This is a genomic window from Methylobacterium sp. A54F (assembly GCF_053346035.1).
This window is the reverse complement of record NZ_JBKFBF010000017.1, coordinates 1-56,662: the sequence shown is the minus strand read 5'-3', so window position 1 is coordinate 56,662 and position 56,662 is coordinate 1. Positions and strand designations below refer to the sequence as shown.

The window sequence follows — 56,662 nt, the reverse complement described above, 5'->3', positions numbered from 1 at the left end:
ATCGCGCCCTACGACCTCGCGGCCTGCGCCGACCTCGGGGACGTGCCCGTGAACCCGATCGACGCCGCCGAGACCTGCCGGCGGATCGAGGGGTTCCACGCAGGGCTTCGCACGGCCGGCATCGTGCCGCTCTCGGTCGGCGGGGACCATCTCGTCAGCTACCCCGTGCTGCGGGCGCTGGGGGCGGGCCGGCCGCTCGGCCTCGTCCACATCGACGCCCACAGCGACACGGACGACGCGCAGTACGACGGCACCCGCCTGACCCACGGCACGCCCTTCCGCCGGGCGATCGAGGACGGGGTGCTGGATCCGCGCCGCACCGTGCAGATCGGCATCCGCGGCAGCATGGATTCGGCCGACGAGCGGGACTGGGCCTGCGCGCAGGGCGTCCGCATCCTCACCATGGAGGAGACGGCGGCCCGCGGCCTGCCCGAGATCGTCGCGGAGGCGCGGGCGATCGTGGGGGAGGGGCCCGCTTACCTCAGCTTCGACATCGATGCCCTCGACCCCGCCTACGCGCCCGGGACCGGCACCCCGGAGATCGGCGGCCTCACAACACGCGAGGCGCTCTACCTCGTGCGGGCCCTGCGCGGCCTCGACCTCGTGGGGGCGGACCTCGTCGAGGTGGCGCCGCCCCTCGACGCGGGCGGCATCACGGCGCTCGCGGGCGGCACGCTGCTGTTCGAGATCCTGTGCCTCCTCGCCGACGCTGTGGCCCGCCGGCGCGGGGCCGCCTGAGGCGCCGCTCAGGCGGCCGCGCCCCAGTCGCCCGTGCCTGCGAGGAAGGGCGAGGCGTCGAGGAAGCGCCAGCGGAAGGGCATCGCGCCCCGCCGCCGCCAGCCCCGGCGGACCCGGAACCGCCACGAGCGGCGGGCGCCCGCGAAGCCCGCCGCCTCGGCGCCGCTCCAGTCGATCATCGCCTCGCCCTGGAGGACAAGGAGGTCGCCGGTCTCGAAGTCCGGGACGAGCAGCGCGGCGCGCGGCTCGCCCAGGAGGTTGCCGAGGGTGTTGAAGTAGCGGTTGCCGCTGAAGTCGGGGATCGTCAGCACGTCGCCGTCGATCCGCACGAAGCCGGGCCGGCCGCCCCGATGCGAGATGTCGGCGCCGCCACCCGGCCCCACGCCCTCCCGCGCGCGGCTCGCCACGAAGAGGGTGTCGGCGCCCCCGATCAGCGCCCGCGCGGCGTCGTCGAGGGCGGCGAGCGGCTCCGTCGGACGGGCCGCGCGCGCCAGAGGCTCGACGGACCGGCGCTGGATGTACTTGGGGCAGTTGCCGAAGCTCTGGCGGACCGCGACCGTGAAGCCGCCGGCGTCGCGCGCCGCGATCCGGCCGTTGGCGCGGTTGCGCCGGCGGGTGGCGAGGTCGAGCCCGAGGAACCCGATCTCGGCGCCCACCGCGAAGGCCGGCGCCGCCGGGTTGTCGGCGGCCGGCAGGGCCGAGACCCGCAGCGTATGGGCGTCGGGGGCGGCGATGAAGCCAGGGGCGCCCGCGAGCAGCGTCGCGGTGGGGGCCCCGTCCGCGTCGACCGCGCCGGCGAAGAGGTAGGGCAGGCCCGCGAAGAAGGTCCGGTGCTGCTCGGGCATCGCGGTGCGGATGGCGGGCGTGTCGCCGATCACGCCGTCGCCCAGCGCCTGGGCGGCGACCTCGTCGGCGTGGAAGGAGGGCTCGTCCATGGCGGCCTCACGCGGCGTCGGGGTGGGGGGAGGCCGGCATCGGCACGAAGCCCGGCAGGGCCTCGATGCGGGCGATCCAGGCCCGGATGGCCGGATAGGGCGCGAGCGGGACCCCGCCCTCCGGCGCGTGCGCCACGTAGCTGTAACAGGCGATGTCGGCGATGGTCGGATGGGCTGCCGCGAGGTAGGCGCGGCCCTTCAGGTGCGCATCCATGAAGCCAAGGATGCGCGCGGCGGTCGCCTCGACGGCGCCGCGCTCGGCCTTCGCGCCGAACACCACCATCAGGCGGGCCAGCGCCGGGCCGTAGCGCACCTCGCCGGCCGCGAGCGAGAGCCAGCGCTGGACCTGCGCCGCCGCCTCGGGCGCCTCGGGCAGCCAGTCGCTGCCGGGCGCGTAGCGCCGGGCGAGGTAGACCAGGATGGCGTTGCTGTCCGGCACGACCACGTCGCCGTCCTGCAGCACCGGGATCTGTCCGAGGGGGTTCAGCCGGCGGAACGCCTCGGACCCGCGGGCGGGGCCCGCGCTCTCGACGAAGCGGAAGGGCAGGCCGAGGAGCGACAGGAACAGCTCCGCGCGGTGCGAGTGGCCGGACAGCCGCAGGCCGTAGAGGGTGAGGGCGGGTTCGGTGGCGAGGTCGGTCATGGGGGTCTCCCGTGGAAGACGCCCAAGATATTCTTGCCCGGCGCGCGCAAAATCCGCCAGGATCGAACGACAGCCTTTCGGTTTCCGGAATGATCGGATGGACCGGCTCGACGAACTGGCGATCTTCGTGGCGATCGTCGACCAGGGCAGCCTCGCGGCGGCAGCCCGGCGCCTGCGGCGCTCGGCCCCCGCCGTCACCCGGGCGCTCGCGAGCCTCGAGGACCGGGTCGGCACGCGCCTCGTGGAGCGGACCACGCGCCGCCTCGCGCCGACCCAGGCCGGGCGGGACCTCGCGGAGCGGGCGCGCGCGCTGCTGGCGGACTACGCGGGCGCCGTGTCCGGCCTGTCCGACGCGCCGGTCCGGGGCCTGCTGCGGGTCACCGCCCCGATCCAGTTCGGGCGGCTCCACGTCGCGCCGGTGGTCGCGAGCTTCCTCGACGCGCATCCGCAAGCGCAGGTCGAGCTCGTTCTCGCCGACCGCAACCTCGACCTGATCGAGGAGGGCCTCGACGTCGCCCTGCGCATCGGCCACCTGTCCGATTCGAGCCTCGTCGCCCGCCGGGTCGGCACGGTGCGGCGCCTCCTCGTGGCGAGCCCCGCCTATCTCGAACGCCGCGGCGCCCCGGAGAGCCCGGCCGATCTCGCGGGGCACGAGACGATCTTCGGCGCCCCCCGCACGGACGCCCGGGAATGGCGCTTCGGGACTGAGGGACGGGGCTCCGTGGTGCGGCTCGCGCCACGGCTCCTCGTCAACGAGGTGGAGGCGCAGCTCATCGCCGCCCGGGCCGGGCGGGGCATCGCGCGGGTGCTGTCCTACCAGGCCGCGGCGGACCTCGCGGCGGGCCGGCTGGTGCGCCTGCTGCAGGCCCACGAGCCGCCGCCGATCCCCGTGCAGCTCGTCACCGGCGGGGGCGCGCACCGGCCCGCCAAGGCGACGGCCTTCCTCGACCACGCCACCGAGGCCCTGCGGCGGCTGCCGGTGATCCGCGAGGCCTGAGGCGGGCGAGCGCGGCCTCAAGGCTCGGCGATCAGCTCCTTGATGCGCGAGGCCAGCGTCTCGAGAACGAACGGCTTGGTGAGGACCTGCATCCCGGGCCGCAGGTAGCCGTTCCCCAGCACCGCGTTCTCGGCGTAGCCGGTGATGAACAGGACCTTCAGGTCCGGCCGCCGCTCGCGGCCGGCATCGGCCATCTGGCGGCCGTTCATGCCGCCGGGCAGGCCCACATCGGTGACGAGGAGGTCGATGCGCACGTCCGATTGCAGCACCTTGAGGCCCGCCGCGCTGTCGGCCGCCTCGATCGCCGTGTAGCCGAGGTCTTCCAGCACCTCGGTCACCAGCATGCGCACCGAGGGCTCGTCGTCCACGATGAGCACCGTCTCGCCCTGCCCGGCGCGCTCGACCTCGGAGAGGCGGCGCGCCACGTCGTCCGGGTCGGCCTCGCCGTAGTGGCGCGGCAGGTAGAGGCAGACCGTCGTGCCCTCGCCGACCTCCGAGTAGATCCGCACCTGCCCGCCGGACTGGCGGGCGAAGCCGTAGACCATGGATAGCCCGAGCCCGGTGCCCTCGCCGAGGGGCTTCGTGGTGAAGAACGGCTCGAACACCTTGTCCATGAGGTCCGGGCTCATGCCGATGCCGGTGTCGGTGACGCAGACGCTGAGGTACTGGCCCTGCGGCATGTCGTGCTGGCGGGCGCCGGCCTCGTCGATCCACTTGTTGGCGGTCTCGATGGTGATGCGTCCGCCGTCCGGCATGGCATCGCGGGCGTTGATGCAGAGGTTGAGGAGCGCGTTCTCCAGCTGGCCCGGGTCGATCAGGGCCGGCCAGAGGCCCGCGAGCCCCACCACCTCCAAGGTGATCGCCGGGCCCACCGTGCGCCGGATGAGCTCCTCCATGTCCGCCACGAGCCGGTTCACGTTCGTGGGCTTCGGGTCGAGGGTCTGGCGGCGCGAGAAGGCCAGGAGGCGGTGGGTGAGCGCGGCCGCGCGCTTGGCCGCGCCCTGCGCCACCGTCATGTAGCGGTCGATGTCCCCGAGCCGCCCCTGCAGCATCCGGGTCTGCATCAGTTCGAGCGAGCCGGAGATGCCCGCGAGCAGGTTGTTGAAGTCGTGCGCGAGCCCCCCCGTGAGCTGGCCGACCGCCTCCATCTTCTGGGACTGGCGCAGGGCTTCCTCGGTCTTGGCCAGCGCCTCGGCCTGGGCCTTCACCTCGGTCACGTCGCGCACGGAGGCGTAGATCAGGCCGTCGCGCGGGACCGCGTTCCAGGACAGCCAGACGTAGCCGCCGTCCCTGTGGCGGTAGCGGTTCTCGAAGGTGAGCTGCGCCTCGCCGCGGGCGAGGCCGCTCGCCGCCGCGAGGGTCGCCGCCACGTCCTCCGGATGCACGAAATCCAGGAAGGGCCGCGCCCGCATCTCGGCCTCGGACCAGCCGAGCGTCGCCGGCCAGGCCGGGTTGAGGCTGATGAAGTAGCCGTCGAAGTTCGCGACGCAGAGGAGGTCCGAGGAGGCCTGCCAGACCTGGTCGCGCTCGGCGGTCCGGGCGGCGACCTGGCGCTCGAGGTCGGCCTCCGTCTGCTTGCGGGCGGTCACGTCCTGCACGAAGACGTGGTAGCCGTCGACGCGGCCGGCATTGGTCCGGCGGGGCAGGTAGCGGATCTCGGCGATGCGCTGCCGCCCGTCGCGGTGCGGCCAGGGCAGCTCGAAGGTCACGGCCTCGCCCGCGAGCGCCCGGTCCATGAACGGCTTGCGGGCGGCGTAGGCCTCCGGGCCGAGGAGGACCCGGACGTCCTGCCCCACCACCGCCTCGGCGGGCACCGAGAACCAGTCGTCGTAGGCCTTGTTGGCGAAGCGGTAGACGTGGTCCTCGCCGATGAAGGAGATCAGGACCGGGAGCGCGTCCGTGATGAGGCGCAGCTCGCGCTCGCCGGCCTCCGCCCGCTGCTCGACGCGGCGGCGCTCGGTGATGTCCGAGAAGAAGATGGCGACGCGGTGCGCCGCCGGGTCGCCGGTCCGCAGCGCCCGCACGTCGAACCAGCGCCCGAACACCTCGGCGTAGTGCTCGAGGTGCGCGGGCTCGCCCGTCAGCGCGACGCGGCCGTAGACGTCGAACCAGTGCTGCTCGAGGTTCGGCGCGAACTCGCTCACCCACTTGCCGGCGACGTCGGCGCCGGTCTGCCGCACGAAGGCGGGGTTGGCCTCGACGATGCGGTAGTCGACGGCGCGCTCGCCCTCGAACTTCATCGCGATGATGCAGAACCCCACCTCGATGCTCTCGAACAGGGTCCGGTAGCGCGCTTCGTTCTCCCGCAGGGCGACCTCGGCGTGGGTGCGCTCGGTGACGTCGTGGCCCTCGACGAAGATGCCGCCGACCGAGCCGCGCGCGTCCGCGATCGGCTGGAACACGAAGTCGACGTAGCGCTCGTCGATCGGGCCGTCGGGCACCGGCTGCACGTTGTAGCGCGCGCCCGTCGCCGCATGGGGCCGGCCGGTGCGGTAGACCTCGTCGAGCAGGTCGACGTAGCCCTGGGCCGCCGCATCCGGCAGGGCCTCCGCCACGGGGCTGCCGATCACGTCGCGGTGGCCGATGAGCCGCTGGTAGGCGGCATTCGTCAGCGAGAAGCGGTGCTCGCGCCCGCTCAGGAGGGCGATGAAGCCCGGCGCCTGGTCGAACATCTGCGCGAGGGAGGCCGACTGGGCGCGCAGGTGGCGCACCTCGGCTTCGAGGTCTTCGCGGGACAGGGTTGCGGGGTCCGTGGCAGGCGCGGCGTGCATGGCCCCCCGACTAAACCACGATCGCGCCGGGCGCGAGAACTTGCAGGCCCCGCCCCCGGGCGAAGGCCCCTCAGCGGGGCAGCATGCCCCCGAACCGCTCGATGAGGCGACGGGCCACCTCGTCCTTGTCGAGGGTCGGCCAGGTCTCGACCGCGCCGTCGCGGGTGAGGAGGTGGACGGTATTGCGCGCACCCCCCATCACGCCGCCCGCCGCCGAGACGTCGTTGGCGACGAGGAGGTCGCAGCCCTTGCGGGCGATCTTGGCCCGGGCGTGCTCCAGCACCGCGTCGGTCTCGGCCGCGAAGCCGACGACGAGGGGCGGCCGCCCCTCGGTGCGGTGCGCGACGGTGGCCAGGATGTCGGGGTTCTCGGCGAGCGCCAGCGGCGCCGGGGCGAGGCCGTCCTTCTTGATCTTGCCGGCGCCGGCCGCCGCCGGGCGCCAGTCCGCGACGGCGGCGGCGAACACCGCGATCTCGGCCGGCAGCGCCGCCTCCACCGCCACCAGCATCTCCCGCGCGGTCTCGACCCGCACCACCGTGACGCCGGCGGGATCGGGGATCGCGACCGGGCCCGACACGAGGGTGACGCGGGCGCCGGCCTCGGCCGCCGCCGCCGCGATGGCGTGCCCCTGCCGGCCGGAGGAGCGGTTGGCGAGGTAGCGCACGGGATCGATCGGCTCGTGCGTCGGCCCGGAGGTGACGAGGACGTGGCGCCCCGCCAGAGCCCCCCGCTTGGTCCGCCCCGCCAGGAAGCCGATGCCGCCGGCCCCGTCCTCCGCGAGGAGCGCCGCGACGGCGTCCGCGATCTCGGCGGGCTCGGCCATGCGTCCCGGCCCGGTCTCCGCCTCCGCCATGGCGCCCTCGTTCGGGCCGACGACGCGCACGCCGTCGCCCCGCAGGGTCGCGAGGTTGCGCTGCGTCGCCGGGTGCAGCCACATCCGCACGTTCATGGCCGGCGCGATCAGGATCGGCAGCGTGGTGGCGAGAAGCACCGTCGAGGCGAGGTCGGGGGCGTGTCCACCGGCGAGGCGCGCCATCAGGTTGGCGGTGGCAGGCGCCACCACCACCGCGTCGGCGTCGCGGGCGAGCTTGATGTGGCCGATATCGGCCTCATCCGCCCGGTCGAACAGGTCCGTGTGGGCCCGCTCCCCGGCGAGCGAGGCGGCGGCGAGCGGCGTCACGAATTCCTGCGCCCCTTGCGTCAGGACGGGGCGAACCCGGGCCCCGCGCTCCCGCAGCCGGCGGATCAGGTCCAGGGACTTGTAGGCCGCGATGCCCCCGCCGATGACGAGGAGGATGCGGCGGTCGGCGAGCGGGCGGTCCATGGCAGGATCCTACCGGAACGCCATCACGAGCGCACCGATGGCGATGGCCCACAGGGCCGCCGTCGACCAGATCGCCCGGCGGCGTTCGTTGCGGGCGGCCCGTTCCAGGCGGTGGGCGTCGCCGCTGCCGGATTCGTCGAGGCGCACCAGGATCCGCTTCAGGCGCTGAGCGAGGTCGGGCACGTCGGCCACCACCTCGGCGATGGTCAGCGCCGCCCGGCCCGCCTGCTCGACGCGGCCGATCGGCCCGAGGTTGCGGGCGATCCAGGTCCGCACCACCGGCTCGGCGCCGGTCCACATGTCGAGCTGGGGATCCAGCGAGCGGGCGACGCCTTCCACCACCACCATGGTCTTCTGCAGCATCACCAGCTCGGTGCGCGTGCTCATGTCGAACAGCGCCGTCACGTCGAACAGCAGGGTGAGCACCTTCGCCATCGAGATCTCGTCGGCGCGGCGCTGGTGGATCGGCTCGCCGATCGCGCGGATCGCCTGGGCGAAGTCGTCGACGGAGTGGTGGCGCGGCACGTAGCCGGCCTCGAAGTGGACCTGCGCCACCCGCCGGTAGTCGCGCAGGATGAAGCCGAGCAGGATCTCGGCGAGGAAGCGCCGCTCCAGCACACCGAGCCGGCCCATGATGCCAAAATCCACCGCGACGAGGCGGCCTTCCGCGTCCACGAACAGGTTGCCCTGGTGCATGTCGGCGTGGAAGAACCCGTCGCGGATCGCCTGGCGCAGGAACGACTGGATGACCTCGCGCCCGACCGCGCGGGGGTCGTGCCCGGCCGCCGCGATGGCGGCCTGGTCGCTGAGGCGGATGCCGTCGATCCACTCGCTCGACAGCACGTCCCGGGCGGTGAGCTCCCATTCGGGCTTGGGCACCCGGAAGCCGTGGTCGTCGCGGGTGTTCTGGGCGAGTTCGGACGCGGCGGCGGCCTCGAGCCGGAAGTCCATCTCCATGGTCACCGAGCGGGCGAGGATCTCGACCACCTCCCGGGGGCGTAGGCGCTCGGCCTGGGGCGAGAGCGCGTGGACGACGCGGGCCATGAAGCGCATCGCCTGCAGGTCGCGCTGGAAGCGCTCGCGCACCCCGGGACGCATGATCTTGACGGCGAGCGTCCGCTGCGTGCCGTCCGCGTCCAGCACGGTGGCCTTGTGGACCTGCGCGATCGAGGCCGCGGCGATCGGCTCGCTGAAGCTCGCGAACAGTTCGCGGATCGGCTTGTCGAAGGCCGCCTCCACCACCCGGATGGCCTGGCCCTGCGGGAAGGGGGGCACCCGGTCCTGCAGGCGCTCCAGGTCGCGGGCCGCCCGCATGCCGACGATGTCGGGGCGCGTCGCCAGGAACTGGCCGAACTTGACGTAGGAGGGCCCGAGCCGCGTCAGCGCCGCGGAGAGCCGGGCCGCCCCGTCGCCGAGGCCCGGCCGCTCCAGCATCCGCCCCAGCTTCAGGGCGAGGCGCAGGTGCGGCGGCAGCTGCGAGGGGTCCATGAAGGACAGCCCGCCCTCGCGGGCGAGGACGAAGCCCACATGGGCCCCGCGGGCGAGATGGAAGACCGCGCCGAGCACCCCCTACGAGACCTTCCAGCCGGAATGGACCGCGACGATCCCGCCGGACAGGAGACGGTGGGTGACGTGGCGGAAGCCCGCCGCCTCGATCATCCCCGCGAAGCTGCCGGGCGAGGGGAATTTGCGGATCGACTCGACGAGGTAGCGGTAGGATTCCGCGTCGCCCGCCACCCGGGCGCCGATCCGCGGGATCACGTGGAACGAGTAGGCGTCGTAGATCCGGTCGAGCACCGGCAGGTCGACCTTCGAGAATTCGAGGCAGAGGAAGCGGCCGCCGGGGCGCAGCACCCGGCGGGCCTCGGCCAGCGCGCGGTCGATGCGGGGCACGTTCCGGATGCCGAAGGCGATCGTGTAGGCGTCGAAGGAGGCGGGCGGCAGCGGCAGGCTCTCGGCGTTGCCGGTGACGAAGTCGATCCGCCCGTCGTAGCGCCCGGCCGCCCGCTCGGCGCCGACCCGCAGCATGCTCTCGTTGATGTCGAGGACGGTGACGCGGGTGTCCGGATGCGCGTCGGGCCCGGCGGCGTCGAGGATCCGGAAGGCGACGTCCCCGGTGCCGCCGGCCACGTCGAGGTGGTGGAAGGGCCGGCTGCGGGAGGGGCGCAGCATCGAGACGACCTGTGCCTTCCAGGCCCTGTGGAGCCCCGCCGACATCAGGTCGTTCATGAGGTCGTAGCGGCGGGCGACGGACCGGAAGACGTCGTCGACGCGGCCCTGCTTCTCGGCGAGCGCCACGCGCTCGAAGCCGAAATCCGTGGTCCCGTCGTTCGAAGGCGCGCCCATGCCGTCCATCCGTTGCCCCGCCTTGGGCTCTGACCTGGGCTCTTAAAGGAGGCCGGCGCGAACCGCCATCGGCAGCCCCTGCGACCCCGCGCCCGGATTGCACGAGGGCCGCAGCGGGGCGATATCGGCGGGGACGCTGTCCACACATCAGATCCCGCGCGATGCCCGAGCTTCCCGAGGTCGAGACCGTCCGGCGCGGCCTCGCGCCGGCCCTGGTCGGCGCCCGCTTCAGCCGCGTCACGCTCCGCCGCCCGAACCTGCGCTTTCCCTTCCCCGAGAATTTTCGCGAGCGCCTCGAGGGCCGCACGGTCACGGACCTGAACCGCCGCGCCAAGTACCTCGCGGCCGGGCTCGATTCCGGCGAGACCCTGATCATGCACCTCGGCATGAGCGGGCGCTTCGACGTGGCGCTGGCGGACGGTCGGAACCTGTCGCCGGGCGACTTCTACCTCGAAGGCGCGCAGGGGCGGCCCAAGCACGACCACGTCGTCATGGCGATGGGGAACGGCGCCACCGTCACCTACAACGACGTGCGCCGCTTCGGCTTCATGGACCTCGTGCCGACGGACGGGCTCGCGACCTGCCGCCACTTCGCGGGCATGGGCATCGAGCCCCTCGGCCCCGAGCTGACCGGAGAAGCGATCGCCCGCCTGTTCCGCCACCGCATCACGCCGCTCAAGGCCGCGCTTCTCGACCAGCGCCTGATCGCGGGGCTCGGCAACATCTACGTCTGCGAGGCCCTGCACCGGGCGGGCCTCCACCCCGAGACCCCGTCCGGCACGCTGGCGCGGGCGGACGGGCGGCCCACGCCCCAGGCGAAGCGCCTCGCCGGGGTGATCCGCGACGTGCTCACCGAGGCGGTGGCGGCGGGCGGCTCGACGCTGCGCGACTACGCCCACACGGACGGCAGCGCCGGCGCCTTCCAGCACGCCTTCCGGGTCTACGACCGCACCGGCGAGCCCTGCCCGGCCCCGGGCTGCGGCGGCATCGTGGCCCGGATGGTGCAGGCCGGCCGCTCGACCTTCTACTGCGCCGCCTGCCAGCCGCCCGCCCGGCGCTGAGGCTGCTCACGCGCGCGGCAATTTCGCCACAAACCGGCTTAAGGTGCTGAATGCGCGACCGGCTCCGGCGCGCGCCGCGCGAGCCTGTCCCGGCGCTCCCCCCGATCCGGGCGGGCGGCGACGGGGCCGGGCCGCGGGCCGGGGCACGCGAGCCCGAGCAGGATTTCGATGTTCTTCCGCAGACGCAAGACGCCCGCGCCGACGCCGATCACCTCGGACGAGCCCCTGCTGCCCCACCGGCTCTCCCCGCGCTCGCCCGGCGAGGCGATCAAGCCGACCGCGGCGCCGCAGCCGCCCGAGCAGCCGGAGCGCGAGCGCGGCGGCCTCCTCGCCACGATCAGCGGCCTCTTCACCTTCGCGGTCGTGATCGCCATCGGCGCGATGATCGGGCTCACCCTGTTCCAGCGGCAGGTGCAGGAGCCCGGCCCGCTGCCGGCCGACAAGGTCGTCGTGATCCCGACCCGCAGCGGCACCGGCGAGATCGCCGAGATCCTCAGCCGCGAGGGCGTGATCGGCCATACGGGCCTGTTCGAGTTCGCCGCCCGCTTCGGGGGCAAGCCGCCGCTGAAGGCCGGCGAGTACAACTTCAAGGCCCATGCGAGCATCAACGAGGCCATCGACACGATGACCTCCGGCCGCCAGGTCCAGCACGCCATCACCTTCCCGGAGGGGCTGACCAGCGAGCAGATCGTGGTCCGCCTCAACGAGAACGACGTGCTCACCGGCGAGGTCGGCGAGATCCCGGCCGAGGGCTCGCTCCTGCCCGACACCTACAAGTTCGAGCGCGGCGCCACCCGGCAGCAGATCGTCAACCTGATGAAGGCGAAGCAGCGCGAGGTGCTGAACCAGATCTGGCTGCGCCGCAGCGCCGACGTCCCCGTGCGCACGCCGGCCGAGATGGTGACGCTGGCCTCGATCGTGGAGAAGGAGACCGGCCGCGCCGACGAGCGACCGCGCGTTGCCGGCGTGTTCGTCAACCGCCTCAACAAGCGCATGCGCCTGCAATCCGACCCGACCATCGTCTACGGGCTGGTGGGCGGCCGCGGCACCCTCGGGCGCGGCATCCAGCGCTCCGAGATCGAGCGGGCCACCCCCTACAACACCTACGTGATCGAGGGCCTGCCGCCGGGGCCGATCGCCAACCCGGGCCGCGCGGCGCTCGAGGCGGTGGCGAACCCCTCCCGCACCAAGGACCTCTACTTCGTGGCCGACGGCACCGGCGGCCACGCCTTCGCGGATTCCCTCGAAGGCCACCAGAAGAACGTCGCCCGCTGGCGGCAGGTCGAGAAGACCCGCCAGAGCGCACCGACGCCCGATGCCGGCGGCGTGGACAAGGTCGATCCCGGCGCCGACACGACGGCCCCCGGCCGCGCCTCGGCCTACGCGCCGGGCAACAACGCGGCCTTCGCGTTCGACGGCGCGGGCCCCGCCAGGGGCCGCGGCTTCGACGCCTCCGAGGGCACCCGCCTCGATCCCCTGCGCAACAAGACCTTCGATCTCGGCTCGCCCAAGACCGTGCCGGTGCTGCGCCAGCCCTGACGGGGGCAGGCCCCGCATCGCCCATCCGCCCCGTTCCGTGCTACTGCGCTGGGCCCACGACGACGAGGGCGCCAGCACGATGATCGCGAGCATGACCGGGTTCGCCCGGGTCACCGGCACCAGCGGGCCGGTGCAATGGGCCTGGGAGGTCCGCAGCGTCAACGGGCGCGGGCTCGACGTGCGGGTGCGGGTGCCCGGCGGCTACGACGGCGTCGGCGAGGTCGCGCGCACCGCCCTGCAGAAGACGCTCGCCCGCGGCCAGTGCCAGCTCTCCCTCAACCTGACCCGGCCGGAGACCGCCGCGCGCGTGCGGATCAACGAGGCGTTGCTCGCGAGCCTCGCGGCCTCCGTGGCCCGCGTGCCGCGCCCCGAGGGCCTGGGTCCCGCGACGCTCGACGGGCTCCTGTCCCTGCGCGGCGTCGTCGAGACCGAGGAGGAGGCGGCGCCCGAGGCCGATTCCCTCGCCCGCGACCTCGCCGAGGGCGTGGTGCGCCTCGTCGCCGACCTCGTCGAGGCGCGCCGCGCCGAGGGCCGCCAGCTCGAGGAGATCATCCGCGGCCAGATCGATGCGATGGCCACGCTGACCGAGGCCGCCGAGGAATGCCCGGCCCGCAAGCCGGAGGCGGTGCGGGCGCGGCTCGCCGCCAGCGTCGCGAGCCTGATCGAGGCCGGCAACCTCGACGCCGGTCGGCTGCACCAGGAGGCGGTGCTGCTCGCCGCCAAGGCCGACGTGCGCGAGGAGCTCGACCGGCTGCGGGCGCACCTCGCCTCGGCGCGCGACCTCCTCGCGGGGGGCGGGGCGATCGGGCGGCGGCTCGACTTCCTGGCGCAGGAGCTCGGGCGCGAGGCCAACACCCTCTGCGCCAAGGCCAACGACATCAGCCTGTCGCGGATCGGACTCGACTTGAAGGCCGTGGTGGAGCAATTCCGCGAGCAGGTCCAGAACGTCGAGTAGCCCGCAGGGAGCCACAGTCGAGCGCGCATGAGCAACGCCATCGAAACCGCGCCCGGGCCCGCGGGCCAGCCGGCCATCGCCCGCCGCGGGCTGATCCTGATCCTGTCCTCGCCCTCCGGCGCCGGCAAGACCACGCTCACCCGCGCCATCGCGCAGGACGGCGGCTGGGGCCTCGACCTGTCGATCTCGGTGACCACCCGGGCGCGCCGCCCTTCCGAGATCGACGGCCGCCACTACCACTTCATCGACCGCGAGGCCTTCGAGGACCTGCGCGACCGCGACGACCTGCTCGAATGGGCGGAGGTGCACGGCAACTTCTACGGCACGCCGCGACGGCCCGTGGAGCGGGTGCTCGCAAGCGGCCGCGACATGATCTTCGACATCGACTACCAGGGCACCCGGCAGGTCCGCGCGAAGCTCGCCGAGGACGTGGTGACCGTCTTCATCCTGCCGCCGAGCCTCGCGGAGCTGCGCCAGCGCCTGGAGCGCCGGGCGGAGGATTCGCCCGCCACCATCGAGAAGCGCCTCGCCAACGCCCGCAGCGAGATCCAGCGCTGGGTCGAGTACGATTACGTCATCGTCAACGACGACCTCCAGAACGCCTTCAGGGCCCTGCAGGGCATCCTGGCGGCCGAGCGCCTGAGGCGCACCCGCCGCACCGGCCTCGGCGCCTTCGTCGAAGGGCTTCTCGGCGAGGAGCGGGCCGGCTGACGGTTCGACCGGCGCCCGGTCCCGGCCGCAGGCACATCCGCCCTTAACCCTTCCGCGCCTAAGGTCCGGCCGCCGATGAGGGCGGAGGAGGACGGCGTTGGCAACGCGGGCAGGCGCCATCGAAGCCCCCGTGCCCCGGAGCGCCGCTCCGGGCAGCGCTGCGCTGCCGTCGTCCGGAACGCTGCCGCGGGCTTGGCGGGGAACGCTGCCGCGGGCTTGGCGGCGAACGCTGCCGCGGACTTGGCCGGTCCTCGCGCTCCTCGGCCTCGCCCTGCTGCCCGTGCTGGCGACGCCGGTCCCCGCGATGGTGGACTATCCGAACCACCTCGCCCGCATGTACCTCCTCGCCCGCGACGGTGGGCCGGAGGCGCACCCGCTCTACCGCGTCGCCTGGGCGCTCTACCCGAACCTCGCCATGGACCTGATCGTGCCGGCGCTGGCGCGGCTCGTCGGCGTCGAGGCGGCGGCCCGGTGGTTCCTCGTGGCGAGCCAGATCCTCGTGGTGAGCGGCGCCGTGGCGATCGAGGTGGCGGTGAAGGGCCGGCACGCGCTCTCGGGCTACGCGGGCGTGCTGATGCTCTACAGCCTGCCCTTCGCCTGGGGCTTCGTGAACTTCGAGTTCGGCCTCGGGCTGGCGCTCTGGGGCATCGCGCTCTGGCTGCGCCTCGGCCCGCGGATGCCGTGGCTGCGCCTCGCGGCCCATGCGGGCTTCGTGGTGCTGCTGGCCGCCGCGCACCTGTTCGCCCTCGGGCTCTACGGCTTCACCCTCGGCGTGCACGAGCTGTGGCGCGCGCGCGCGGCGCGGCCGGGCCGGCGCGCCGTCCTCGCGGCCGTCGCGACGCTGGCGGGGCCGGCGCTCTTGGTGCTCGGCCTGATGCGGTTGGGCGGCGGAAGCGTCGGCGGGGCCGGCAGCACCTGGCACCTCGACCTCAAGGCGCTCTGGCCGTTCCTCGCGCTCAACGGCTACAGCGCCGCGCTCTCCGGCCTCGGCGGCATCGCGCTCCTCTGCCTCGGCGCGGCGCTCGCCCGGCGGGGCGCCCTGCTGCTGACGGGGCCGGGCCCCTGGCTCGCCGCGGCCTTCGCGGCGCTCTACGCCGCCATGCCGTGGATGCTCCTCGATACGGCCTTCGTCGATATCCGGGTGATCGTCGCCGCGACGCTCATCCTGCCGGCCTTCCTCACCGTGACCTTCCCCGACCGGCGCTGGCAGCGCGCGGCGGGCGCCCTCGTGGTGGGGCTGACGCTCGCGAGCATCGCCACTACGGCGGCGGTCTGGACCTCGTACCGGGACGACTTCGCCGGGCTGACCCGGGCCTTCGCGCGGATGGAGCCGGGGGCGCGCCTCCTCATCGGGCACAGCGGCGAGGCCCTCGACCCGCCGCTCGCCGACCTCGCCGGCTATCCGATCTACCACGCGCCCGTGCTGGCGGTGGCCTACGCCGACGCCTTCGTGCCGACCCTGTTCACGGCGACCGGCAAGCAGCCCATCGCGGCGGGGCCGCGCGACGCGGGCCTGGCGCTGCCTTACGGCGGACCGGTGCCGGTCGCCCGGCTCGTCGCCCTCGCGCAGGGTCCGGCGCCCGCCGGGACCCCGGCCTTCCTGCGGAACTGGCTCGCGGATTACGCCTACCTGTGCGTCGTCGGCCCACCCGCGCCGAACCCGCTGCCCGCCCGCCTCGCGGCGGTGGCCGCGGGTCCCCGCTTCACGCTGTACCGGGTGCGTCCGGAGCTGCGCTGAGACTCCCGGGCGCGGCGCAGAGCCAGTCGCGCATCGCCTCGAAGGTGGCGATCCCGGCGCGGAGCGTCGCCTCGGGGTCGCTGCCGGCGTCGAGCCGCCTCCGGAAGGCCGCCCACATGGCGGCGCTGTCGCGGCCGTGCGCGCGGTAATAGGCGAGGCCCTCGGCCGACAGCCCGTGCAGGCGGCCGATATGCGCGCCGATGACGAGACCGCCGAGCGTCGAGCCCTCCAGCACGTAGAGCGCGCCCATCGCCGCGGCCGGTCCCTCGGCGAGGATCGCCTCCGGCCGGGGCAGGGCGGCGGCAGCGTCCAGCGGCAGGCCGAGGTGGCGCAGATCCGCTTCGAGGCGATGGAGCCGGCGGCGCGGACCGAAGAAAGGCTCGTCCGCGAGGCCGGCGTCGATCGCCGGCTCGTAGACCGCGTGGAAGCCGTAGAGCCGGGCGAGGAGGGCGCGGTAGCCCGCGCGCGTCGCGACCCGCGCCCGCCAGTCGAGGTCGCGCTCCAGCGCGGCGTGGGCCGGCGCCGTCGCGGCGCGCAGGCGCTCGTGCAGGGATGGTCCGGTCAAGCTCAGGCCGTGACCGTGAAGCAGGCGCCGGGCTCGTTGGCGACGTCGAGGCGGGCGTTGATCTGGTCGAGCATCGCCCGGATCAGCTTCATGCCGAGGCCGGTGCCCTGCGGACGTGCCTCGGCCCAGTTCTCGGGCAGGCCCGTCCCATCGTCGCAGACCCGCAGCCGCACGGCGCCGGGCTCGAGCCCCGAGACGCTGACGGCGATGCGGCTGACGCTGCCCGGGCGGCCCGCGTACTTGAAGGCGTTGGTGACGAGCTCGGTGGCGATCAGCGAGAGCGCCACGGCCTTGCGGTAGGGCACCATCAGGCCCGGCTCGGCGGAGATGTCGAGGGCGTGGCCCTCGCCCGCCATGCCGGCGAGGTCGCTGCACAGGGTCTCGATGGTCTGCCCGAGGTCGACCTCCTCGACGCTCTCGGCCTGGTAGAGGCTGTCATGCACCCGGGCGACGCTCATCACCCGGGCGGAGGTCTCCGCGAAGGCCTGCCGGGCGTCCGGATCGGAGACCTGACGGCGCTGCATCTGCAGGAAGGCCGAGACGATCTGCAGGGAGTTCTTGACCCGGTGGTCGATCTCACGCGTGAGAATGTCCTTCTGCGCGAGGAGGCGCTCCTTCTCGGCCAGCAGCCCGGTGAGCTCGTCGATCTTGCGGCGCTGGCGCAGCACCACGCCCTCCACCGCCTGGGCAAGCGCGGCGGCGAGCGAGCCCTGCCACTCGGGGAACGGCGCGGCGAAGCCCGTGCGCTCCTCCACCCAGCGCTCGAAGGAGCGCCGCGGCAGCACCGCCACGGGGCCGCTGCCCGCCAGCACCGGCTTGCGGGGGTCGCCGCCCCAGGTGACCGTGCTCGGCACCTCGGGGCGGAACCACAGGAGGATGTTGGCGCGCGCGGCGTCGACCACGGCGGCGAGCAGGCCGCTCGCGATTCCCCGGTGCCGAGCGAACGGGGGGAAATCGGTCGGCAGGGCGTGGGTCGCGAAGATCGCGGAGCCGGGTTCGAGCCGGCCCCTCAGCCACCCGACGAGCTCGCGCACCGCCTCCGCAGGCGGGCAGGTGCCGATCAGCGTCACCGTCTCGCCCGATACGATGCCGGCGCCGGTCGCGCCGAACAGGTCGAGGAGCGTCACCGAGCCGCCGGTGAGGGAGGCGACGAAGTCGTCGGAGCGGGTCAGCTCGCGCACCAGCCGTCCCTCGATGTCGAGGTGGGCCTGCCGCTCCGCCCAAAGGGTGCGGGCCTCGATCTCCTGCACCCGCATCGCGAAGGCGTCGGTGAGGACGGTGGCGGCCGCGCGGGTCTCGGGCGCCACGTAGTGAGGCTGCCGGTGATGGCCGATCATCAGGCCCCAGAGCCGGCCCTCGACCATGATGGAGATCGACATCGAGCCGTTCACGCCGAGGTTGCGCTGATACTCCAGATGGATCGGCGAGAGGGTGCGGTGCTGCGCGAAGGTGAGGTCGATCGGCGCATTGCCGGCGGCCGGCGCGGCGACGAGGGGCACCGGCACGCTGTCGCGGTCGATCACGAAGCGGCTCTTCGACTTCGTGTAGAGGTTGCGGGCCTGGGCCGGGATGTCGGAGGCCGGGAAGCGCAGGCCGAGGAGCCGGCGCGACCAGTCCGGAACCATGTCCTCGGCGATCGCCTCGCCGTTCCACTCCGCGTCGAACCGGTAGACCAGAATCGATTCGAAGCCCGTCAGGGCACGGACCTCCAGGGCGGCGATGCGGGCGGCGCCCGCGAGGGTCTCCGCCATGCGCAGCCGCGCCACCGCCAGCTCGGTGTCGGTCTGGCTCGCGACCGAGAAGTCCTCCGGGTCGTCGGGCGCCCGTTCGAGCTCGATGATCACGCGGTCCGCGTGGGCGTGGGCGACGACGTGGTAGGCGGGCACGCCGCGGGCCGTCGAGAGGCGGATCAGGCGCCGGATGCTGCGGCCGTCGTCGAGCGTCCCGCTGGCGAGCCGCGCCCGGATCATCGCCACGAAGGCGGCGGGCAGCACGCTGTCCAGCGGCCGTCCGGCGAGCGGGACCCCGTCGTCCGGCACGGCGTCGTGGACGTTCACGCTGTGGGCGAGGATCCGCAGGCCGCGGGTGTCGGCCGCGAGCATCACGGCGTTCGGCTGGATCGAGCCGGGGATGTGGATCGGCTCCCGCTCGCAGATGGAGGCGTCCACCGGCTCGGCCCGTACCCGCCGGCCGATCGCGGCGAGCACCGCCTCGCGGGAGGTGCCGGCGCCGGGGCTCTCGCGGGGCGACAGCCGGAGCCACACGCGCTCGCGCCCGCGCCACATCCGGACGCCGGCGCGGACCGGCTGCGGCAGGCGGCCGAACACGAACTCGAAGCGCTCGTCCAGCGCGCCGCGCCGGAGCCCCGCCAGGAAGCGCCCGTGGAAGCCCGGCACGTTGGTGCTCGGCGCGACCTCGCGGAAGAAGCTGCGGCCCAGCACCGTGCTCGCCGCGAGCCCGGTCAGGGCACTCGCCGCGGCGTTGAAGACGGTGACGAGGCCCGACTCGTCGAGCCCGATCACGCCGTCTCCCAGGCGGTCGAGCGCCTCCGGCGCCAAGGCGTCGAGGTCGGCGTCGAGGTCGGCGGCGACGTCGTCGTGAGCGGCCGGCATCAAGGAGCGAACGTGTTCATCGGCGGACCGGTATGGACGGCCCCCGGCATCAGCGCAATCGTTTCGGAGCGCAATCGCGAAGATGCGCGCGGGTTCAGGACCGGTCAGGACCGATCGTTCTCAAGCTCCTGTATGATTTCATACAATGCAGAACTCAGTCCTTCCTCAACCGTGGGGTGGTAGACCGGACGATCGACGAGATCGTGGACCCGACATCGATCCTGAATCGCGTAGGCGACGATGTGCGCCAGGTGCTCGACCTGCGGACCGAGCATCTCGGCCCCGAGGAGCCGGCCCTCCCGGTCGGCCCACAGCGCGATCCCGCCGGCGTTGACGCCATCCACCCGCGCCCGCCCCTGATCGGAGAATGAGGTGCGGCCGACGACGCGCGACCGGTCGTCGGCATCGTAGGGCGCCCCGACCGTCGCCGCCTGCGGCTGGGTGAAGACCATGGCGAGGGCGACCCAGGGGTCCGGCGCCTCCGCCGCCTCGCCTTGGGCGATCCGGGCCGCGTTGCGCCCGGCGATGCGGCCCTGGCGGCTCGCCTCGTGCAGCACCGGCCGTACCGCGCTGGCATCCCCCGCGATCAGGATCGGCCCCTCCGCACATAGGAGGCTGCGCGGGTCGAAGGCCGGCATCCCCTTGTCGTCGAGCCGGAGGCCGGCCGCCGCGAGATCGAGACCGGCGACGTTCGGGGGACGGCCCGCCGCGGCGAGGACGCGGTCGAAGGCCCCGCTGGCCTCTGCTCCGTCTTCGTCCTTCCAGTGCAACCGGACCCCGTCGCCCTCCCGGGTCCCGCCCGTGACCTCGCCGTTGAGGTGGAGTGTGATCTCGCGGCCGAACAGGTCGGCGGCCTCCGCGACGAGGCCGGGCTCGCTGAGGCCCGCCAGAGCGCCGGAGACGTCGAACAGGCTCACGGCGACGCCGAGCCGCGCCATCGCCTGCGCGATCTCGACGCCGACCGGGCCGCCGCCCAGCACCGCGAGGCTTCCGGGCAGGTCGGCGATCTCGAACAGGGTGTCGGTGGTCAGCACGCGGTCGCCGAGGTCTCGCAGGGGCTTCGGCACGCTGGGGCTCGACCCGGCGGCGACCACCGCCGCGCGAAAGCGGACGCGGGTGTGATCGTCGACCACGAGGGCATTTCCGTCGGTGAAGCGGGCGCTGCCGCCGATGCGCTGCTCCGCCGGGATGTCGTCGAGCCCGTCGAACACGGCGGCGACGAAGCGGTCCCGCTCCCGCCGCAGCCGCGCTAGGACCGCGGGCCCGTCGACCTCCACGGCCGGCACGCGCACCCCGAACAGGCCGGCGCCGCGGGCCGCGTGCGCGGCGTCTGCCGCGGCGACGAGGAGCTTAGAGGGCATGCAGCCGACCCGGGCGCAGGTCGTCCCCCCGGGGCCGCGCTCGATCAGCACGGCCCGGACCCCGGCCTCGGAGGCCGCGCGGAAGGCAGCGATCCCCGCCGAACCGGCCCCGATGACAGCGACGTCACACTCCACCTCGCGCATCGCGCGTCTCCCCCCGTTCGTTGCTGTCAGGGCCGTGCCGGATCCCGCGCGGGCGGGCTCAGCTCGCCATGGTCAAGACGGCGCCGCCATCCACCCGCAGGTTCTCGCCGGTGATGAAGCTCGCCTGCTCGGAGCACAGGAAGGCGACGGCGGCCGCGACCTCCTCAGCCTTGCCGCGGCGCTTGCGCACCATGCCGGGCCGCTTCTCGTCGAGGAAGCTCTCGATCGCCTCGTCGAAGGAGACGCCGAGCTCCTTGGAGCGCTTCTCCATCATGGCGTCGGTCATCGGCGTCGCCACGAAGGCGGGCGCCACCGAGTTCACCATCACGCCGTCCGGCCCGTAAGCCTTGGAGAGGCCCTTCGTCAGATTCATCAGGCCGGCCTTGGCGGCGCAGTAGGGCAACTCCTCGACGTAGGGCTGCACCGCGTCCTCGGAGGTGAACAGCACCACGCGGCCCCACTTGGCCGCGCGCATCCCCGGGATGAAGGCCCGGCAGGTGCGCACCGCCACCATCAGGTCGGCCTGGATGGTCTCGAGCCAGGCGTCGTCGTCGATCTCCAGGAAGTCGCCCGTCGCGCCGGTGATGCCGGCGGCGTTGACGAGGATCGTCGGCTTCTCGCCGAAGGCCCGGTCCGCGAAGTCCTTGAGCCTGTCGATGCCGGCCATGTTGCTGAGGTCGGCCGCCACGGCGCGCACGTCGCCGAGCCGCGCGAGTTCCTTGGCGGCCTCCTGCACCTTGTCGTCGTCCACGTCCGACAGGACGATCTTCACGTCCTCGCGCAGGAGGTATTCGGCCGTGGCGTAGCCCATGCCCGAATCGCCGCCGGTGATGACGGCGACGCGTCCGCTGATTCCGAGGTCCATGGGTCGTCCTTCCGAAGGGCTGATGCTGAGGTGAGCCGATCGGGAGGGGGTGAGACCGCGCGGCCACGCCGCGTCGCAACTGTCTCGAACGAGGCCCCCCGGCCGGCCGTCGCGGGCCAACACGGGGGGTATCGGATCGTTCCGGCCGGGTCGCGGCCTGCGGCAAAGGGAGCCGGGGCGCGGTGGCCCGGGCGCGCAGGGCGCGGGGCCCGATCCCTCAGTTCGGCTTCGGCGCGGTCGGCATCGGGGCGCCGCTCGCCTGCCGCTCGGGGTGCTTCAGCTGGCTGTAGGCGACGTTGCTGAAGCTGCCGATCGCCGCGTGCCAAGGCAGCTTGGCCGCGTCCCAGCCGTCCTTGGCGACGCGGCAGTAGACCGAGGTGAGGCCGTTGACGATGTCGTCGTCCTTGGCGCCCGGCGCGGCCGACTTGATCTTGGGCAGCAGCCCGTCGAGCCGCGGCACGAAGTCCTCGGGCTTGGCGCCCTTCAGCGCCTCCTCGGACCCGGCGGAATAGATCGCCTTGGCGACGTCCTCCTGCTCGATCTGCCCGCAGGGCGCGTTGCCGGCGAGCTGCGTCCTGATCTTGTCGCGGGCCGTGGCGACGATGCCCTCGTCGCGGATCACCGGCGCCGCGTTGCCCCAGGAGTTCCGGACGTAGTCGGTCACGTCGATGATCTGCTGGTTGGTCATGCCCTGGCCCACCGCCGGCATCGGCGCGTAGCCGCTCTGCGCCGCCAGCCCGCCGAGGATGACGTTGATGACGGTCTCCGGGCCCGCAGACTGCACCGAGGTGTTGCCGGCCAGGGCCGGGATCGCGCCCTCGACGCCCTTGCCGTCCGGCTTGTGGCAGGACGAGCAGTAGCTGAGGTAGACGCCCGCGCCCGGCGCGCCGGGCTGGTTGAAGGCCTCGAGGTCCTTCACCTTGTAGGTCTCGCGGGCCTTCTGGGTGCGCAGGTAGGCGACCATCGCCTTCAGGTCGGCGTCGGTCATCTTGCTCAGCGATTCCTGGATGGTCTGGCGCATGGGTCCGGCGGCCACGCCGGGCTTGTCGCCGGGCGCCGTGCCAGTCTTGAGGTAGACGACGACCTGGTCGTCGCTCCAGGAGCCGATGCCCTGGTGGTCGGCGGGCGTGATGTTCGGCGCGTACCAGCCGTCGATGACGCCGCCGCCGAGCTTGCCGGCGAGGCCGCTGTTGCCGACGAGCTTGCGCTCGTTGTGGCACATGCCGCAGTGGCCGAGGCCCTCCACGAGGTATGCACCGCGGTTCACCTCGGCGCTGGCGTTCGGGTCCGGCTGGAATTCGCCGGGGGTGAAGAAGGCCGTGCGCCAGGTGATGAGCGCCGTGCGGATGTTGAACGGGAAGGGGATCTCGTTGGGCTTGCGCTTCTCGTTCACGGGCTCCAGCGATTGCAGGTAGGCCCAGATCGCCTTCACGTCGTCACGGGCCACCTTCGTGTACCAGCCGAACGGGAAGGCCGGGTAGAGGTAGGACCCGTCCTTGGTGATGCCGTGCCGGAAGGCGCGCTCGAAATCCTCCTCGGTCCAGTTGCCGAGGCCGGTCTCCTTGTCGGGCGTGAGGTTGGGGGTGCGGATCTTGCCGATCGGCGTGTCCAGCACGTAGTTGCCGGCGAATTTCTTGCCGTCCGGCGCGGTGTGGCAGGCGACGCAGTCGCCGGCGGTGACGAGGTACTCGCCGCGCTTGACGAGGTCGGCGTCGGGCGCCGTCCCCTGCGCGGCCGCCGGCTTCGTGCCCGCCAGCCCCGCGGCCAGGAACAGACCGGAGGTTGCGGCAAGGGCGATTATACTACGCATGATGCCGATTCTCCGGAGTTCGAGGGGGATGAACGATAGTTCAGCGCGCGGTTCGCGCGTTGAACGCGAGCTTTCGCGACGAAGTTCCTGCCTCACGATTTCGTAGCCTGCGGCGAAGCGACCGGGGGCCCGGCGCGCGGAAGCGCAGCCCCATCTCGGCGAGATGGGCCGCGAGGGCGGCGATGAGCCAGCCGGCGACGGCCGGCCACGGGGCACCGACCAGCGCGGCGCGCAGGGCCAGCATCAGCGCGGCGCCCGCCGCGAGGTTGAGGAGGAGCGGCGCCGGCGCGGGGCCGCGCCCGGTGCGATAATGCAGGACGAGGAGCAGTGCGGCCTCGATGGCGACGAGGACGAGGATCGCCTCGACGATGCCGCCGCTCGCGAACAGCGCAGCCATCTCAGGCCCTCCCGAAGGGACGGTTCAGCCGCACGATCCTGAGGTTCAGCACCGCCGCCACGCCGACCCAGGCGAGGTAGGGCAGGAGCAGGAGGGCGGCCGCCGTCGAGGCCGGTGCCGTGACGACGACGAGGGCCAGCACGGAGAGCCAGAGGAGCACGACTTCGGCCAAAGCCCAGTCCGGGCGCCGGGCGCGGAAGAACAGGCCGCTCCAGGCGACGTTGAGCACGACGTTCACCGCATAGGCCGCCACCAGCAGCCCCCGGGCACCCGCATCGGCCGCGCCCCAGGCCATCGCCGCGGAGGCCACCGCGCAGGCGAGGATCGTCGCCCAGACCGGCCCGAACGCCCAGTCCGGCGGCTTCCAGGCCGGCTGGCGCAGCCCGTGGTACCAGGGCCCCGTCACCGTGAGCAGGCCGCCCGCGAAGCCCGTCGCCACCGCGACCAGGGCCGCCACGAGCACGGGCATCCAGTCCGCACCGGGAGCCGTCACGGGGAGACCCAGCGGAACAGGTGCGCGAGGTCCTTGAAGAAGATCCGCGCGTGCGCGGCGGGCTTGGCCCGCACCAGCTCCTTGTTCATGTAGGAGTCCCAGGTGAGCTGCTGGACGTCCTTGTCCCGGCAGATCGAGACGAAGCGCTCGCGCAGGGCGTCGTTGCGGTACCAGACCGCCTGCATGATCCGCAGGATCAGGAACACGCGCCCGTGCAGGCGCATGAAGCGCTTGCGTGCCTGGCGGAGCGCGGCGGCCCGGCCGGTGACCAGGAAGAGCTCGGCGGCCTCGGCCGCGAGGCGGCCGCCGAGCATCGCGTAGTAGATGCCCTCGCCGGAGGCGGGCGCCACGATGCCGGCCGCGTCCCCGGTGACCAGCACGTCGCGGCCGTTGTCCCAGCGCCGCAGGGGCTTGAGGGGGAGCGGCGCGCCCTCGCGGCGGACCGTGACGGCGCCCTCCAGCCCCGTCGCGGCGCGCAGGTTGCGGATGGCGCCGCGCAGCGAGAAGCCCTTGCGGGCCGAGCCGGTGCCGACGCTGATCGTGTCGCCGTGGGGGAAGATCCAGGCGTAGAAATCGGGCGAGTGCCGCCCCTGGTAGAAGACGTCGCAGCGCGTGGCCTCCACGTCGGCACCGGCCTCCGGCCGGCGGACGATCTCGTGGTAGGCGAAGACCTGCCGCATGGCGGCGTGGCCCGGGATCTCGGCGCGCCCGACCGCCGAGGTGGCCCCGTCCGCCCCGATCACCAGGCGGGTCCGCACGGCCTCCTCGGCCGCGCCCGCGCGGTAATGGACGAGGGTCTCGCTCCCCTCCCGGGTGATGCGCGTGAAGGTGGCGTCGCGCCGCTCGGCCCCCGCCAGCGCCGCGCGGTCGCGCAGCCAGGGGTCGAAGTGCTCGCGGTCGACCATGCCCACGAAGCCGTCGCCCACGGGCATGTCGACCCGCTTGTCGGCCGGCGAGATCATCCGGGCCGAGGTGATGCGGGCGACGAGGAGGTGGTCGGGGATCGCGAAGTCGCGGATCAGGCGGGGCGGGATCGCGCCGCCGCACGGCTTGATGCGGCCGGCCTTGTCGAGGAGCAGCACCCGGCGCCCCGCGCGGGCGAGGTCCGCGGCGGCGGTGGCGCCGGCCGGGCCGCCGCCGACCACCACCACGTCGAAGGTCTCGGTCGGCTCGGGCATCGGAGGGGCTCCCTAGAAGCGGGGTTCGAGCTGAAGCGTCGCGGGCCGCGCGCGCCGGGGCGTGCGGGTCGCCTGCGCGTGGGTCACCCGCAGGGCGATCACCGTGGCGACCCCGAACAGGACGGCCTCGGCCGTGAACACCGCCGCGTAAGCGTTGACCGGAGGCAGGGCGAGGCGGGCGAGATCGACCGCCACGGTGCCGAGGAAGCCGCCGGAGCCGAACGCGACGCCCTGCGCCGCGCCCCAGACGCCCATGCGGGTGCCGCGCTCCGCCTCGCCGCCCGCACCCGCGAGCCCCATCATCGAGCCGATCGCCGCGACCGCGAAGACGCCGTTGAAGAAGCCCAGCGCGAACACCAGCATGCGCAGGGGGAAGTCCGGCCCGACGAGGCCGCCGGCGGCGATGCCGAGGAGCGCCGCGCCGGAGCCCGCGCAGCCGACGGCCGTCCACAGCTTCAGCGAGCCGATGAGCGGGCCGCCGATGCCGAGGGTGAGGCCGGCCACCGCGAGCATGCCGGCCAGCACACCGCCGTGCTGCAGCCCCGCGAGCTTCGTGGTGACGCCCGGCGTCATCGCGAAGACGAGGCCCGCGAAGGGCTCCAGGATCAGCTCCTGCGCGCTGTAGGCGAGCATCGCCACGAAGATGAACACCGTGAAGCGCCGGGCCTCGGGCTCGGCCCAGACCCGTGCCAGGACCGCGCGGAAGGGCGGCTTGCGCTCGGCCGCCGCCGCCACCCGCGGCACCCGCGGCTCGAGGCCGGACACGGCGGCCAGCGCCAGCGCCAGGGCGCAGAGCGAGACGGTGCCCGAGACCGCGACGAGCCGCGCGCCCGAGAACGGATCGAGGAAGTGCCCGGCGAGGGGCGCCGTGACGGCGAAGCCCGCGATCATCATCACCCACACGATGGTGGCGGCCGCCCCCCGCCGCTCCGGCGCGACGCCGCCGGCGAGGAGCACCAGCAGCGAGGTCCCGGCCGCGCCGGCGCCCATGCCGACCATGAGGAAGGCCAGCACCGCGAGGCCGAGGCCGGCGGCCTGCTGCGTCTCGGCAAGCGCGGTGGCGACCGCGGCCAGGAAGCCGCCGAGGCAGAGCGCGGCCATGCCGCCGACGATCCAGGGCGTGCGGCGGCCGCCGACGTCCGAGCCGTAGCCCCAGCGGGGGCGCAGCACCTGCACGGCGTAGTGGAGCGCCACGAGGCCGCCAGGCACCACGGCGGGCAGGGCGAGCTCCACCACCATCACGCGGTTGATCGTCGAGGTCATCAGCACCACGACGGCGCCGAGCGCCGTCTGGACGAGGCCGAGGCGGACGATGGCGGTCCAACTCAGGAACGGCGCCATCACAGGGCCCCCGCCACGACGGGCCGCAGCGCGAAGGCGGCGGCGAGCATCCCGAGCACGTAGAGGGTGGTGCCGGTGCCGTTGTACCAGGCAGCCTTCTCGCGCGGGGCAGCCAGGAGGCGCGGCATCAGCGCGAACTGGCCGGCGAGCAGCAGCCCCACCAGCCCGGCATGCCAGGGCCGGTCCCAGGCGAGGAGGCAGAGGATCACCGCGGCCTGCGGCAGCGCCATCACGAGGCAGGCGAAGCGCGCGGCGGCGTCCGTCCCGAGCTGCACCGGCAGGGAGCGGATGCCCGTGCGGGCATCGCCCTCCACGGACTTGAAGTCGTTGAGGGTCATGATGCCGTGGGCGCCGACCGAGTAGAGCAGGGCGACGAGGAGCACCCGCCGGTCCGGCACCGCGGCCGCCATCACGGCGGCGCCGGTGAACCAGGGCAGGCCCTCGTAGCAGATCGCCACCGCGGAGTTGCCCCACCAGCCGTTGCGCTTCAGGCGCAGGGGCGGCGCACTGTAGAGCCAGGCGAGGACGAGGCCGAACAGGGCGGCGCCGAGGATCCAGGGGCCGAGGGAGGCGGCGACGGCGAGCGACAGGGCCGTCCAGCCCGCCGCGATGTAGAGGCCCCAGCGGCCGGGGATGCGCCCGGAGGGAATCGGCCGCGCCGGCTCGTTGATGGCGTCCACGTGGCGGTCGTACCAGTCGTTGACCGCCTGGCTGGTGGCGCAGACGAGGGGTCCGGCGAGGAGCACGCCGGCCGCGATCATCGTCCATTGCCCGTGCGGGGACTGGCCCGAGGAGATGACGCCGCAGGCATAGGCCCACATCGGCGCGAACCACGTGATCGGCTTGAGAAGCTCGACGAATGCGCTTGGAGCCGGCGTAGCCATGGCATAACGCTAAGATCTGACAGCCCAACGTGTCAAGTTGAGATGACATCGATGCTGTGCTGGGACGGGGGCTTTATTTCTCGCAGCTGCGAAGGACTGCATCCGCCGGCGCGGACCCCGCCTCAGCGCGCGCCTTCGTCGGCCGCGTCCGCGGCGTCGAGGTCGCCGATCCCGTAGCGCCGCAGCTTGGCATAGAGCCCCTGGCGGCTGAGGCCGAGCATCTCGGCGGCCGAGGCGCGGTTGTCCCGGGTGATGCGCAGCGCCGCCTCGATGCAGAGGCGCTCGATCAGGTCCGTCGTCTCGCGCACGAGGTTCTTCATCGAGACGCGCCCGACGAGCTCGGTCATCTGCTCCACGGAGCGGGGCAACTCGTGGCCGCCCGCGGAGGCGAGCGCCACGCGGCGGGGGGCGCTGCGAATCGTGAAGCCGAGGCAGGGCTGGTCGCCCTGCGGCACCGAGACGCCGGCCACCTCGACCTCCTCGCGGGAGCCGAGGCTGCCGCGCAGCACGGTGGTGAAGTTGCGCACGGCGCCGTGCTCGCGCAGCGTCGCGAACAGGGCCGAGGCCTCGGTCTCCTCGCGGCCGAGCCAGCGGTCGAGGCTCTCGCCCCGGGCCTGCTCCTCCGTCGCCACCTGCGCGAGGTCGAGGAAGGCGCCGTTGGCCGCGAGCACGCGGTGGCCGAGGTCGGTGACCACGAAGCCCTCGGGCATGCCGGCCACCACGTCGAGCACGGAGGCGTTGGCGGGGGACTGCCCGAGGGCGGCCTCGCCGCCGGAGAGGCGCAGCAGGGCGCTCGTCGTGCTGTCCTGCCGGAACAGGGAGGCGGCGACCTGGACGCCGCCGCGGCCCTGGCCGAGCCGCGCCTCGATCTCCCCGGCCTGGCCGGTGATGCGCAGCCCCGTGAAGAGATGCGCCAAGTCGCGGGCGCTGCCGTCGTCGAAGAGGTCGACGGCGTCCTGGCCCAGGATGCGCTTCTCCGGGCGCCCGAGCAGGCGCACCGCCGCCGGGTTCACCTCGGTGACCCGGCGCGTGGCGGCATCGACCACCAGCACCGCCTCGCTCGCGAGCTGGAACAGCATGCGGTAGCGCGTCTCGGCGCCGCGCAGCCGCAGATAGTCCCGTTCCAGGGCCTGCTGCGTCTCGGCGAGCTTGCGCTGCAGCGCGGCAGTGGAGCGCAGGTTCCGGCCGATGGCGATGATCGGTCCGTCCGGCGCGAGGCGCATCGAGGCGTAGCGGATCGGCAGGTCGGCCCCGCTGCCGGAGGGGTGGTTCACCTGGCGCCAGCGCGTCACGGCCCCAGTGGCCGCGTCCCGCAGGAGGGCGTTGATCTTCGGGCGGCTCTCCACCGTCACGGTGTCGATCCAGGGGCGGCCGAGCCAGTCCGCGCAGCCCTCGGCGGCGAGGTCGGGTTCGCCGAACACCGCCTCGCGGATCACGCCGCCGGCATCGATGACGAGGGACAGGTCGGTTGCGGCCGCAACAAGGAGTCCGGCGGCGGGGCCGCCGAGGGATTCATGGAGTGCCGCGAATGGCGCGTGCGCGGCCCTGCTCGCCAGACTGGTCAATAGTCACCACTTCGTGATGCCGTCGGACGGGTCTTTCAGCAGGCTCGGGCCTGCAGATCAAGCAAGCTTTCAGCCCGGAACACCGCCCGGCGGGCATCTGCCGCCGTAGCGTCGGCCCCGACGAGGGTCGCGTAGCCCGGGTTGTCCACAAAGATCGCGCCCCCAACGAGGATGTTCAGGCGCGGGTTGCATGATTCCTCGCGCAGCGCACGCACCGTCTCGGCGAGGACGGGCAGCAACACCTCGCTGCCGAGGGACAACCCGACAACGTCGAACCAGCTCCGCGCCACGAGCGCCGACAGGTCCGGGCTCGGATCGAGCTGCGTCCCCGTCACCTCCCAGCCGGCGTCCCGGAAGAAGCGATCGAGGATCGACAGGCCGAAGACGTGCGTCTCGCCCGGGCAGGGCGCGAGCAGGATGCTGCGCACGCTCGACGCGCGGGCCGGCTCGCCGCCGCACCGGAGGGTGAGGTCGTGCATGATCCGCTGCAGCCGGCCCATGGCCACCGTCAGCTCGGTGAAATCGCAGAGGTCCTCCTCCCAGAGGCCGCCGAGGTACCGGGCCGTGGGCGCGAGGAGGTCGAGGAGCAGGCCGTCGAGACCGAGGCCGCCCTGAATCAGCTCCGCGAGGCGGGCCTCGACCGCTTCGGGATCAGGCATGAGGAGCGCGGCGCAGAAGGCCTCGATCTCCTCCGGCGTCGGCTTGCGCCCGCCCGCCCTGCGCAGGTTCGCGCTCCTATGGGCCAGCATCAGCCGCGGGATGATTTCGGCCTGCACGACCTGGGCGAGGCGCCCGTGCCAGCGATCGACCCGAACGGGCTCCGACCGGTAGACCGCGTCCCCGGGTTCGCACACCGATGCCGCGCCAGCCCACGAGCCGTGCGCGGACCGCTCCTTCGAGCGCCCAGCGTCTTCCATCGATCCCTCCCATGGTCGCTCAAGGCGAGTGATCGAAAGATCACCGGCCATGACGAGACGGGCTTCGTGGCATACCACCTTCACGAACCGGGCGGCTTGACCGCAACGATACGCCGCTCCTCCGTAATGGCAATGGGCCCATTGGCCGGGGACTTATCAATTGTTGTCATAATTTGTGGACGTAAAGCAAGATTGACACTCGCCTGAGCCCTCCCTAGGCTCCCATTCAAGGTCGGCCCACGCAAGGCAGACCATGGGCAGGGAAGGGTCACGCGATGGGTCCGAGGGGCCGGCCGACGTCACCGCCGCTTTACACCTCCGCCGAGCGCGCGCGCCGCGATGCGACCCGGTGGACGCTGGTCCAGGGCATCCTGGCGCCCCTGCAGTTCCTCGTCTTCCTGGTGAGCCTCGCCCTGGTGCTGCGGGTGCTCGCGACGGGGGAGGGCGAGGCCGCCGCCAACCTCTCCGTCGTGGCCAAGACCCTCGTGCTCTACGCCATCATGGTGACGGGCTCGATCTGGGAGAAGGCGGTGTTCGGGCGCTACCTGTTCGCCCCGGCCTTCTACTGGGAGGACGTGGTCAGCATGGCGGTGCTGGCCCTCCACACGGCCTACCTCGCCGCGCTCGCCCTCGGCCTCCTCGACACGACCGGCCTGATGTGGCTGGCGCTCGCCGCCTACGCGACCTACGCGGTGAACGCGGCGCAGTTCGTCCTGAAGCTGCGCGCCGCCCGGCGCCAGGCGCCCCCGCGCCTTACCCTGGTCCCCGGGGGTGCCCGGTGAACGCCCACGCGCCCGTCCCGTCCGCGGCGGAGAGCTGCGGCCCGGCAACGCTCCACCAGGAGCGGGGCCAGCGCGCCGTGTTCTGCGGCCTCACCGGCATCGTCTGGCTGCACCGCAAGATCCAGGATGCCTTCTTCCTCGTGGTCGGCTCGCGCACCTGCGCGCACCTGATCCAGTCGGCCGCCGGCGTGATGATCTTCGCCGAGCCGCGCTTCGCCACCGCGATCATCGACGAGCGCGACCTCGCGGGCCTCGCCGACATGAACGAGGAGCTGGACCGGGTGGTGGGTCGCCTCATCGAGCGGCGCCCCGACATCCGCCTGCTGTTCCTCGTCGGCTCCTGCCCGTCCGAGGTGATCAAGCTCGACCTCGCCCAGGCCGCGCAGCGGCTCTCGCGCCGCCTCACGCCGGGGGTGCGGGTGCTCAGCTACTCGGGCAGCGGCATCGAGACGACCTTCACGCAGGGCGAGGATGCCTGCCTGGCCGCCCTCGTGCCCGAGCTGCCGCGGGCGCCCGCCGACGCGCCGGCCTCCCTCCTCGTCGTCGGCGCCCTCGCGGACGTGGTCGAGGACCAGTTCGCGCGCCTCCTCGCCGATCTCGGGATCGCGCCCGTGCGCTTCCTGCCGGCCCGGCACGCGGGCGACCTGCCGCCGGTCGGGCCCGAGACCCGCTTCCTGCTCGCGCAGCCCTTCCTCGCCGACACCGCGCGGGCCCTCGAGGCGCGCGGCGCCCGGCGCCTGCCGGCACCGTTCCCCCTCGGGGCCGAGGGCACCACGCTCTGGCTCAAGGCCGCGGCCGAGGCCTGGGGCGTCGCGCCGGAGCGATTCGCGGCGGTGACCGCCCCCGGCCGGGCCCGCGCCGCCACGGCCCTCGAGGCCCATCGCGAGCGGCTTGCCGGCCGCCGGGTGTTCTTCTTCCCCGATTCGCAGCTCGAAGTGCCGCTCGCCCGCTTCCTCGCGCGGGAGCTCGGCATGGGGCTCGCCGAGGTCGGCACGCCCTACCTGCACCGGACGCACCTCGCCGAGGACCTCGCCCTGCTGCCCCCCGGCACCCGGGTGGTCGAGGGTCAGAGCCTCGACGACCAGATGGACCGGGCCCGCGCGGCGGCGGCCGACCTCACGGTCTGCGGCCTCGGCCTCGCCAACCCGCTGGAGGCGGAGGGCTTCTCGACGAAGTGGTCGATCGAGCTCCTGTTCACGCCGATCCAGGGCTACGAGCAGGCCGGCGACCTCGCCGAGCTGTTCGCCCGGCCCCTCCTGCGCCGCACCCGGCTGGAGGTCTAGGACCATGCAGCTCACGCTCTGGACCTACGAGGGACCGCCCCACATCGGGGCCATGCGGGTCGCCACCGCGATGCGGGGGCTGCACTACGTGCTGCACGCCCCCCAGGGCGACACCTACGCGGACCTCCTGTTCACGATGATTGAGCGGCGCGGCGAGCGCCCGCCCGTCACCTACACGACCTTCCAGGCCCGCGACCTCGGCGCCGACACCGCCGAGATCTTCAAGCGCGCGGCGGCCGATGCCTACGAGCGCTTCCGGCCGCAGGCGATGATCGTCGGCGCCTCCTGCACCGCCGAGCTGATCCAGGACGATCCGGGTGGCCTCGCCAAGGCCCTCGCCCTGCCGGTGCCGGTGATTCCCCTGGAGCTGCCCGCCTACCAGAAGAAGGAGAACTGGGGCGCGCAGGAGACCTTCTACCGCCTCGTGCGGGCGCTGGCCCGGCCCGCCGCGGCCGAGCGGCCCGCGAAGGCCCGGCCCTCGTGCAACCTCCTCGGCCCGACCGCCCTCGGCTTCCGCCACCGCGACGACGTCGCCGAGATCACCGGGCTGCTGGCCCGCCTCGGCATCGACGTGAACGTGACGGCCCCGATGGGCGCGACGCCCGCCGATCTCGGGCGGCTGGCAGAAGCCGACTTCAACGTCGTGCTCTACCCCGAGACCGCCCGCAGCGCGGGCGAGTACCTGCGCAAGACCTTCGGGCAGCCGATGGTCGAGACGGTGCCGATCGGCTTCACGGCGACCCTGCGGTTCGTCGAGGAGGTCGCGCGGGTGGCCGGCGTCGATCCCGGCCCGGTGCTGGCCGAGCACGGCTCGCGGGCGCCCTGGTACGCGCGCTCGGTCGACTCGACCTACCTCACGGGCAAGCGGGTCTTCATCTTCGGCGACGCCACCCACGCCGTCGCGGCGGCGCGCATCGCCCGGGCCGAGCTCGGCTTCACGGTGGTGGGGCTCGGCACCTACGGGCGGGAATTCGCCCGCGAGGTCCGGGCCGAGGCGGCGGAGCACGGCATCGAGGCGCTGATCACCGACGACTACCTCGACGTTGAGGCGGCGATCCAGGCGGCGGCGCCCGAGCTGGTGCTCGGCACCCAGATGGAGCGGCACATCGCCAAGCGCCTGGGCCTGCCCTGCGCGGTGATCTCGGCCCCCGTCCACGTGCAGGACTTCCCGGCCCGCACCTCGCCGCAGATGGGCTTCGAGGGCGCGAACGTGCTGTTCGACACCCTCGTCCACCCCCTGATGATGGGCCTGGAGGAGCATCTCCTCGGCATGTTCCGGGAGGACCGCGAGTTCGTCGGCACGGCGCCCTCGCACCTCGGCCCCAAGGTCGAGGCCGTGGCGGAGCCCGTCACGCAGGTCACCGTCAACGGCGCGGTCGCATGGGCGGCCGAGGCCGAGAAGGAGCTCAGGAAGATCCCGTTCTTCGTGCGCGGCAAGGCCCGCGCCAACACCGAGCGCTTTGCCCGCGAGCGGTCGCTCCCGCTCATCACCCTCGAGACCCTGTACGATGCCAAAGCGCATTTCGGCCGCTGAGCGGCCCGACATCCGCGTCGTCATCGTGACGCTCGACAACCACCTGGCGAGCGCCGTCGAGCGCGCGCGCCAGCACCTCTCGGCCGAGATGCCGGGCCTGCGCCTGAGCTTCCATGCGGCCGCCGACTGGGAGGCCGACCCGGCCGCGCTCGCCGCCTGCAAGGCCGACATCGCGCGGGGCGACATCGTGCTCTCGGCGATGCTGTTCATGGACGAGCACGTCCGCGCGGTGCTGCCGGACCTGCTCGCCCGCCGCGCGGCGTGCGACGCGATGATCGGCTGCCTCTCGGCGGGCGAGATCGTGAAGACGACCCGGCTCAACCGCTTCGCCATGGACGGGTCGCAGCGCGGCGCCCTCGACTTCCTCAAGCGGCTGCGCGGCAAGGGCCCGGCGCAGGGCAACGGCGCCCGGCAGATGGCGCTGATCCGCAAGCTCCCGAAGATCCTGCGCTTCATCCCGGGCTCCGCGCAGGACGTGCGGGCCTACTTCCTCACCCTGCAATACTGGCTCTCGGGCTCCGACGAGAACGTGGCGAGCCTCGTGCGCTTCCTCGTCGGGCGCTACGCGGCCGGCCCCCGCGAGCCCTGGCGGGCCATCGCGGCGGCGCCCGCGCCCCTGAGCTATCCCGAGACCGGCCTCTACCATCCGCGCATGAGCCCGCGCGTCGGCGAGGATCCGGCGCGCCTGCCCCGGCCCGCGGGGCCCGCCCGCGGCCGCGTCGGCCTGCTGCTGATGCGCTCCTACGTGCTCGCCGGGAACACCGCCCACTACGACGGCGTGATCGCGGCGCTCGAGGCCCGCGGCCTCGCGGTGGTCCCGGCCTTCGCGAGCGGCCTCGACAACCGCCCGGCGGTCGAGGCCTTCTTCCGCCGCGACGGGCGGCCGGCGGTGGACGCGCTCGTCTCGCTCACCGGCTTCTCCCTGGTCGGCGGCCCCGCCTACAACGATGCCGCCGCGGCCGAAGCGATGCTGCGCGACCTCGACGTGCCCTACCTCGCCGCGCAGGCGGTGGAGTTCCAGACGATCGAGCAGTGGGAGGCCTCCGACCGCGGCCTCTCCCCCGTCGAGGCGACCATGATGGTCGCGATCCCCGAGCTCGACGGCGCCGCCGCGCCGATGGTGTTCGGCGGCCGCTCCAGCCGCTCCGGCCCGGACCGGGCCCGCGACATGAGCGTCCACCCCGAGCGCGCCGAGCGCCTCGCCGCCCGCGTCGCCCGCCTCGTGGACCTGCGCCGCCGCCCGAAGGCCGAGCGCCGGCTCGCGGTGGTGCTGTTCAACTTCCCGCCGAATGCCGGCGCCACCGGCACCGCCGCCTTCCTGTCGGTCTACGCCTCGCTCCACAACGTGCTGAAGGGCCTCGCTCAGGACGGCTACGCCGTCGAGGTGCCCGAGACGGTGGACGACCTGCGCAACCGGATCCTCGCCGGCAACGCGGCCCGCCACGGCACCGCGGCCAACGTCCACGCCCGCATCGGGGCCGACGAGCACGTGCGCCGCGAGCCACACCTCGCCGAGATCGAGGCGCAGTGGGGCCCGGCCCCGGGCCGCCACCTCTCCGACGGCAGCGGCCTCCTCGTCCTCGGCGCGCAGTTCGGCAACGTCTTCGTCGGGGTGCAGCCCGCCTTCGGCTACGAGGGCGACCCGATGCGGCTCCTCTTCGAGAAGGGCTTCGCGCCGACGCACGCCTTCTCGGCCTTCTACCGCTACCTGCGCGAGGATTTCTCCGCCGACGCGGTGCTGCACTTCGGCACGCACGGCGCGCTGGAGTTCATGCCCGGCAAGCAGGCGGGGCTCTCGGCCGCCTGCTGGCCCGAGCGGCTGATCGGCGACCTGCCGAACGTCTACCTCTACGCGGCCAACAACCCCTCCGAGGGCACGCTCGCCAAGCGCCGCTCGGCCGCGACCCTCGTGAGCTACCTGACGCCGAGCCTCGCCCAGGCCGGGCTCTATCGCGGCCTGATCGACCTGAAGGCCTCCGTCGAGCGCTGGCGCGGCCTCGCCCCCGAGGCGGCCGCCGAGCGGCGCGACCTCGCGGCGATGATCCAGGCGCAGGCCGCCGCCCTCGACCTCGTGGCGGCCGAGCCCGCCTGGAGCGGCGACCTCGGCCGGCCGGTCGGCGACCTCGCCCGGGCGATCACCGAGCTCGAGCACACGCTGATCCCGCACGGGCTGCACGTCGTTGGCGCGGGCACGCCCGAGGCCGAGCGGGCCGAGTTGCTGGCCGCCCTCGCGGAGGCCTCCCACGGGCTCCTCCTGCCGCCCGCGGCCGCCGCGCGGCTCGCGGCGGGCGAGGCCCCGGCCGCGATCCTGTCGGCGGCGGGGCTCGCGGACGACGCCGATACGCGGGCCGCCCTCGCGGGCCTGGCGGAGGCCAACCGGCACCTCGCGACGGACAGCGAGGTTCCGGCCCTGCTGCGGGCGCTCGACGGCCGCTTCGCGCCGCCGGTGGCCGGCGGCGACCTCCTGCGCAACCCGGCCGTGCTCCCGACCGGCCGGAACATTCACGGCTTCGACCCCTACCGCCTGCCCTCCGCCTTCGCGGTGGCGGACGCGACGCGCCAGGTCGCGCGCATCCTCGCCCGGCACGCCGAGGAGGGCCGGCCGCTCCCCGAGAGCGTCGCCCTCGTGCTGTGGGGCACCGACAACCTGAAGAGCGAGGGCGGCCCGATCGCCCAGGCGCTGGCGCTGATCGGCGCCGAGCCGCGCTTCGACGGCTACGGGCGCCTCGCCGGAGCGAACCTGATCCCGCTGGAGACCCTGGGGCGCCCGCGCATCGACGCGGTGGTGACCCTGTCGGGCATCTTCCGCGACCTGCTGCCCCTGCAGACGAAGCTCCTCGCGGAGGCCTCCTACCTCGCGGCCACCGCCGACGAGCCCGCGGACATGAACTTCGTGCGCAAGCACGCGCTGGCCATCCAGGCCGAGCACGGCATCGACCTGGAGACCGCGGCGCTGCGGGTCTTCTCCAACGCCGAGGGCGCCTACGGCGCCAACGTCAACCACCTCGTGGATTCGGGCGCCTGGGACGACGAGGCCGAGCTCTGCGAGACCTTCTCGAAGCGCAAGAGCTTCGCCTACGGCCGCACCGGCCGCCCGGCGCCCCAGCGCGCGCTGATGCAGAGCGTCCTCGCCCGGGTCGACCTCGCCTACCAGAACCTCGATTCGGTCGAGGTGGGGGTCACGTCCGTCGATCACTACTTCGACGGGCTCGGCGGCATGGGCCGGGCTGTGGCCCGCGCCCGCGGCGAGAGCGTGCCGATCTACATCAGCGACCAGACCCGGGGGGAGGGGCGGGTGCGCTCCCTCTCCGAGCAGGTGGCGCTGGAGACCCGCACCCGGATGCTCAACCCCAAATGGGTCGAGGGCATGCTCGGGCACGGCTACGAGGGCGTGCGCCAGATCGAGGCGCACCTCACCAACACGGTGGGCTGGTCGGCCACCACCAACCAGGTGGCGCCGTGGATCTACGAGCGCATCACCGAGACCTACGTCCTCGACCCGGCCATGCGCGAGCGCATGGCCGCGCTCAACCCCACCGCCTCCGCCAAGGTCGCCCACCGGCTGATCGAGGCGCACCAGCGCGGCTTCTGGACCCCCGACGCGGCGACGCGCGAGGCTCTCGACCGGGCCGAGGAGGAGCTGGAGGACCGGCTCGAAGGCATCACACCAGGGATCGGCCGGGAGGTCGCCGCATGAACATCGCCATCAGAAATCCGATCACAGCCCGCAAGCAGCCGGAAGGCAGCGTGCAGGTCGAGCTGGACCCGACCGTGAAGATCGGCACCGCCAAGGTGTTCGCGGTCTACGGCAAGGGCGGCATCGGCAAGTCGACCACCTCGTCGAACCTGTCGGTCGCCTTCTCGAAGCTCGGCAAGCGCGTGCTGCAGATCGGCTGCGACCCCAAGCACGACTCGACCTTCACCCTCACGAAGCGCCTCGCCCCCACGGTGATCGATGCCCTGGAGGCAGTGCAGTTCCATTCCGAGGAGCTGCGCATCGAGGACTTCGTGGCCGAGGGCTACAACGGCGTGATGTGCGTCGAGGCCGGGGGCCCGCCCGCCGGCACCGGCTGCGGCGGCTACGTGGTCGGCCAGACCGTGAAGCTCCTCAAGGAGCATCACCTCCTCGAGGACACCGACGTGGTGATCTTCGACGTGCTCGGCGACGTGGTCTGCGGCGGCTTCGCCTCGCCCCTGCAGCACGCCGAGCAGGCGCTCGTCGTCACCGCCAACGACTTCGACTCGATCTTCGCCATGAACCGGATCGTCGCGGCGATCCACGCCAAGGCGAAGAACTACAACGTGCGCCTCGGCGGCGTCATCGCCAACCGCTCGGCGAAGACCGACGAGATCGACCGCTTCAACGCCGCGGTCGGGCTGGAGCGGGTCGCCCACTTCCCCGACCTCGACGTGGTGCGCCGCTCCCGCCTCAAGAAGTCGACCCTGTTCGAGATGGAGCCGACGCCCGAGCTCGAAGCCGTCCAGAACGAGTACCTGCGGCTCGCAGCCTACCTGTGGGCTGGCGGCAAGCCGCTCAACGCGATCCCCATGAAGGACCGCGACCTCTTCGAATTCCTCGGCTTCGATTGAGGCGCACCCGATGACAAGCCCCAGCTACGCGGCCCGCCGCGGCCAACTCGAGACCTACTTCGACCGCACCGCCGTCGAGGCCTGGGCGCGCCTCACCTCGGACGCGCCGGTGAGCCGCATCCGCGCCACGGTGCGGGCCGGGCGCGACGCCATGCGGGGCACGCTGCTCTCCTGGCTGCCGGAGGATCTCACGGGCCTGCGGGTGCTCGATGCCGGCTGCGGCACCGGGGCGCTCAGCCTGGAGGCCGCCCGCCGCGGGGCCGAGGTCGTGGCCATCGACGTCTCGCCGACGCTGATCGGCCTCGCCCGCGAGCGCATCGGCGCCGTGCCGGGCGCCGGCCGCATCGATTTCCGGGTGGGCGACATGCTCGATCCGGGGCTCGGGCGCTTCGACCACGTCGTCGCCATGGACAGCCTGATCCACTACGCCGGGCCCGACATCGCCCGGGCGCTCGCGGCCCTCGGCGGGCGCACGCGGGGCTCCGTGGTCTTCACGGTGGCGCCCCGCACGGCGCTCCTGACCCTGATGCACGCGGCCGGCAAGCTGTTCCCCAAGGGGGACCGGGCACCCGCCATCGTGCCGATCACGCAGGGCGGCCTCGCCCGGCGCATCGCGGCCGAGCCGGCGCTCGCGGGCTTCGCGATTCGCCGCACGCGCCGGATCAACAGCGGGTTCTACCTCTCCAACGCCATCGAGCTGGGGCGCCGATGAGCCGCGGCCGCACCATGACCCGCTCCCTGATGCGGCTCGGCCCGGCCCTGATGCCGTTCGCCGACGCGGCGACCGCCGAGCTGCCGCTCGGGCGGCTGATGCGGCTCTCCCTGTTCCAGGTCACCGTCGGCATGGCCGCCGTGCTGCTGATCGGCACCCTCAACCGGGTGATGATCGTCGAGCTCGCCGTCCCGGCCTGGATCGTCGCGGTGATGCTCTCGCTGCCGCTGATCTTCGCGCCGCTGCGCGCCGTCGTCGGCTTCCGCTCGGACACGCACCGCTCGGTGCTCGGCTGGCGGCGGGTGCCCTACCTGTGGTTCGGGACGCTGCTGCAGTTCGGCGGCCTCGCCATCATGCCCTTCGCGCTGCTGCTCCTGTCGGGCGACAGCACCGGCCCGCTCTGGGCCGGCCAGGCCGCCGCGGCCCTGGCCTTCGTGCTGGTGGGGGCGGGCCTCCACACGGTGCAGACGGTGGGCCTCGCCCTCGCCACCGACCTGGCGCCCGCTCGTGCCAGGCCGAAGGTGGTGGCGCTCCTCTGCGTGATGCTGCTTGCCGGGATGATGGTGAGCGCGCTGGCCTTCGGGCTCCTGCTCGCCGACTTCTCGGCCGTCCGGCTGATCCAGGTGATCCAGGGCGCGGCGCTCGCGACCATCATCCTGAACGGCCTCGCCCTGTGGAAGCAGGAGGCCCGGGCCCCCGGCCGCACCGGTGCGGACGCGCCCCGGCCGCGCTTCTCGGAGTCCTGGGCGGCCTACGCGGGCAACGGCCCGGCCCGCCGCCGCCTCGTCGCCACGGGGCTCGGCACCGCCGCCTTCTCGATGCAGGACATCCTGCTCGAGCCCTACGGCGGCCAGATCCTGCACCTTTCCGTCGCCGCCACGACCGCGCTCACCGCGATGCTGGCGGCGGGCGGCGGCCTCGGCCTCCTCGTCGCGGCCCGCTGGCTGAACCGGGGCGGCGACCCGTTCCGGGTGGCGGCCGCCGGCGCGGTGGTCGGCATCATGGCCTTCTCGGCGGTGGTCTTCGCGGCCCCGCTCGCCTCGGCGCAGCTCTTTGCCACCGGCGTCACGCTGATCGGCCTCGGCGGCGGCCTGTTCGCCCACGGCACGCTCACGGCCTCGATGGCGCAGGCGGGGCCGGAGGATACCGGCCTGGCGCTCGGCGCCTGGGGCGCCGTGCAGGCGAGCGCGGCGGGCCTCGCCATCGCGGCGAGCGGCATCGTGCGCGACGTCGGCTCGGGGCTCGCCGTCTCCGGCGTCCTCGGCGAGGCGATGAACGACGCCTCGATCGGCTACCTGATCGTCTACCACATCGAGATCGCGCTGCTGTTCGCGACCCTCGTGGCCATCGGCCCCCTCGTGCGCGAGCCGGCGCGCCGGAGGGACCACACGGAGAGGGACGCTCGCCTCTCCGCCGCCCCCTTCGTCCGCGCCGAGTGATGGAGCTCAGCCATGCCCAGAGGTGAAATCACGGGTTACGTCGACGTCGCACAGGTCGTCCTCTACGCGTTCTGGATCTTCTTCGCGGGCCTCGTCTTCTGGCTGCGCCGGGAGGACCGCCGCGAGGGCTACCCGCTGGAGGCCGAGGTCACCGGCACCCTCAAGGCGCCCGACCCGATCCTGATCCCCACGCCGAAGCTGTTCCACCTCTCGGACGGCAAGGTGAAGTCCGCGCCGCAGATGGACACGAAGCCCGACCGCAACTTCTCGGGCGCGAAGCGCGAGCCCTGGCCCGGCGCCCCCCTCAGCCCGACCGGCTCCCCCATGGAGGACCATGTCGGCCCCGGCTCGTGGGTGCGCCGCGACGACGATTACGACCGCACCTGGGACGGCGAGAAGCGCATCGTCCCGCTGCGGGTCGCCACGCACTTCGTGGTGCACGAGGACGGCCCGAACCCCATCGGCATGACCGTCTTCGGGGCGGACCGGGGCGTGGCCGGCGTGGTCTGCGATCTCTGGCTCGACCGCGGCGAGGCGCTGGTGCGCTACTACGAGGTGGAGCTCGGCGCGGGTGGACGGCGCGTCCTGATGCCCGCTACCTTCTGCACCACCGGGCGCTTCTCCCGCACGGTGAAGACGGAGGCGCTGCTCGCCGCGCAGTTCGCCGGCATCCCGGACCACGCGGATCCGGATTCGGTGACCCTCTACGAAGAGGAGCGGATCGTCGCCTATTTCGGCGCTGGCACGCTCTACGCCACCCCCGCCCGCGCGGAGACCCTGCTGTGAGCGCCCCCCCGATCCACCCCGGCCTGCCCGAGGCCCTTCCGGCGGGCGAGCACGTCCTCTGGCAGGGGCGCCCGAGCGCCGCCGGCATCGCCGTGCGGGCCCTCCACTGGCGCCTCGTGGCGCTCTGGTTCGGCGGCCTCGCCCTCTGGACGGCCCTCCCGGCCCCCGCCGAGACCTCGGCCCTCACGGGCCTGCGCGCCGCAGGCCTGACGCTCGCGGGGGGCACCCTCGGCCTCGCGCTGATCGGGTTCCTCGCCTGGCTCACCGCCCGCACCACCACCTACACGGTGACGAACCGGCGGCTCGTCATGCAGGTCGGCATCGCCCTGCCGATCACCCTCAACCTGCCCTTCGGCAGCATCGAGGAGGTCGGCCTCAACCGCTTCCGGGACGGTACCGGGGACTTCGCCCTGCGCCTCCGGGCGGGCACCCGCATCGCCTACCTGCAGCTCTGGCCGCATGCCCGGCCCTGGCGGGTGAGCGAGCCGCAGCCGATGCTCCGCTCGGTGCCGGATGCCGAGGCGGTCTCGGCCCTGATCGCCCGCGCCGTCCAGGGTGCCGCACACCCCCGCGAGGAGACCGCGGCACCGATCGTCGTCGCCCGGCCGCCGGTCGCCGCCCCGCAGAACGCCGTGCCCCCGCGCCTCGCGGCGGCAGGCTCGCGCTGAGGGGGGACGGTGATGTCCGAGCATGCCGCCGAGAGCGCCATCCCGCCGGGGATCCTGATCGGCGCGGGCGCGCTCCTCGCCTTCACGATGCTGGCGGTGCTCGTCGGCCGCACGGAGGATGTCGGCATCACCCGGATGCCCGAGGCGAGCCCGGTGGCGAGCGTCGCCCTCACCGTCGCGGACCGCCCGGACGGGTCGATCCTCCTGCAGGATGCGGGCACGCGGCGGCTGATCGAGACCGTCGAGCCCGGGCGGGACAACTTCCTGCGGGCCACGCTGCGGGGCTTCGCCCAGGCCCGGCTGCGGGCCGGCCTCACCGCCGAGCAGCCCTTCGTGCTCACCCGGTACGACGACGGCACCCTGGCGCTCACCGACGAGACGACCGGGCGCCGCGTGAACCTCGAGGCCTTCGGGGCGACGAATGCCGGCGCCTTCGCGAAGCTCCTGCCGAAACTCGTCTCCACGGAGGACACCGCGCGATGATCCTGGACTGGCTGAACGGACGCCGCAGCGTCGAGGTGCCCTGTACCGTGGAGATCGAGCAGACGCCCGAGAGCCTCCACGCCCACGTGAGCCTCGACGCGCCCTTCGAGATCGAGCCCGGCGACGCCGTGCAGGTGCACGACGCCCCGACCTCCGTGCCCTACGGCGAGCGCCTCGTCGTGCAGCGCACCGCCACCGTGACCCGCGCCGGCCGCATCGAGCGCCTCTGGACCAAGCTCGCCGGCCACCTCGAGCTCACCGAGCTCTACGAGGTCAGCTTCACCGAGAGGAGGAGACTGTGAACGCTCCGATCAAGCACCCGCTCCCGAAGGTTCCGGTCAACGAGGCGACCCGCTCCGCGCAGGAGACGACCTTCCTGTCGCCGCGCTTCTACACCACGGATTTCGCCGAGCTCGACCGCACGAACGTCGAGCCGGTGCGGGCCGAGTGGACCGTTCTCATCGACGAGCTGCGCGCCGACCCGAACAAGCGCCACTTCGTGCGCAATGCCGAGTTCGACCTCGACATGTCCGGCCTCGACCCGGAGCTGCGCAAGGAATTCCTGGACTTCCTTGTCTCCTCGATCACCGCGGAGTTCTCGGGCTGCGTGCTCTACGCGGAGATGCGCAAGCGCGCCAAGAACCCCGACATCCGCGAGCTGTTCGGCTTCATGAGCCGCGACGAGGCGCGCCACGCCGGGTTCATCAACGACGTGCTGAAGGACTTCGGCATCGGCGTCGATCTCGGCTTCCTGACGAAGGCCAAGAAGTACACCTTCTTCCGCCCGAAGTTCATCTTCTACGCGACCTACCTGTCCGAGAAGATCGGCTACGCCCGCTACATCACGATCTTCCGCGAGCTGGAGAAGACGCCCGAGCGGCGCTTCCACCCGATCTTCAAGTGGTTTGAGAAGTGGTGCAACGACGAGTTCCGGCACGGTGAGGCGTTCGCCCTCCTGATGCGCGCGAACCCGAAGCTGACGAGCGGCCTCAACCGCTACTGGATCAAGTTCTTCCTGCTCGCCGTCTTCGCCACGATGTACGTGCGCGACCATTGCCGGCCGGCCTTCCACGCAGCGCTCGGCGTCGACCCGACCGAGTACGATTTCAAGGTCTTCCGCATCACCTCCGAGATCTCGCGGCAGACCTTCCCGCTCACCCTCGACCTCGACAACCCGCGCTTCAAGGCGCTGCTCGACGTGCTGCTCGACTGCTCGGGCAAGATCGCCGACGCCCGGGCGCGCGGCGGGCTCGGGGGGCGGGTGGCCCACGCCTGGCAGGCGGCGCGGGCGGCGGTGACCTTCGGGCGCCTCCTGCTGCTGCCGGCGGTCGACAACCCGATGCCGGCCGAGATCCGCCTGCAGCCGGTCTGGTGACGGGAGAGCCGATGTCGCCCTACGCCGTGCCGGCCCTCTACGCGGTGGCGGTCTGGTGGTTCTCCACCGGGCTGATCCTGCTGCTCGACCACCTGCCGCGCCGCACCTTCCCGTGGAGCATGGCGGGGGCGACCCTCGCCCTGGCCGGCGCCCTCTGGATGATCGGCGCGAGCGCGGGGGATGCGAGCGAGGCGGGGGCCTACACGGCCTTCACGGCGGCGCTCCTCGTCTGGGGCTGGCAGGAGATGAGCTACTACATGGGCTTCATCTCGGGCCCCGCCCCGCATGCCTGCCCGCCGGGCACCCGGGGCCTCGCCCGGTTCCGGGCGGCGGCGGCCACGAGCCTCTGGCACGAGGCCGCCATCGTGCTGGGCGCCCTCGCGATCCTGGCGCTCACCTGGGGCGGCCCGAACCGGCTCGCCCTGTGGACCTACCTGATGCTCTGGGCGATGAACCTCTCGGCCCGGCTCAACCTGTTCCTCGGGGTGCGCAACCTGCACGCCGAGTTCCTGCCCGACCACCTGCGCTACCTCGGCTGCTTCCTCACCCGGAAGCCCATGAACCTGCTGTTCCCGGTCTCGGTCAGCCTCGGCACGATCGCGGCCGCACTCCTCGGCCGGGCGGCGCTCGCCGAGGACATCCTCGCCCACGAGGCCGTCGGCTACACGATCCTCACCACCCTGATGGCGCTGGCCACCCTGGAGCACTGGTTCCTGATGCTGCCGCTGCCCGTCGCCGCCCTCTGGCAGTGGAGCCTGCCGGCGCGCGAGGCGGCGCCCGGCCCCGCCGCCCTTTCCGTCACCACCCGCGAACCGGCCGATCTCGGCCGCCGCGACGCCGCCTGAGGCGCGGGCACAAGAACCCGCGCGAAACCGGACCTGGGGAGACACGCGATGGACTACGAAGCCTACTTCGGCGACGCGCTGCAGGGCCTCCACCGCGAGGGGCGCTACCGCGTCTTCACCGACCTCGAACGGCAGGCCGGGCGCTTCCCGCACGCCACCCACCACAGGCCGGACGGCGCGCGCCCCGTCACGGTCTGGTGCTCGAACGACTACCTGGGCATGGGCCAGCACCCGGACGTGCTCGCGGCCATGCACGAGGCCCTCGACCGCTGCGGCGCCGGGGCCGGCGGCACCCGCAACATCTCGGGCACCAACCACTACCACGTGCTGCTGGAGGCCGAGCTCGCCGACCTGCACGGCAAGGAGGCGGCGCTCCTGTTCACCTCGGGCTACGTCTCGAACTGGGCGGCTCTCGGGACGCTCGCCGGCAAGCTCCCCGGCTGCGTCGTCCTCTCCGACGAGGGCAACCACGCCTCGATGATCGAGGGCATCCGCGCGAGCCGGGCCGAGCGCCAGATCTTCCGGCACAACGACCCGGCCGACCTCGACCGCAAGCTGTCCCTGATCGAGCCCGGCCGCCCGAAGCTCGTCGCCTTCGAATCCGTCTACTCGATGGACGGCGACATCGCGCCGATCGCCGAGATCTGCGACGTGGCCGAGGCGCACGGGGCGCTCACCTACCTCGACGAGGTCCACGCGGTGGGCCTCTACGGCGCGCGCGGCGGCGGCATCTCGGAGCGCGAGGGCCTGAGCCACCGCCTCGACGTGATCGAGGGGACGCTCGGCAAGGCCTTCGCGGTCCACGGCGGCTACATCACGGGCTCGGCCAGGCTCTGCGACTTCGTGCGCAGCTTCGCCTCCGGCTTCATCTTCACCACCTCGCTGCCCCCCGCGGTGGCCGCTGGCGCCGCCGCGAGCATCCGCCACCTCAAGGCGAGCGGCGTGGAGCGGGCCCAGCACCAGAGCCGGGTGGCCCAGGTGCGCGAGCGCCTCGACGCCGCCGGCATCCCGTGCCTGCCCAACGACAGCCACATCGTCCCGGTGATGGTCTGCGACCCCGTGCTCTGCAAGGCGATCAGCGACACCCTGCTCGACGAGTTCGGCATCTACGTGCAGCCGATCAACTACCCGACCGTGGCGCGGGGCACCGAGCGCCTGCGCATCACGCCGTCGCCCCTGCACACGGACGCCGACATCGAGCACCTCGTCGCGTCCCTCTCCGCCGTCTGGTCCCGCATCGGGCTCCAGAAGGCGGCCGCGGAGTAGCCGCCATGATGCTCGACGAAGGCCGCGGCGCGCACGCCGCCGCGCCGCCCGATGGCGACGAGCCCTGGACGGCGCCCGCCGCGGCGCGGCCGGCGCGCGCCCGGCGCCGTCGGGCCGCGCCCGCGCCGTTCCCCTTCACGGCGATCGTCGGGCAGGAGGAGCTGCGGCAGGCGCTGCTGATCGCGGCTGTGGATCCCGGCATCGGCGGCGTGCTGGCCTTCGGCGATCGCGGCACCGGCAAGTCCACGGCCATCCGGGCGCTCGCCGCCCTGCTGCCGCCGATGCGGGCGGTGGCGGACTGCCCCTACGCCTGCGACCCGGCAAGCCCCGCCGCCGCCTGCCCGCACTGCGCGGCCGCCTCCGGCCGCCGGCGGAGCCGGTCCGTCCCGGTGCCGGTGGTCGACCTGCCGCTCGGCGCCACCGAGGACCGGGTGGTCGGCGCCCTCGACCTCGAGTGGGCGCTCACCCGCGGCGAGCGCGCCTTCGAGCCGGGCCTGCTCGCCCGGGCGAACCGCGGCTTCCTCTACATCGACGAGGTGAACCTCCTGGAGGACCACCTCGTGGACCTCCTCCTCGACGTCGCGGCCTCGGGCGTGAACACCGTCGAGCGCGAGGGCCTCAGCGTGCGCCACCCCGCGCGCTTCGTCCTCGTGGGCAGCGGAAACCCGGAGGAGGGCGAACTCCGCCCACAGCTCCTCGACCGCTTCGGCCTCGCCGTCGAGGTGACGACGCCGACCGAGATCCCGGAGCGGATCGCGGTGGTGCGCCGGCGCGACGCCTACGAGCAGGATCCCGCCGCCTTCGCGGCGGCCCACGCGCCGGCCGAGCGGGCCCTCGCCCGGACGATCACGGACGCCCGCGCGCGCCTCGCCGCCGTGGCGGTGCCGGATGCGGCCCTCGAATCCGCCTCCCGCCTCTGCCTCGCGCTCGGCACGGACGGCCTGCGCGGCGAGCTGACCCTGATGCGGACCGCCCGCGCGCTCGCGGCCCTCGAAGGGGCCGCCGCCGTCTCGGCCGCGCACCTGCGCCGCCTCGCGCCCTCGGCCCTGCGCCACCGCCTGCGCCGCAACCCCCTCGACGAGGCGGGCTCGACGGCGCGGGTCGCACGCGCCGTGGCCGAGGTGCTTCCGTGAGCGAGCGCGGCCGTGCAGCCTGGTCGGACGCCCTGGAGGCCGCGCGTCTCCTCGCCGCCGACCCGCACGGCCTCGGCGGCATCCGCCTGCGGGCGGCCCCCGGCCCGGTGCGCGACGCCTGGCTCGCCGCGTTGCGGGCCGGGCTCGCGCCGGGCGCGCCGCTTCGGCGGCTGCCGCTGAGCATATCGGACGACCGCCTCCTCGGCGGCCTCGACCTCGCCGCGACGCTGGCGGCCGGCCGCCCGGTGGCGCAGGCGGGCCTCCTCGCCGAGGCCGACGGCGGGCTGGTGGTGGTGCCGATGGCCGAGCGCCTGGGCGCCGGCACCGCCGCGCGCCTCGCCGCCGCCCTCGACAGCGGCCGCGCCGGGGACCGGCCGGCCCGCTTCGGCCTCGTGCTCCTCGACGAAGGGGAGGGGGACGAGCGCGCGCCCGCGGCGCTCGCCGACCGCCTGGCCTTCGACGTCGACCTGACGGAGGTGGGCGTTCGACAAATGGACGAGTCTTCCGGCGCGGAGGCCGACGCCGGCGCCGAGCCCGATCCCGCCTCCCGCCTGTGCGAGGTCGCGGTGGCCCTCGGCATCGCCTCGCTCCGGGCGCCGATCCTCGCCCTGCGGGCGGCGCGCCTGGCCGCCCGGCGCGCGGGGCGCGGCGCGGTGAGCGAGGCCGATCTCGTGCTCGCCGCCCGGCTCGTCCTGGCGCCGCGGGCGACGCGGCTTCCCGAGCCGGCCACTCCGCCCGAGGCGGCCGAACCGCCGCCGCAGACCGGCGACGGAGCGGAGGAGGGGGCGAGCGAAGCGCGCGCCCTGGAGGACGTGGTGCTGGAGGCGGCGCGCGCCGCGATTCCGCCGAACCTGCTCGCGCAGCTCACGGCCGGCGCCGCGCGCCAGGCCGCGGGCGGACGCGCGGGCGCCGAATCGGCGTCGCTGCGCGTGGGCCGCCCGGCCGGCACCCGGGCGGGGGATCCGCGGCGCGGACGCCTCGCCCTCGTCGAGACCCTGCGGGCGGCAGCCCCCTGGCAGCGCCTGCGCGGGCGCCGCGACCGCATCCTGATCCGCGCCGACGACCTGCGCATCACCCGCTTCCGCCGCCGCAGCGAGACCACGACGATCTTCGCCGTGGACGCCTCCGGCTCGGCCGCCCTGGAGCGCCTCGCCGAGGCCAAGGGCGCCGTGGAGCTGCTGCTGGCCGAAGCCTACGTGCGGCGCGACCGCGTCGCCCTCGTCGCCTTCCGGGGCGCGGGCGCCGACCTCGTGCTGCCGCCGACCCGCTCCCTGGTGCGGGCGAAGCGCGGCCTCGCGGCGCTGCCCGGCGGCGGCGGCACGCCGCTCGCGGCGGGCCTCGATGCGGCCCTCGCCCTCGCCCTCGGGGTGCGCCGCTCCGGCGGCAGCCCGGTCGTGGTGCTCCTCACGGACGGGCGCGCCAACGTCGCGCGCTCGGGCGAACCGGGCCGGGCCCAGGCCGCGGCCGACGCCCTCGGGGCCGCCCGGGCCCTGCGCGCCGCCGGCCTCGGCGCGCTCCTCGTCGACACCGCAGCCCGCCCGCAGGAGGCGGCGCGCCACCTCGCCGAGGCGATGGGCGCCCGCTACCTCGCCCTGCCGCGGGCGGATGCGGGCAGCCTCAGCGCCGCCGTGCGGGCCGCGGGCCCCGCGGCTTGAGGATGCCCCCGTCGCAGGACAGGCCGGACTGGGACCGCGAGGGACGGGACTGGCCGAACCGCGCGGCGAGCCGGTTCGTGTCGGCCGGCGGCCTTCGCTGGCACCTGCAGGAGATGGGCGACCCGGCCGCGCCGGTGCTGCTCCTCGTCCACGGCACCGGGGCGGCGACCCATTCCTGGCGCGCGCTGATGCCGGTGCTGGCGGCCCGCTTCCGGGTGGTCGCGCCGGACCTGCCGGGCCACGGCTTCACCGACCCGCTGCCGGACCGGCGCCTGTCATTGCCCGGCATGGCGGAGGCTCTGAGCGCCCTCCTGACGACCCTCGGCGCGAACCCGAGCGTCGCGATCGGGCACTCGGCGGGGGCGGCGATCCTCGCCCGGCTCTGCCTCGACGGCGGCATCGCGCCGGGCCTCCTCGTGGCGCTCAACGGTGCCCTCAAGCCCTTCCCGGGCATGGCCGGCATCCTGTTCCCCGGCATGGCCCGGATGCTGTTCCTCAACCCGGTCACGCCGCGCATCTTCGCCTGGTCGGCCGACCGGGCGGCGGTGGAGCGGCTGATCCGCGGCACCGGCTCGACCCTCGACGGCGCCGGGCTCGACCTTTACGGCCGGCTGTTCCGGTGCCCCGGCCACGTCGCCGGGGCGCTCGGCATGATGGCGAACTGGAACCTCGACGCCCTCGATCGCGATCTCGGCCGCCTCGGAATCCGCACGCTCCTGGTGGTGGGGCTGTCCGACAAGGCGATCAGCCCGGACGTGTCCTTCGCGCTGCGAAAGCGCCTGCCCGATGCCCGCGTCGAGGCCCTGCGCAACGTCGGCCACCTCGCGCACGAGGAGGCGCCGGAGCGGGTCGCCGGCCTGGTCATCGCCGAGGCGGAGAGCGCCGGCATCCTGCCGCCCGGTTGAAGCGCCGGATGCCCCGCGAAACCCCCTTGCCTCCGGCTGCGCTTCACCCATAATGTCAAACTATGTTGACACTCGACGCGTCAAGAACGTCGGAACCATCGGCCGATCGCCGGCCGCACGCTGTCGTTATCGGCAGCGGCTTCGGGGGGCTCGCCGCCGCGATCCGCCTCGGGGCCCGGGGCTACCGGGTGAGCGTGCTGGAGCGCCTCGACCAGCCCGGCGGCCGTGCCCGCGTGCACCGGCAGGACGGCTTCACCTTCGATGCCGGCCCCACCATCGTCACCGCGCCGTTCCTGTTCGAGGAGCTGTGGGCGCTGTGCGGCCGTCGCATGGCCGACGACGTGACGCTCGCGCCGATGCGGCCCTTCTACCGCATCCGGTTCGAGGACGGCGCCAGCTTCGATTACAGCGGCGACCCGGAGGCGATGCGCCGGGAGGTCGCCAAGTTCTCGGCGGCCGACGTCGCGGGCTACGAGCGCTTCATGGCGCGCAGCGCCGAGATCTGCCGCGTCGGCTTCGAGGAGCTCGGCCACGTCCCGTTCGGCTCGTTCACCGACATGCTGCGGATCATGCCGGACCTGCTGCGGCTCGGCGGGCACCGGAGCGTCTACGACGTGGTGGCCAGCCACATCCGCGACGAGCGCCTGCGCACGATCTTCAGCTTCCATCCGCTGCTGATCGGCGGCAGCCCGTTCCGGGCCAGCGCGATCTACTGCCTCATCGCGCACCTGGAGCGGCGCTGGGGCGTGCACTTCGCCATGGGCGGCACCGGCCGCCTCGTGGACGGCCTCTGCGACCTGATCCGCGGGCAGGGGGGAACGGTCCGCTGCGGCGCCGAGGTCGCCGAGATTCTGGTGGAGCGCGGCAGCGCCCGCGGCGTGCGGCTCGCCGACGGCGAGCGGATCGGCGCGGCCCTCGTCGTCTCCAACGCCGATTCGGCGCACACCTACCGGCACCTGCTGCCGGCCGCCGCGCGGCGGCGCTGGAGCGACCGGCGCCTCGCCCGCGCCTCCTCGTCCATGGGCCTGTTCGTCTGGTACTTCGGCACGCGCCGCAAGTACCCGAACGTCGCCCACCACACCATCCTGATGGGCCCCCGCTACCGCGGCCTGATCGACGACATCTTCCGCCGCAAGGCGCTGGCGCCGGATTTCAGCCTCTACCTGCATCGCCCGACCGAGACGGACCCGCTGCTGGCCCCGCCCGGCCACGACGCCTTCTACGTGCTCGCGCCGGTGCCGAACCTCGCGGGCGGCCAGGACTGGGCCCGCGAGGCCGAGCCCTACCGGGCGGCCATCGCGCGCGCGCTGGAGGCGAGCGTCCTCCCGGGCCTGTCGGAGGCCATCGTCACCTCGCGGGTGACAACGCCGCAGGACTTCGCGGACGATTTCCTGAGCTACCGGGGCTCCGGCTTCGGCATCGAGCCGGTGCTGACGCAATCCGCCTGGTTCCGGCCGCACAACGCCTCGGAGGACGTGGCGAACCTCTACCTCGTCGGGGCCGGCACCCATCCGGGCGCGGGCCTGCCCGGCGTCCTCTCCTCCGCACGAGTGCTCGACAGGGTGGTCCCGGATGCGCGTGTCCACGCCTGAGCCCGCCGCATCGGCCGTCGACCGGGCGGCCTGCCGCTCCGCGATCCGCGCGGGCTCCCGCAGCTTCCACGCCGCCGCCCTGCTGCTGCCGCCGGAGGTGCGCCGCGCGGCCCACGGCCTCTACGCCTTCTGCCGGCTCTCGGACGATGCGGTGGACGCGCCGGACGCGACCGCCGGGGCCGTCGCACGGCTGACCGACCGGCTCGACCGGATCTACGCGGGCGACCCGGCCGACCACCCCGCCGACCGGACGCTCGCCGGCATCGTCGCCCGGCACGCGATCCCCTACGCGGTGCCGGCGGCGCTGCTGGAGGGGCTCGCCTGGGACGCCGCCGGGCGGCGCTGCGAGACGCTGTCGGACCTCACGGCCTACGCGGCGCGGGTGGCGGCCTCGGTCGGCGCCGCCATGACCCTGATCATGGGGGTGCGCGACCCCGCCGTGCTTGGCCGGGCCTGCGACCTCGGCGTCGCGATGCAGCTCACGAACATCGCCCGCGACGTCGGCGAGGACCTGCGCGCCGGCCGCCTCTACCTGCCGGCCAGCTGGCTCGCCGAGGCGGGGCTCGACGCGGCCGAGCTCTCCGGGATGCGGGCGGCGGATCCGCGCCTGCGCGCCGTCGTCGCCCGGCTGCTCGCGGCCGCCGACCTCCTCTACGCCCGCGCCGAGGCCGGCATCCCGGGCCTGCCGCTCGCCTGCCGCCCGGCGATCCGGGCCGCGCGGCTGATCTATGCCGAGATCGGGAGCGTGATCGCGGCGAACGGGTACGATTCGGTCACGCGGCGCGCCCGCGTCCCGGGCGCGCGCAAGCTGGCGCTGCTGGCCCGCGCCGCCCTGCCGCTGCCGGGCGAGCAGGCCTGCGCCGAGCCGCCGCTCCCCGAGGTCGCCTTCCTGATCGAGGCGGTGTCGGCCCAGGGCGCCGCGGCACTTCCGCGGGTCGTGCCGTGGTACGACCTGCCGGGCCAGGTGGTGCGGGTGCTCGACCTGATCGAGGTACTGCGGGAGCGCGAGGCGCTGGCGCGCGGCGTTGCGCCGTGACCGACCCGCTCTTCGCGGTCTTCGACATCGGGCTGGTCTTCGCCCTCGCCCTCGGCCTCGCGGTCTGGCAGCTCGTCGTCCTCAAGCGCGGCATCCGCCGCGACCGGGACGGGACCGGCCCGGACAAGGGGCGGCCGTGATCGCCGCGACCGCCCTCGAACTCCTGCTGATCGGCCTCGCGGCCTGGCAGCTCGTCGCGATCCGCCGCAGCATCCGGGCCGACCGGGCGGCCCGCGAGCGGGCGGGCGAGGATCAGGCGAGCCGCTGAGGCGCTGTCCCGCCGAGGTGGAACACCCGGTGGGGCACGAGCTCACCCTGTTCCACGTCGCCCACGGCGACGAGGATCCCGCCGCAGGTCGCGAAGATGCGCCCCTCGGTCGGCGCGTCGCGGCCGCGCAGGAGCACCGGCTGCCCGCGCATCAGGCGCAGGGCCATGTCGCGGGAGATCGCGACGGAGGCGAGGGCGTCGAGCGCCGTCTCCACCGGGCGCAGGTGCGCGGCGCCGGCCTCCGGACCCGCGGCTTCCAGGGCGGCGACGTTGCAGGCCTCGGCCTCCGCGAAGGGGCCGACGCGGGTCCGGCGCAGCGCCGAGACGTGTCCGCGGCAGCCGAGCACGCGGCCGAGGTCGCGCGCCAGCGCCCGCACGTAGGTGCCCTTGCCGCACTCGGCCTCGATCACCGTCGTCTCGGGGCCGTGCTCGACCACCGCGAGGCGGTCGATCTGCACCGGCCGCGCGACGAGCTCCACGACCTCCCCGTCGCGGGCGAGGTCGTAGGCCCGCTCGCCCTGGATCTTGATGGCGGAGTAGCGCGGCGGCACCTGCTCGATGGCGCCGATGAAGCGGGGGAGGGCCGCCTCGACCTGCTCGCGGGTGGGCCGGTCGTCGCTCGTCGCCACGGGGCGGCCCTCGGCGTCGTCCGTGTCGGTCTCGACGCCCCAGCTCACGGAGAAGCGATAGGCCTTGCGTCCGTCCATCACGAACGGAACGGTCTTGGTGGCCTCGCCGAGGGCGATCGGCAGGATCCCGGAGGCCAGCGGATCGAGGGTGCCGGCGTGGCCCGCCTTCTTGGCGTTGAAGGCGCGCTTCACCATCGCCACCGCGTGCGTCGAGGTCATGCCGACGCCCTTGTCGAGGATCACCCAGCCGTTGACGTCGCGCTTGCGCGGACGGTCGGGGCGCGGGGCGCCGCGGGGCGGGCGACGGCTGTCGGGGGCCCGGCGCTCGCCGCGAGGCATCTCGGGCGCGGAGGCGGGGCGTTCGACGGGCGGATGGTCGCTCATGGGTTCCTCGGACGATGACGGGCCGGCCGCACCGGTTCACCCGCCGCCCGCCGGCAGGCACGCCGCGGGCTCTGTTGCTGCGTTGCTGCGAGGGCCTGGAGCCGGGTCAATGCCCCGGGCCGGCCTCCGGTTCGTCGGCCTCGGCGTCGGGCGCCGTCTCGAGGTCCCGCTGGACCCGGTCGCTGCGGAGCAGGCGGTCGATGCGGGCCGCCTCGTCGAAGGTCTCGTCGCGGCGGAAGCGCAGCTCCGGCGCGTATTTCAGGTTCACGCGCCGGGCCACCTCCTGGCGCAGCACCCGCCGGTTGCGCTCCAGCGCGGCGATCACCGGCGCCTCGTCCTGCCCGCCGAGCGGCATCACGTAGGCGGTGGCGAGCTTCAGGTCCGGCGACATCCGCACCTCCGGCACGGTGACGACGTGGGAGCCCAGGACCGGGTCCTGGATGTCGCCGCGCTGGAGCACCTCGGCCAGCGCGTGCCGGACGAGCTCCGCCACGCGCTGCTGGCGCTGGCTGGGTCCGGCCTGGGTGGGTTTCTGAGCCATGGCATCGGTTCGCAGTCGCGCCGTCCGGGGACGGCGAGGTCAAAAAGAAAGCGGCGGCCGCGGCAGGTGCCGCAGCCGCCGCGACGGCCCGGAGGCCGGGATCAGAGGGTGCGGCGGATCTCTTCGACCCGGTAGCACTCGATGACGTCGCCGGCGCGCATGTTCTCGAAGTTCTCGAAGGCCATGCCGCATTCCTGGCCGGAGGTGACCTCCTTGGCGTCGTCCTTGAAGCGCTTGAGCGTCTTCAGCTTGCCCTCGTGGATCACGACGTTGTCGCGGATCAGGCGGACATGGGCGCCGCGCTCGACGATGCCGTCCTGGACGCGGCAACCCGCGACCTTGCCGACCTTCGAGACCTCGAAGACCTCCTGGATGAGGGCCTCGCCCAGGCGCTCCTCGCGGAGCGTCGGGGGCAGCATGCCCGACATCGTGGCTTTGATGTCGTCCACGAGGTCGTAGATGATGTTGTAGTACCGGATCTCGATGGAGGCCCGGTCGGCCGCCTCGCGCGCTTCCTTGTGGGCGCGCACGTTGAAGCCGATGACGACGGCCTTCGAGGCCTGCGCCAGGGTGACGTCCGACTCGGTGATGCCGCCGACGCCGGCGAGCAGGATGCGCGCGCCGACCTCGTCGTTGCCGAGCTTGTCGAGCGCGCCCGAGATCGCCTCGACCGAGCCCTGCACGTCGCCCTTGATGATGATCGGCAGCTCCTTGCGGCCGGCCCCTTCCTTCATCTCGCGCATCATGTCGACGAGCGAGCGGTTGGCGCCGCCGGTGCGGGCGGCGAGCCGCTCGCGCTTCACGCGGGCGCGGTACTCGGTGACCTCGCGGGCGCGGGCCTCGTTGGGCACCACGATGACGCGGTCGCCCGCGTCCGGGGTGCCGTTGAAGCCCAGCACCTCCACGGGCACGGACGGCCCGGCGTACTGCACGTTCTCGCTCTGGTCGTCGATGAGGGCGCGCACGCGGCCCCACTCGGCGCCGGCCACCACGATGTCGCCGGTGAACAGCGTGCCGCGCTGGACGAGCACGGTGGCCACCGGGCCGCGGCCGCGGTCGAGCTGGGCCTCGATGACCGTGCCCTCGCCGTCGCGCTTCTCGTTGGCGCGCAGGTTCATGATCTCGGCCTGGAGCTGCAGGCCCTCGAGGAGCTCCGGCAGGCCGTCGCCGGTCTTGGCCGAGACCTCGAACTCCAGGGTCTCGCCGCCCATCGACTCGACCTGGATGTCGTGCTGCAGCAGCTCGGTGCGGACCCGCTGCGGGTTCGCGTCCGGCTTGTCGATCTTGTTGACCGCGATGATCATCGGGACGCCCGCCGCCTTGGCGTGCTGGATCGCCTCGACGGTCTGGGGCATCACGCCGTCATCGGCCGCCACCACGATCACCACGATGTCCGTCACCTTGGCGCCGCGGGCGCGCATCGAGGTGAAGGCCGCGTGGCCGGGGGTGTCGATGAAGGTGATGAGGTCGCCGGAGGGCGCCGCCACCTGGTAGGCGCCGATGTGCTGGGTGATGCCGCCAGCCTCGCCCGAAACGACGTTCGCCTTGCGGATCGCGTCGAGGAGCGAGGTCTTGCCGTGGTCGACGTGGCCCATGATGGTCACGACCGGCGGACGCGGATCGAGATCCTCCTCCAGATCCGGCTCGTCGGAGGTCAGGCCCTCCTCGACATCGGACTCGGCGACGCGGCGCACGGTGTGGCCGAGCTCCTCCGCGATGAGCTGGGCGGTGTCCGAGTCGATCACATCGGTGATCTTGTGGATCTGCCCCTGCTTCATCAGCAGGCGGATCACGTCCACGGCCCGCTCCGACATGCGGTTGGCAAGCTCCTGGATCGTGATCGTCTCCGGGATCGTCACCTCGCGGGACAGCTTCTCCTTCTGCTCCGCCTGGCGGTGGCCGCTCATGCGCTGCTGGCGGCGGCGGAACGAGGCGACGGAGCGCGTGCGCTCCTCCTCGCCCGCCGTGGCGTTGGCAATGGTGAGGCGGCCGCGGTTGCGGTCGCCGCCCGGCGACTTCGGCGTCTTGGGCGGCGTGATGATCTTGAGCGGCATGCCGGGACGCCGGATCACGCGCTTCGTCTCGGCCTCGTCCTCGGCCGGGGTGGCGGCGGCACGGCCGGCCGGGCGCGCGGCGGTGGCGCCGGCGGGACGGGCGGCGGTCGCAGCGCTCGGGCTCTTCTCGGGCTCGGGCTGCGGGGCCGGACGGGCCATGAAGTTCAGGTCGCGCGGCTTGCGCACGTCGGCCGTGATGGTGCGGCGCGGTTCGGCCGAGGCCGGACGCGGCGTCAGCGGCGGACGCGCGGCCGGACGCACGGGGGTACCGGCCGGACGGGCGGCGGCCGGGGCGGCCGGACGGGCGGATGCCGCGGGCTGCGGCGCCTGGGCCGGACGGGCGGCCTGGGCGGGCTGAGCAGCCGGAGCGGGCTTCGCCGCCGGTGCCGCCTGGGCGGCCGCGACCGGCTCGACGGGCTTGGCTTCGGCAGCGTTGGCTTCGGCGGGCTTGGCCTCGGCGGGCTTGGCCTCGGCGGGCTTGGCGGCCTGCGGCGCGGGGGCCGCCTCAGCCGGCGCCTCGGCGGCGCGGCGCGCATCCTCGTCGCGGCGATGGCGGGCCTCGGCCTCGCGGCGCTGGGCCTCGGCGGCCTGGCGCTCGCGCTCCGCGGCCTGCTCCTGCTCGCGACGGGCCTGCGCGTCGGCCTCGGCCTGGCGGCGGTTCTCCTGCTCGCGGCGCTGCGCGTCGGCCAGGGCCGCCGCGCGGGCGCCCTGCTCGTGCTCGCTCAACGTGCGCAGGACGGTGCCGGTGCGCGGCGCCGCGGCCGGACGGGGGGCAGCGGCGGGCGCCGCGGGCCGGGGTGCCGGCGCGGCCT

Annotated in this window: 49 protein-coding genes (1 of these 49 cut by a window edge); 28 read left to right on the top strand and 21 right to left on the bottom strand. The window is 73.8% G+C overall.

What is annotated here, in order from left to right; all coding sequences use genetic code 11:
* Positions 1–738: the 3' portion of an agmatinase gene (speB, locus tag ACLBXP_RS22475; RefSeq protein ID WP_447670050.1), read on the top strand. Its footprint begins 267 nt before the window's first position; 738 of the gene's 1,005 nt are visible here — the last part of the coding sequence; the start codon falls outside the window, past its left edge; it ends in the stop codon at positions 736–738.
* Positions 739–746: 8 nt separating this feature from the next.
* On the opposite strand, the gene ACLBXP_RS22470 is transcribed toward speB, so the two are convergent.
* Positions 747–1,673, bottom strand: coding sequence for a pyridoxamine 5'-phosphate oxidase family protein (locus ACLBXP_RS22470; RefSeq protein WP_447670049.1), 927 nt, complete (start codon positions 1,671–1,673; stop codon positions 747–749).
* Positions 1,674–1,680: 7 nt separating this feature from the next.
* Positions 1,681–2,316, bottom strand: coding sequence for a glutathione S-transferase family protein (locus tag ACLBXP_RS22465; protein ID WP_447670048.1), 636 nt, complete (start codon positions 2,314–2,316; stop codon positions 1,681–1,683).
* 97 nt (positions 2,317–2,413) lie between these two features.
* Between ACLBXP_RS22465 and ACLBXP_RS22460 the strand changes: the two genes are divergently transcribed.
* Positions 2,414–3,313 (top strand): LysR family transcriptional regulator, encoded by a 900-nt coding sequence (locus ACLBXP_RS22460; protein WP_447670047.1) that lies wholly within the window; start codon positions 2,414–2,416, stop codon positions 3,311–3,313.
* 17 nt (positions 3,314–3,330) lie between these two features.
* On the opposite strand, the gene ACLBXP_RS22455 is transcribed toward ACLBXP_RS22460, so the two are convergent.
* From ACLBXP_RS22455 to ubiE, 4 genes are all read right to left on the bottom strand, one after another.
* Complete coding sequence (locus tag ACLBXP_RS22455) at positions 3,331–6,084, bottom strand: PAS domain-containing protein (RefSeq protein ID WP_447670046.1); 2,754 nt, start codon at positions 6,082–6,084, stop codon at positions 3,331–3,333.
* 70 nt (positions 6,085–6,154) lie between these two features.
* Positions 6,155–7,408: a bifunctional phosphopantothenoylcysteine decarboxylase/phosphopantothenate--cysteine ligase CoaBC gene (gene coaBC, locus ACLBXP_RS22450; protein ID WP_447670045.1), complete on the bottom strand. Its 1,254-nt coding sequence runs from the start codon at positions 7,406–7,408 to the stop codon at positions 6,155–6,157.
* Positions 7,409–7,417: 9 nt separating this feature from the next.
* A complete protein-coding gene (gene ubiB / locus ACLBXP_RS22445) occupies positions 7,418–8,974 on the bottom strand; it encodes a 2-polyprenylphenol 6-hydroxylase (protein ID WP_447670044.1) in 1,557 nt (518 codons plus the stop codon).
* 3 nt (positions 8,975–8,977) lie between these two features.
* Complete coding sequence (gene ubiE, locus ACLBXP_RS22440; RefSeq protein WP_447670043.1) at positions 8,978–9,763, bottom strand: bifunctional demethylmenaquinone methyltransferase/2-methoxy-6-polyprenyl-1,4-benzoquinol methylase UbiE; 786 nt, start codon at positions 9,761–9,763, stop codon at positions 8,978–8,980.
* A 152-nt stretch (positions 9,764–9,915) separates the two neighbouring features.
* On the opposite strand from ubiE, the gene mutM reads away from it, so the two are divergent.
* The 5 genes from mutM (at position 9,916) to ACLBXP_RS22415 (ending at position 15,758) form a co-directional block, all read left to right on the top strand.
* Positions 9,916–10,815, top strand: a complete 900-nt coding sequence (gene mutM / locus ACLBXP_RS22435) for a bifunctional DNA-formamidopyrimidine glycosylase/DNA-(apurinic or apyrimidinic site) lyase (RefSeq protein WP_447670042.1) — start codon at positions 9,916–9,918, stop codon at positions 10,813–10,815.
* Between the two features lie 168 nt (positions 10,816–10,983).
* Positions 10,984–12,354 carry an endolytic transglycosylase MltG gene (gene mltG, locus ACLBXP_RS22430; protein WP_447670041.1) on the top strand — a complete coding sequence of 457 codons (1,371 nt, stop codon included), beginning with the start codon at positions 10,984–10,986 and terminating at the stop codon, positions 12,352–12,354.
* Positions 12,355–12,445: 91 nt separating this feature from the next.
* Positions 12,446–13,309, top strand: a complete 864-nt coding sequence (locus ACLBXP_RS22425; RefSeq protein WP_447670040.1) for a YicC/YloC family endoribonuclease — start codon at positions 12,446–12,448, stop codon at positions 13,307–13,309.
* 27 nt (positions 13,310–13,336) lie between these two features.
* Positions 13,337–14,020, top strand: a complete 684-nt coding sequence (gene gmk, locus ACLBXP_RS22420) for a guanylate kinase (protein WP_447670039.1) — start codon at positions 13,337–13,339, stop codon at positions 14,018–14,020.
* A gap of 97 nt (positions 14,021–14,117) precedes the next feature.
* Positions 14,118–15,758, top strand: a complete 1,641-nt coding sequence (locus ACLBXP_RS22415) for a hypothetical protein (protein WP_447670038.1) — start codon at positions 14,118–14,120, stop codon at positions 15,756–15,758.
* Here ACLBXP_RS22415 and ACLBXP_RS22410 read toward each other — a convergent pair.
* From ACLBXP_RS22410 to ACLBXP_RS22355, 12 genes are all read right to left on the bottom strand, one after another.
* A complete protein-coding gene (locus ACLBXP_RS22410; protein ID WP_447670037.1) occupies positions 15,724–16,323 on the bottom strand; it encodes a biliverdin-producing heme oxygenase in 600 nt (199 codons plus the stop codon). The two genes, ACLBXP_RS22415 and ACLBXP_RS22410, sit on opposite strands and share 35 nt — an antisense overlap.
* A 2-nt stretch (positions 16,324–16,325) precedes the next feature.
* Positions 16,326–18,935, bottom strand: a complete 2,610-nt coding sequence (locus ACLBXP_RS22405) for a histidine kinase dimerization/phosphoacceptor domain -containing protein (protein WP_447670036.1) — start codon at positions 18,933–18,935, stop codon at positions 16,326–16,328.
* 104 nt (positions 18,936–19,039) lie between these two features.
* Positions 19,040–20,440, bottom strand: a complete 1,401-nt coding sequence (locus tag ACLBXP_RS22400) for a dihydrolipoyl dehydrogenase (protein WP_447670035.1) — start codon at positions 20,438–20,440, stop codon at positions 19,040–19,042.
* A gap of 58 nt (positions 20,441–20,498) precedes the next feature.
* A complete protein-coding gene (locus ACLBXP_RS22395; RefSeq protein ID WP_447670034.1) occupies positions 20,499–21,305 on the bottom strand; it encodes an SDR family NAD(P)-dependent oxidoreductase in 807 nt (268 codons plus the stop codon).
* 217 nt (positions 21,306–21,522) lie between these two features.
* A complete protein-coding gene (locus ACLBXP_RS22390) occupies positions 21,523–23,115 on the bottom strand; it encodes a c-type cytochrome (RefSeq protein WP_447670033.1) in 1,593 nt (530 codons plus the stop codon).
* A 40-nt stretch (positions 23,116–23,155) separates the two neighbouring features.
* Positions 23,156–23,512, bottom strand: coding sequence for a hypothetical protein (locus ACLBXP_RS22385; protein WP_447670032.1), 357 nt, complete (start codon positions 23,510–23,512; stop codon positions 23,156–23,158).
* Between the two features lies 1 nt (position 23,513).
* Positions 23,514–23,981 carry a TspO/MBR family protein gene (locus tag ACLBXP_RS22380; protein WP_447670085.1) on the bottom strand — a complete coding sequence of 156 codons (468 nt, stop codon included), beginning with the start codon at positions 23,979–23,981 and terminating at the stop codon, positions 23,514–23,516.
* A 20-nt stretch (positions 23,982–24,001) separates the two neighbouring features.
* Positions 24,002–25,183, bottom strand: coding sequence for a geranylgeranyl diphosphate reductase (locus tag ACLBXP_RS22375; protein WP_447670031.1), 1,182 nt, complete (start codon positions 25,181–25,183; stop codon positions 24,002–24,004).
* A gap of 12 nt (positions 25,184–25,195) precedes the next feature.
* Positions 25,196–26,524 carry a BCD family MFS transporter gene (locus tag ACLBXP_RS22370; protein WP_447670030.1) on the bottom strand — a complete coding sequence of 443 codons (1,329 nt, stop codon included), beginning with the start codon at positions 26,522–26,524 and terminating at the stop codon, positions 25,196–25,198.
* Complete coding sequence (gene chlG, locus ACLBXP_RS22365; RefSeq protein WP_447670029.1) at positions 26,524–27,408, bottom strand: chlorophyll synthase ChlG; 885 nt, start codon at positions 27,406–27,408, stop codon at positions 26,524–26,526. Before chlG ends, ACLBXP_RS22370 begins: the two co-directional genes overlap by 1 nt.
* A gap of 122 nt (positions 27,409–27,530) precedes the next feature.
* A complete protein-coding gene (gene ppsR, locus ACLBXP_RS22360; protein WP_447670028.1) occupies positions 27,531–28,973 on the bottom strand; it encodes a transcriptional regulator PpsR in 1,443 nt (480 codons plus the stop codon).
* Between the two features lie 35 nt (positions 28,974–29,008).
* Positions 29,009–29,890: a cobalamin B12-binding domain-containing protein gene (locus ACLBXP_RS22355; protein ID WP_447670027.1), complete on the bottom strand. Its 882-nt coding sequence runs from the start codon at positions 29,888–29,890 to the stop codon at positions 29,009–29,011.
* Between the two features lie 275 nt (positions 29,891–30,165).
* On the opposite strand from ACLBXP_RS22355, the gene bchF reads away from it, so the two are divergent.
* The 21 genes from bchF to ACLBXP_RS22250 all read left to right on the top strand — a co-directional run bounded on the left by bchF (position 30,166) and on the right by ACLBXP_RS22250 (position 52,242).
* Entirely contained in the window at positions 30,166–30,672 is a 507-nt protein-coding gene (gene bchF, locus ACLBXP_RS22350; RefSeq protein WP_447670026.1) for a 2-vinyl bacteriochlorophyllide hydratase, read from the top strand.
* Positions 30,669–31,955: a ferredoxin:protochlorophyllide reductase (ATP-dependent) subunit N gene (locus ACLBXP_RS22345; RefSeq protein ID WP_447670025.1), complete on the top strand. Its 1,287-nt coding sequence runs from the start codon at positions 30,669–30,671 to the stop codon at positions 31,953–31,955. The genes bchF and ACLBXP_RS22345 overlap by 4 nt, the downstream gene beginning before the upstream one ends.
* 4 nt (positions 31,956–31,959) lie before the next feature.
* Positions 31,960–33,489: a ferredoxin:protochlorophyllide reductase (ATP-dependent) subunit B gene (bchB, locus tag ACLBXP_RS22340; RefSeq protein ID WP_447670024.1), complete on the top strand. Its 1,530-nt coding sequence runs from the start codon at positions 31,960–31,962 to the stop codon at positions 33,487–33,489.
* Positions 33,464–37,186 (top strand): magnesium chelatase subunit H, encoded by a 3,723-nt coding sequence (locus ACLBXP_RS22335; protein WP_447670023.1) that lies wholly within the window; start codon positions 33,464–33,466, stop codon positions 37,184–37,186. Before bchB ends, ACLBXP_RS22335 begins: the two co-directional genes overlap by 26 nt.
* Positions 37,183–38,079, top strand: a complete 897-nt coding sequence (gene bchL / locus ACLBXP_RS22330) for a ferredoxin:protochlorophyllide reductase (ATP-dependent) iron-sulfur ATP-binding protein (protein ID WP_447670022.1) — start codon at positions 37,183–37,185, stop codon at positions 38,077–38,079. Before ACLBXP_RS22335 ends, bchL begins: the two co-directional genes overlap by 4 nt.
* A 10-nt stretch (positions 38,080–38,089) precedes the next feature.
* Positions 38,090–38,791 (top strand): magnesium protoporphyrin IX methyltransferase, encoded by a 702-nt coding sequence (gene bchM, locus ACLBXP_RS22325; RefSeq protein WP_447670021.1) that lies wholly within the window; start codon positions 38,090–38,092, stop codon positions 38,789–38,791.
* Positions 38,788–40,230, top strand: a complete 1,443-nt coding sequence (locus tag ACLBXP_RS22320) for a BCD family MFS transporter (protein ID WP_447670020.1) — start codon at positions 38,788–38,790, stop codon at positions 40,228–40,230. Before bchM ends, ACLBXP_RS22320 begins: the two co-directional genes overlap by 4 nt.
* Positions 40,231–40,242: 12 nt before the next feature.
* A complete protein-coding gene (puhA, locus tag ACLBXP_RS22315) occupies positions 40,243–41,016 on the top strand; it encodes a photosynthetic reaction center subunit H (RefSeq protein ID WP_447670019.1) in 774 nt (257 codons plus the stop codon).
* Positions 41,013–41,684 carry a photosynthetic complex putative assembly protein PuhB gene (gene puhB / locus ACLBXP_RS22310; protein WP_447670018.1) on the top strand — a complete coding sequence of 224 codons (672 nt, stop codon included), beginning with the start codon at positions 41,013–41,015 and terminating at the stop codon, positions 41,682–41,684. The genes puhA and puhB overlap by 4 nt, the downstream gene beginning before the upstream one ends.
* Before the next feature lie 12 nt (positions 41,685–41,696).
* Positions 41,697–42,167 (top strand): photosynthetic complex assembly protein PuhC, encoded by a 471-nt coding sequence (gene puhC, locus ACLBXP_RS22305; protein ID WP_447670017.1) that lies wholly within the window; start codon positions 41,697–41,699, stop codon positions 42,165–42,167.
* Complete coding sequence (locus ACLBXP_RS22300; RefSeq protein WP_447670016.1) at positions 42,164–42,469, top strand: hypothetical protein; 306 nt, start codon at positions 42,164–42,166, stop codon at positions 42,467–42,469. Before puhC ends, ACLBXP_RS22300 begins: the two co-directional genes overlap by 4 nt.
* The gene (gene acsF / locus ACLBXP_RS22295) at positions 42,466–43,542 is read left to right on the top strand and encodes a magnesium-protoporphyrin IX monomethyl ester (oxidative) cyclase (protein ID WP_447670015.1); all 1,077 of its coding nucleotides are present in this window, start codon (positions 42,466–42,468) and stop codon (positions 43,540–43,542) included. Before ACLBXP_RS22300 ends, acsF begins: the two co-directional genes overlap by 4 nt.
* Positions 43,543–43,553: 11 nt before the next feature.
* Positions 43,554–44,387, top strand: a complete 834-nt coding sequence (puhE, locus tag ACLBXP_RS22290; RefSeq protein WP_447670014.1) for a putative photosynthetic complex assembly protein PuhE — start codon at positions 43,554–43,556, stop codon at positions 44,385–44,387.
* A gap of 48 nt (positions 44,388–44,435) precedes the next feature.
* Positions 44,436–45,653: a 5-aminolevulinate synthase gene (hemA, locus tag ACLBXP_RS22285; protein ID WP_447670013.1), complete on the top strand. Its 1,218-nt coding sequence runs from the start codon at positions 44,436–44,438 to the stop codon at positions 45,651–45,653.
* 161 nt (positions 45,654–45,814) lie between these two features.
* Positions 45,815–46,786: a magnesium chelatase ATPase subunit I gene (gene bchI / locus ACLBXP_RS22280; protein WP_447670084.1), complete on the top strand. Its 972-nt coding sequence runs from the start codon at positions 45,815–45,817 to the stop codon at positions 46,784–46,786.
* Positions 46,783–48,441 (top strand): magnesium chelatase subunit D, encoded by a 1,659-nt coding sequence (locus tag ACLBXP_RS22275; protein ID WP_447670012.1) that lies wholly within the window; start codon positions 46,783–46,785, stop codon positions 48,439–48,441. Before bchI ends, ACLBXP_RS22275 begins: the two co-directional genes overlap by 4 nt.
* 2 nt (positions 48,442–48,443) lie before the next feature.
* Entirely contained in the window at positions 48,444–49,346 is a 903-nt protein-coding gene (bchO, locus tag ACLBXP_RS22270; RefSeq protein WP_447670011.1) for an alpha/beta fold hydrolase BchO, read from the top strand.
* Positions 49,347–49,408: 62 nt separating this feature from the next.
* Positions 49,409–50,938: a phytoene desaturase gene (locus ACLBXP_RS22265; RefSeq protein ID WP_447670010.1), complete on the top strand. Its 1,530-nt coding sequence runs from the start codon at positions 49,409–49,411 to the stop codon at positions 50,936–50,938.
* A complete protein-coding gene (locus ACLBXP_RS22260) occupies positions 50,919–51,974 on the top strand; it encodes a phytoene/squalene synthase family protein (RefSeq protein ID WP_447670009.1) in 1,056 nt (351 codons plus the stop codon). Before ACLBXP_RS22265 ends, ACLBXP_RS22260 begins: the two co-directional genes overlap by 20 nt.
* On the top strand, positions 51,971–52,114 hold the full coding sequence (locus tag ACLBXP_RS22255; protein ID WP_447670008.1) for a hypothetical protein: 144 nt from the start codon (positions 51,971–51,973) through the stop codon (positions 52,112–52,114). Before ACLBXP_RS22260 ends, ACLBXP_RS22255 begins: the two co-directional genes overlap by 4 nt.
* On the top strand, positions 52,111–52,242 hold the full coding sequence (locus tag ACLBXP_RS22250; RefSeq protein ID WP_447670007.1) for a hypothetical protein: 132 nt from the start codon (positions 52,111–52,113) through the stop codon (positions 52,240–52,242). Before ACLBXP_RS22255 ends, ACLBXP_RS22250 begins: the two co-directional genes overlap by 4 nt.
* Here the strand turns inward: ACLBXP_RS22250 and truB are convergent.
* From truB to infB, 3 genes are all read right to left on the bottom strand, one after another.
* Positions 52,227–53,255: a tRNA pseudouridine(55) synthase TruB gene (gene truB, locus ACLBXP_RS22245; RefSeq protein WP_447670006.1), complete on the bottom strand. Its 1,029-nt coding sequence runs from the start codon at positions 53,253–53,255 to the stop codon at positions 52,227–52,229. The two genes, ACLBXP_RS22250 and truB, sit on opposite strands and share 16 nt — an antisense overlap.
* A gap of 106 nt (positions 53,256–53,361) precedes the next feature.
* A complete protein-coding gene (gene rbfA, locus ACLBXP_RS22240; protein ID WP_447670005.1) occupies positions 53,362–53,796 on the bottom strand; it encodes a 30S ribosome-binding factor RbfA in 435 nt (144 codons plus the stop codon).
* Between the two features lie 101 nt (positions 53,797–53,897).
* Positions 53,898–56,576, bottom strand: a complete 2,679-nt coding sequence (infB, locus tag ACLBXP_RS22235; protein ID WP_447670083.1) for a translation initiation factor IF-2 — start codon at positions 56,574–56,576, stop codon at positions 53,898–53,900.
* Between the last annotated feature and the right edge of the window lie 86 nt (positions 56,577–56,662).

Excerpts from the sequence above, each read along its gene's own strand:
- ACLBXP_RS22370 (WP_447670030.1), bottom strand. The coding sequence starts at position 26,524 with ATGGCGCCGTTCCTGAGTTGGACCGCCATCGTCCGCCTCGGCCTCGTC.
- ACLBXP_RS22300 (WP_447670016.1), top strand. The coding sequence starts at position 42,164 with ATGATCCTGGACTGGCTGAACGGACGCCGCAGCGTCGAGGTGCCCTGT.
- coaBC (WP_447670045.1), bottom strand. The coding sequence starts at position 7,408 with ATGGACCGCCCGCTCGCCGACCGCCGCATCCTCCTCGTCATCGGCGGG.
- ACLBXP_RS22465 (WP_447670048.1), bottom strand. The coding sequence starts at position 2,316 with ATGACCGACCTCGCCACCGAACCCGCCCTCACCCTCTACGGCCTGCGG.
- ACLBXP_RS22390 (WP_447670033.1), bottom strand. The coding sequence starts at position 23,115 with ATGCGTAGTATAATCGCCCTTGCCGCAACCTCCGGTCTGTTCCTGGCC.
- bchO (WP_447670011.1), top strand. The coding sequence starts at position 48,444 with ATGCCCCCGTCGCAGGACAGGCCGGACTGGGACCGCGAGGGACGGGAC.
- ACLBXP_RS22375 (WP_447670031.1), bottom strand. The coding sequence starts at position 25,183 with ATGCCCGAGCCGACCGAGACCTTCGACGTGGTGGTGGTCGGCGGCGGC.
- ACLBXP_RS22320 (WP_447670020.1), top strand. The coding sequence starts at position 38,788 with ATGAGCCGCGGCCGCACCATGACCCGCTCCCTGATGCGGCTCGGCCCG.
- bchL (WP_447670022.1), top strand. The coding sequence starts at position 37,183 with ATGAACATCGCCATCAGAAATCCGATCACAGCCCGCAAGCAGCCGGAA.
- puhC (WP_447670017.1), top strand. The coding sequence starts at position 41,697 with ATGTCCGAGCATGCCGCCGAGAGCGCCATCCCGCCGGGGATCCTGATC.
- ACLBXP_RS22335 (WP_447670023.1), top strand. The coding sequence starts at position 33,464 with ATGCCAAAGCGCATTTCGGCCGCTGAGCGGCCCGACATCCGCGTCGTC.
- gmk (WP_447670039.1), top strand. The coding sequence starts at position 13,337 with ATGAGCAACGCCATCGAAACCGCGCCCGGGCCCGCGGGCCAGCCGGCC.
- ACLBXP_RS22460 (WP_447670047.1), top strand. The coding sequence starts at position 2,414 with ATGGACCGGCTCGACGAACTGGCGATCTTCGTGGCGATCGTCGACCAG.
- ubiE (WP_447670043.1), bottom strand. The coding sequence starts at position 9,763 with ATGGACGGCATGGGCGCGCCTTCGAACGACGGGACCACGGATTTCGGC.
- ACLBXP_RS22265 (WP_447670010.1), top strand. The coding sequence starts at position 49,409 with ATGTTGACACTCGACGCGTCAAGAACGTCGGAACCATCGGCCGATCGC.
- puhA (WP_447670019.1), top strand. The coding sequence starts at position 40,243 with ATGCCCAGAGGTGAAATCACGGGTTACGTCGACGTCGCACAGGTCGTC.
- bchB (WP_447670024.1), top strand. The coding sequence starts at position 31,960 with ATGCAGCTCACGCTCTGGACCTACGAGGGACCGCCCCACATCGGGGCC.
- mutM (WP_447670042.1), top strand. The coding sequence starts at position 9,916 with ATGCCCGAGCTTCCCGAGGTCGAGACCGTCCGGCGCGGCCTCGCGCCG.
- ACLBXP_RS22355 (WP_447670027.1), bottom strand. The coding sequence starts at position 29,890 with ATGGAAGACGCTGGGCGCTCGAAGGAGCGGTCCGCGCACGGCTCGTGG.
- hemA (WP_447670013.1), top strand. The coding sequence starts at position 44,436 with ATGGACTACGAAGCCTACTTCGGCGACGCGCTGCAGGGCCTCCACCGC.
- ACLBXP_RS22470 (WP_447670049.1), bottom strand. The coding sequence starts at position 1,673 with ATGGACGAGCCCTCCTTCCACGCCGACGAGGTCGCCGCCCAGGCGCTG.
- ACLBXP_RS22400 (WP_447670035.1), bottom strand. The coding sequence starts at position 20,440 with ATGCGCGAGGTGGAGTGTGACGTCGCTGTCATCGGGGCCGGTTCGGCG.
- chlG (WP_447670029.1), bottom strand. The coding sequence starts at position 27,408 with ATGGCTACGCCGGCTCCAAGCGCATTCGTCGAGCTTCTCAAGCCGATC.
- bchF (WP_447670026.1), top strand. The coding sequence starts at position 30,166 with ATGGGTCCGAGGGGCCGGCCGACGTCACCGCCGCTTTACACCTCCGCC.
- ACLBXP_RS22380 (WP_447670085.1), bottom strand. The coding sequence starts at position 23,981 with ATGCCCGTGCTCGTGGCGGCCCTGGTCGCGGTGGCGACGGGCTTCGCG.
- ACLBXP_RS22405 (WP_447670036.1), bottom strand. The coding sequence starts at position 18,935 with ATGCCGGCCGCTCACGACGACGTCGCCGCCGACCTCGACGCCGACCTC.
- ACLBXP_RS22395 (WP_447670034.1), bottom strand. The coding sequence starts at position 21,305 with ATGGACCTCGGAATCAGCGGACGCGTCGCCGTCATCACCGGCGGCGAT.
- ACLBXP_RS22385 (WP_447670032.1), bottom strand. The coding sequence starts at position 23,512 with ATGGCTGCGCTGTTCGCGAGCGGCGGCATCGTCGAGGCGATCCTCGTC.
- truB (WP_447670006.1), bottom strand. The coding sequence starts at position 53,255 with ATGAGCGACCATCCGCCCGTCGAACGCCCCGCCTCCGCGCCCGAGATG.
- mltG (WP_447670041.1), top strand. The coding sequence starts at position 10,984 with ATGTTCTTCCGCAGACGCAAGACGCCCGCGCCGACGCCGATCACCTCG.
- bchM (WP_447670021.1), top strand. The coding sequence starts at position 38,090 with ATGACAAGCCCCAGCTACGCGGCCCGCCGCGGCCAACTCGAGACCTAC.
- rbfA (WP_447670005.1), bottom strand. The coding sequence starts at position 53,796 with ATGGCTCAGAAACCCACCCAGGCCGGACCCAGCCAGCGCCAGCAGCGC.
- ACLBXP_RS22455 (WP_447670046.1), bottom strand. The coding sequence starts at position 6,084 with ATGCACGCCGCGCCTGCCACGGACCCCGCAACCCTGTCCCGCGAAGAC.
- puhE (WP_447670014.1), top strand. The coding sequence starts at position 43,554 with ATGTCGCCCTACGCCGTGCCGGCCCTCTACGCGGTGGCGGTCTGGTGG.
- ACLBXP_RS22425 (WP_447670040.1), top strand. The coding sequence starts at position 12,446 with ATGACCGGGTTCGCCCGGGTCACCGGCACCAGCGGGCCGGTGCAATGG.
- ACLBXP_RS22260 (WP_447670009.1), top strand. The coding sequence starts at position 50,919 with ATGCGCGTGTCCACGCCTGAGCCCGCCGCATCGGCCGTCGACCGGGCG.